Annotated in this window: 53 protein-coding genes, 3 tRNA genes and 1 pseudogene (1 of these 57 cut by a window edge); 36 read left to right on the top strand and 21 right to left on the bottom strand. The window is 71.9% G+C overall.

What is annotated here, in order from left to right:
• A protein-coding gene (locus OG992_RS14285) for a helix-turn-helix transcriptional regulator (RefSeq protein ID WP_266303457.1) crosses the window boundary here: on the bottom strand, nt 1–863 show its 5' portion. Its footprint begins 19 nt before the window's first position; the window shows 863 of its 882 coding nt (coding positions 1–863); it begins with the start codon at nt 861–863; the stop codon falls past the left edge of the window.
• 207 nt (nt 864–1,070) lie between these two features.
• On the opposite strand from OG992_RS14285, the gene OG992_RS14280 reads away from it, so the two are divergent.
• From OG992_RS14280 to OG992_RS14260, 5 genes are all read left to right on the top strand, one after another.
• On the top strand, nt 1,071–1,364 hold the full coding sequence (locus tag OG992_RS14280; protein WP_266303456.1) for a DivIVA domain-containing protein: 294 nt from the start codon (nt 1,071–1,073) through the stop codon (nt 1,362–1,364).
• Complete coding sequence (locus OG992_RS14275) at nt 1,361–1,612, top strand: hypothetical protein (protein WP_238684662.1); 252 nt, start codon at nt 1,361–1,363, stop codon at nt 1,610–1,612. Before OG992_RS14280 ends, OG992_RS14275 begins: the two co-directional genes overlap by 4 nt.
• Nucleotides 1,609–3,633: a hypothetical protein gene (locus tag OG992_RS14270; protein ID WP_266303455.1), complete on the top strand. Its 2,025-nt coding sequence runs from the start codon at nt 1,609–1,611 to the stop codon at nt 3,631–3,633. The genes OG992_RS14275 and OG992_RS14270 overlap by 4 nt, the downstream gene beginning before the upstream one ends.
• Nucleotides 3,634–3,750: 117 nt before the next feature.
• The gene (locus tag OG992_RS14265) at nt 3,751–4,665 is read left to right on the top strand and encodes a DNA-processing protein DprA (RefSeq protein ID WP_266303454.1); all 915 of its coding nucleotides are present in this window, start codon (nt 3,751–3,753) and stop codon (nt 4,663–4,665) included.
• Nucleotides 4,666–4,837: 172 nt separating this feature from the next.
• A complete protein-coding gene (locus OG992_RS14260; RefSeq protein WP_266303453.1) occupies nt 4,838–5,398 on the top strand; it encodes a phosphoribosyltransferase in 561 nt (186 codons plus the stop codon).
• 69 nt (nt 5,399–5,467) lie between these two features.
• Here OG992_RS14260 and ilvD read toward each other — a convergent pair whose 3' ends face one another.
• On the bottom strand, nt 5,468–7,315 hold the full coding sequence (gene ilvD / locus OG992_RS14255) for a dihydroxy-acid dehydratase (RefSeq protein WP_238684658.1): 1,848 nt from the start codon (nt 7,313–7,315) through the stop codon (nt 5,468–5,470).
• A gap of 111 nt (nt 7,316–7,426) precedes the next feature.
• Between ilvD and OG992_RS14250 the strand changes: the two genes are divergently transcribed.
• The 5 genes from OG992_RS14250 to serA all read left to right on the top strand — a co-directional run bounded on the left by OG992_RS14250 (nt 7,427) and on the right by serA (nt 15,480).
• The gene (locus OG992_RS14250; protein ID WP_266303452.1) at nt 7,427–9,799 is read left to right on the top strand and encodes a bifunctional diguanylate cyclase/phosphodiesterase; all 2,373 of its coding nucleotides are present in this window, start codon (nt 7,427–7,429) and stop codon (nt 9,797–9,799) included.
• A 187-nt stretch (nt 9,800–9,986) separates the two neighbouring features.
• The gene (locus OG992_RS14245) at nt 9,987–11,867 is read left to right on the top strand and encodes an acetolactate synthase large subunit (RefSeq protein WP_266303451.1); all 1,881 of its coding nucleotides are present in this window, start codon (nt 9,987–9,989) and stop codon (nt 11,865–11,867) included.
• Nucleotides 11,867–12,382, top strand: a complete 516-nt coding sequence (ilvN, locus tag OG992_RS14240) for an acetolactate synthase small subunit (RefSeq protein ID WP_088946549.1) — start codon at nt 11,867–11,869, stop codon at nt 12,380–12,382. Before OG992_RS14245 ends, ilvN begins: the two co-directional genes overlap by 1 nt.
• Nucleotides 12,383–12,477: 95 nt before the next feature.
• The gene (gene ilvC / locus OG992_RS14235; protein ID WP_238684655.1) at nt 12,478–13,491 is read left to right on the top strand and encodes a ketol-acid reductoisomerase; all 1,014 of its coding nucleotides are present in this window, start codon (nt 12,478–12,480) and stop codon (nt 13,489–13,491) included.
• 390 nt (nt 13,492–13,881) lie between these two features.
• On the top strand, nt 13,882–15,480 hold the full coding sequence (gene serA / locus OG992_RS14230; RefSeq protein WP_238684654.1) for a phosphoglycerate dehydrogenase: 1,599 nt from the start codon (nt 13,882–13,884) through the stop codon (nt 15,478–15,480).
• Nucleotides 15,481–15,555: 75 nt separating this feature from the next.
• Here serA and OG992_RS14225 read toward each other — a convergent pair whose 3' ends face one another.
• The gene (locus OG992_RS14225; protein ID WP_238684653.1) at nt 15,556–15,912 is read right to left on the bottom strand and encodes a hypothetical protein; all 357 of its coding nucleotides are present in this window, start codon (nt 15,910–15,912) and stop codon (nt 15,556–15,558) included.
• Between the two features lie 309 nt (nt 15,913–16,221).
• Nucleotides 16,222–17,064: an FAD:protein FMN transferase gene (locus OG992_RS14220; RefSeq protein WP_266303450.1), complete on the bottom strand. Its 843-nt coding sequence runs from the start codon at nt 17,062–17,064 to the stop codon at nt 16,222–16,224.
• A gap of 228 nt (nt 17,065–17,292) precedes the next feature.
• Here OG992_RS14220 and OG992_RS14215 point away from each other — a divergent pair, with 228 nt between their 5' ends.
• Nucleotides 17,293–18,324: a 3-isopropylmalate dehydrogenase gene (locus OG992_RS14215; protein WP_266303449.1), complete on the top strand. Its 1,032-nt coding sequence runs from the start codon at nt 17,293–17,295 to the stop codon at nt 18,322–18,324.
• A gap of 156 nt (nt 18,325–18,480) precedes the next feature.
• On the top strand, nt 18,481–19,578 hold the full coding sequence (locus OG992_RS14210; RefSeq protein WP_266303448.1) for a branched-chain amino acid aminotransferase: 1,098 nt from the start codon (nt 18,481–18,483) through the stop codon (nt 19,576–19,578).
• A gap of 51 nt (nt 19,579–19,629) precedes the next feature.
• Here the strand turns inward: OG992_RS14210 and OG992_RS14205 are convergent, their stop codons facing one another.
• The 4 genes from OG992_RS14205 to OG992_RS14190 all read right to left on the bottom strand — a co-directional run bounded on the left by OG992_RS14205 (nt 19,630) and on the right by OG992_RS14190 (nt 21,725).
• Nucleotides 19,630–20,400 carry a tyrosine-protein phosphatase gene (locus OG992_RS14205; RefSeq protein WP_238684650.1) on the bottom strand — a complete coding sequence of 257 codons (771 nt, stop codon included), beginning with the start codon at nt 20,398–20,400 and terminating at the stop codon, nt 19,630–19,632.
• A gap of 55 nt (nt 20,401–20,455) precedes the next feature.
• Entirely contained in the window at nt 20,456–20,914 is a 459-nt protein-coding gene (locus OG992_RS14200) for a PRC-barrel domain containing protein (protein ID WP_238684649.1), read from the bottom strand.
• A gap of 83 nt (nt 20,915–20,997) precedes the next feature.
• The gene (locus OG992_RS14195) at nt 20,998–21,528 is read right to left on the bottom strand and encodes a carboxymuconolactone decarboxylase family protein (protein WP_266303447.1); all 531 of its coding nucleotides are present in this window, start codon (nt 21,526–21,528) and stop codon (nt 20,998–21,000) included.
• A gap of 2 nt (nt 21,529–21,530) precedes the next feature.
• On the bottom strand, nt 21,531–21,725 hold the full coding sequence (locus OG992_RS14190; RefSeq protein ID WP_238684647.1) for a hypothetical protein: 195 nt from the start codon (nt 21,723–21,725) through the stop codon (nt 21,531–21,533).
• Nucleotides 21,726–22,041: 316 nt separating this feature from the next.
• Between OG992_RS14190 and cimA the strand changes: the two genes are divergently transcribed.
• Entirely contained in the window at nt 22,042–23,625 is a 1,584-nt protein-coding gene (cimA, locus tag OG992_RS14185) for a citramalate synthase (protein WP_238684646.1), read from the top strand.
• A gap of 129 nt (nt 23,626–23,754) precedes the next feature.
• Here the strand turns inward: cimA and OG992_RS14180 are convergent, their stop codons facing one another.
• Nucleotides 23,755–24,693 (bottom strand): endonuclease/exonuclease/phosphatase family protein, encoded by a 939-nt coding sequence (locus tag OG992_RS14180; RefSeq protein ID WP_266305204.1) that lies wholly within the window; start codon nt 24,691–24,693, stop codon nt 23,755–23,757.
• Between the two features lie 386 nt (nt 24,694–25,079).
• On the opposite strand from OG992_RS14180, the gene OG992_RS14175 reads away from it, so the two are divergent.
• From OG992_RS14175 to arfB, 7 genes are all read left to right on the top strand, one after another.
• Nucleotides 25,080–25,586 carry a hypothetical protein gene (locus OG992_RS14175; protein ID WP_210786399.1) on the top strand — a complete coding sequence of 169 codons (507 nt, stop codon included), beginning with the start codon at nt 25,080–25,082 and terminating at the stop codon, nt 25,584–25,586.
• A gap of 285 nt (nt 25,587–25,871) precedes the next feature.
• Entirely contained in the window at nt 25,872–26,921 is a 1,050-nt protein-coding gene (locus OG992_RS14170; protein ID WP_238684645.1) for a MoxR family ATPase, read from the top strand.
• Nucleotides 26,918–27,931, top strand: a complete 1,014-nt coding sequence (locus OG992_RS14165; protein ID WP_266303446.1) for a DUF58 domain-containing protein — start codon at nt 26,918–26,920, stop codon at nt 27,929–27,931. The genes OG992_RS14170 and OG992_RS14165 overlap by 4 nt, the downstream gene beginning before the upstream one ends.
• Nucleotides 27,928–28,887, top strand: coding sequence for a VWA domain-containing protein (locus tag OG992_RS14160; RefSeq protein WP_238684643.1), 960 nt, complete (start codon nt 27,928–27,930; stop codon nt 28,885–28,887). The genes OG992_RS14165 and OG992_RS14160 overlap by 4 nt, the downstream gene beginning before the upstream one ends.
• 38 nt (nt 28,888–28,925) lie before the next feature.
• On the top strand, nt 28,926–29,813 hold the full coding sequence (locus OG992_RS14155) for a S1C family serine protease (protein ID WP_238684642.1): 888 nt from the start codon (nt 28,926–28,928) through the stop codon (nt 29,811–29,813).
• A gap of 98 nt (nt 29,814–29,911) precedes the next feature.
• Nucleotides 29,912–30,208 carry a hypothetical protein gene (locus OG992_RS14150; RefSeq protein ID WP_238684641.1) on the top strand — a complete coding sequence of 99 codons (297 nt, stop codon included), beginning with the start codon at nt 29,912–29,914 and terminating at the stop codon, nt 30,206–30,208.
• A gap of 34 nt (nt 30,209–30,242) precedes the next feature.
• On the top strand, nt 30,243–30,668 hold the full coding sequence (arfB, locus tag OG992_RS14145; protein ID WP_238680798.1) for an alternative ribosome rescue aminoacyl-tRNA hydrolase ArfB: 426 nt from the start codon (nt 30,243–30,245) through the stop codon (nt 30,666–30,668).
• 64 nt (nt 30,669–30,732) lie between these two features.
• On the opposite strand, the gene OG992_RS14140 is transcribed toward arfB, so the two are convergent.
• Nucleotides 30,733–31,599, bottom strand: a complete 867-nt coding sequence (locus tag OG992_RS14140; RefSeq protein WP_266303445.1) for a 3-methyladenine DNA glycosylase — start codon at nt 31,597–31,599, stop codon at nt 30,733–30,735.
• 34 nt (nt 31,600–31,633) lie between these two features.
• Nucleotides 31,634–33,136 (bottom strand): hypothetical protein, encoded by a 1,503-nt coding sequence (locus OG992_RS14135; protein ID WP_266303444.1) that lies wholly within the window; start codon nt 33,134–33,136, stop codon nt 31,634–31,636.
• A gap of 174 nt (nt 33,137–33,310) precedes the next feature.
• Between OG992_RS14135 and OG992_RS14130 the strand changes: the two genes are divergently transcribed.
• From OG992_RS14130 to OG992_RS14115, 4 genes are all read left to right on the top strand, one after another.
• A complete protein-coding gene (locus OG992_RS14130) occupies nt 33,311–34,114 on the top strand; it encodes a fumarylacetoacetate hydrolase family protein (protein WP_091393135.1) in 804 nt (267 codons plus the stop codon).
• Nucleotides 34,115–34,222: 108 nt separating this feature from the next.
• Nucleotides 34,223–34,294, top strand: a tRNA-Gln gene (locus OG992_RS14125).
• Nucleotides 34,295–34,428: 134 nt separating this feature from the next.
• Nucleotides 34,429–34,501, top strand: a tRNA-Glu gene (locus tag OG992_RS14120).
• Between the two features lie 174 nt (nt 34,502–34,675).
• Nucleotides 34,676–34,748 (top strand) — tRNA-Glu (locus tag OG992_RS14115).
• A gap of 259 nt (nt 34,749–35,007) precedes the next feature.
• Here OG992_RS14115 and OG992_RS14110 read toward each other — a convergent pair.
• Nucleotides 35,008–35,694 (bottom strand): IclR family transcriptional regulator, encoded by a 687-nt coding sequence (locus tag OG992_RS14110; RefSeq protein WP_007456408.1) that lies wholly within the window; start codon nt 35,692–35,694, stop codon nt 35,008–35,010.
• Nucleotides 35,695–35,743: 49 nt separating this feature from the next.
• Between OG992_RS14110 and leuC the strand changes: the two genes are divergently transcribed.
• From leuC to OG992_RS14090, 4 genes are all read left to right on the top strand, one after another.
• Nucleotides 35,744–37,189, top strand: coding sequence for a 3-isopropylmalate dehydratase large subunit (gene leuC / locus OG992_RS14105; protein WP_266303443.1), 1,446 nt, complete (start codon nt 35,744–35,746; stop codon nt 37,187–37,189).
• A gap of 14 nt (nt 37,190–37,203) precedes the next feature.
• Entirely contained in the window at nt 37,204–37,791 is a 588-nt protein-coding gene (gene leuD, locus OG992_RS14100; protein ID WP_266303442.1) for a 3-isopropylmalate dehydratase small subunit, read from the top strand.
• A gap of 172 nt (nt 37,792–37,963) precedes the next feature.
• Nucleotides 37,964–38,647, top strand: coding sequence for an HU family DNA-binding protein (locus OG992_RS14095; RefSeq protein ID WP_181518641.1), 684 nt, complete (start codon nt 37,964–37,966; stop codon nt 38,645–38,647).
• A 162-nt stretch (nt 38,648–38,809) separates the two neighbouring features.
• Nucleotides 38,810–40,747, top strand: a complete 1,938-nt coding sequence (locus tag OG992_RS14090; protein WP_266303441.1) for an endonuclease/exonuclease/phosphatase family protein — start codon at nt 38,810–38,812, stop codon at nt 40,745–40,747.
• Between the two features lie 28 nt (nt 40,748–40,775).
• Here OG992_RS14090 and OG992_RS14085 read toward each other — a convergent pair whose 3' ends face one another.
• The 5 genes and pseudogenes from OG992_RS14085 to cofC all read right to left on the bottom strand — a co-directional run bounded on the left by OG992_RS14085 (nt 40,776) and on the right by cofC (nt 46,508).
• Nucleotides 40,776–41,654: an NUDIX hydrolase gene (locus OG992_RS14085; protein WP_266303440.1), complete on the bottom strand. Its 879-nt coding sequence runs from the start codon at nt 41,652–41,654 to the stop codon at nt 40,776–40,778.
• Entirely contained in the window at nt 41,642–43,162 is a 1,521-nt protein-coding gene (locus OG992_RS14080) for a CYTH and CHAD domain-containing protein (RefSeq protein WP_266303439.1), read from the bottom strand. The genes OG992_RS14085 and OG992_RS14080 overlap by 13 nt, the downstream gene beginning before the upstream one ends.
• A 24-nt stretch (nt 43,163–43,186) precedes the next feature.
• A pseudogene (locus OG992_RS14075) lies at nt 43,187–45,499 on the bottom strand (RNA degradosome polyphosphate kinase); the annotation flags it as partial.
• Nucleotides 45,500–45,604: 105 nt separating this feature from the next.
• Nucleotides 45,605–45,802 carry a cold-shock protein gene (locus OG992_RS14070; protein ID WP_030335323.1) on the bottom strand — a complete coding sequence of 66 codons (198 nt, stop codon included), beginning with the start codon at nt 45,800–45,802 and terminating at the stop codon, nt 45,605–45,607.
• Nucleotides 45,803–45,860: 58 nt separating this feature from the next.
• Nucleotides 45,861–46,508 (bottom strand): 2-phospho-L-lactate guanylyltransferase, encoded by a 648-nt coding sequence (gene cofC, locus OG992_RS14065; RefSeq protein WP_266303437.1) that lies wholly within the window; start codon nt 46,506–46,508, stop codon nt 45,861–45,863.
• 129 nt (nt 46,509–46,637) lie between these two features.
• Here cofC and OG992_RS14060 point away from each other — a divergent pair, with 129 nt between their 5' ends.
• From OG992_RS14060 to OG992_RS14040, 5 genes are all read left to right on the top strand, one after another.
• Entirely contained in the window at nt 46,638–47,375 is a 738-nt protein-coding gene (locus tag OG992_RS14060; RefSeq protein ID WP_238684630.1) for a 1-acyl-sn-glycerol-3-phosphate acyltransferase, read from the top strand.
• A gap of 67 nt (nt 47,376–47,442) precedes the next feature.
• On the top strand, nt 47,443–48,450 hold the full coding sequence (locus OG992_RS14055; RefSeq protein ID WP_238684629.1) for an NAD(P)H-dependent glycerol-3-phosphate dehydrogenase: 1,008 nt from the start codon (nt 47,443–47,445) through the stop codon (nt 48,448–48,450).
• Between the two features lie 8 nt (nt 48,451–48,458).
• Nucleotides 48,459–49,577 carry a cystathionine gamma-lyase gene (locus tag OG992_RS14050; protein WP_266303436.1) on the top strand — a complete coding sequence of 373 codons (1,119 nt, stop codon included), beginning with the start codon at nt 48,459–48,461 and terminating at the stop codon, nt 49,575–49,577.
• An 8-nt stretch (nt 49,578–49,585) separates the two neighbouring features.
• On the top strand, nt 49,586–50,371 hold the full coding sequence (locus tag OG992_RS14045; protein WP_266303435.1) for a putative protein N(5)-glutamine methyltransferase: 786 nt from the start codon (nt 49,586–49,588) through the stop codon (nt 50,369–50,371).
• Between the two features lie 197 nt (nt 50,372–50,568).
• Nucleotides 50,569–51,618: an ROK family protein gene (locus OG992_RS14040; RefSeq protein WP_266303434.1), complete on the top strand. Its 1,050-nt coding sequence runs from the start codon at nt 50,569–50,571 to the stop codon at nt 51,616–51,618.
• Nucleotides 51,619–51,659: 41 nt separating this feature from the next.
• On the opposite strand, the gene OG992_RS14035 is transcribed toward OG992_RS14040, so the two are convergent.
• A complete protein-coding gene (locus tag OG992_RS14035; RefSeq protein WP_112582016.1) occupies nt 51,660–51,860 on the bottom strand; it encodes a DUF397 domain-containing protein in 201 nt (66 codons plus the stop codon).
• Nucleotides 51,861–51,865: 5 nt separating this feature from the next.
• On the bottom strand, nt 51,866–52,711 hold the full coding sequence (locus OG992_RS14030) for a helix-turn-helix transcriptional regulator (protein WP_091393087.1): 846 nt from the start codon (nt 52,709–52,711) through the stop codon (nt 51,866–51,868).
• 278 nt (nt 52,712–52,989) lie between these two features.
• Here OG992_RS14030 and OG992_RS14025 point away from each other — a divergent pair, with 278 nt between their 5' ends.
• Both OG992_RS14025 and OG992_RS14020 read left to right on the top strand, forming a co-directional pair.
• On the top strand, nt 52,990–53,208 hold the full coding sequence (locus OG992_RS14025; protein ID WP_030335309.1) for a hypothetical protein: 219 nt from the start codon (nt 52,990–52,992) through the stop codon (nt 53,206–53,208).
• A gap of 195 nt (nt 53,209–53,403) precedes the next feature.
• On the top strand, nt 53,404–54,504 hold the full coding sequence (locus tag OG992_RS14020) for a D-alanine--D-alanine ligase family protein (protein ID WP_091393084.1): 1,101 nt from the start codon (nt 53,404–53,406) through the stop codon (nt 54,502–54,504).
• A gap of 55 nt (nt 54,505–54,559) precedes the next feature.
• On the opposite strand, the gene OG992_RS14015 is transcribed toward OG992_RS14020, so the two are convergent.
• Nucleotides 54,560–55,252, bottom strand: coding sequence for a DUF3515 family protein (locus OG992_RS14015; protein WP_238684623.1), 693 nt, complete (start codon nt 55,250–55,252; stop codon nt 54,560–54,562).
• On the bottom strand, nt 55,253–55,486 hold the full coding sequence (locus OG992_RS14010) for an Lrp/AsnC ligand binding domain-containing protein (RefSeq protein ID WP_030487446.1): 234 nt from the start codon (nt 55,484–55,486) through the stop codon (nt 55,253–55,255).
• 96 nt (nt 55,487–55,582) lie between these two features.
• Here OG992_RS14010 and OG992_RS14005 point away from each other — a divergent pair, with 96 nt between their 5' ends.
• Nucleotides 55,583–56,572, top strand: a complete 990-nt coding sequence (locus OG992_RS14005; RefSeq protein ID WP_266303433.1) for a thiamine-phosphate kinase — start codon at nt 55,583–55,585, stop codon at nt 56,570–56,572.
• The last annotated feature ends 19 nt before the right edge of the window (nt 56,573–56,591 follow it).

Below are 56,591 nucleotides of genomic sequence, written 5' to 3'. Positions count from 1 at the left end.
CCGATGATCTTGTTGATCAGGTGCCTCGATTGTCCTTCATCGAGGGCAAGCTGATCCAGGCTGGCCCAGACCGTCTCGTAGGCAGCGAACTCTTCTGGACGGTCGAGGTAGAGCGCTCCGGTCCACGACTCGCTGTAGATGATCGGGGGTTCTGGTGTTGCCCGGTTGCCCAGCGGAAACTCCAACATGACGAAGGTGCCGGCCTCGACTCCGCGATGAAGGCCGGCCGCCAGCGGCAGAACTCGGATGGTCACGGATTCCCGCGCGCCGACTTGAAGCAGGTGATGTAGTTGCTCAGCCATCGTGCTCCGATCGCCCACGATACGGAGCAGTGCGCCCTCGGAGATCACGACGTCAAGCTTGGGTGCTGCCGGTAGGCGACGTGCCAGCAGCGACTGTCGCTGAAGCCGCACCTGAACCAGTCGTTCGCGTTCGTCGTCGTCAACCTCCGATCGGTGTTGGTAGACGGCGAGCGCATAGCCTCGGGTCTGCAACAAGCCGGGAATTAACGATTCGTCGTAGCGGCGGATCCGGCTTGCGGCGGATTCGAGGCCCACGTACAGCTCGAACCATTCGGGGACGGCATCGCCGTACGCATGCCACCAGCCCTTCGCCTTCGTCTCGCCGGCCAGGGAGATGAGCGCCCGGGTCAGCTCGTCCGTCGCCCCGTACAGCTCGCACATCGCTCGGACGTCGACGCCGCGCACCGAGCCGAGCCCGCTCTCGATCCGCCACACCTTCTGGCGGCTGCACTCCAGCGCTTCGGCGACCGCGTCCAGGGTCGCCCCCGCCTCGGTGCGCAGGTCACGCAGCGCCCTGCCGAGCTGGCGTCGGGGCACCGTCGAGCCCATGTCATCGGCCACCCAGCTCTCCTTCCTGTTGAGTTTTGCAACATCCCGACAGCCGTTCTGCAACAGGGGAATGTTGCCCACAAATAGCGGAACAGTGTGAGTCGACATTCATTGCGATGGTGCTTCCGACCTTACAAGATTGGTCCGACAACAGCGATGGACGCGCAATTCCCGCGCCGGTGATCGTCGATCAAATATGAGGAAGGGTGGTGCTGCTTCGTGTGCGCGTTTCTCCGTCATCTCCGGGCCGAGCCACCCCGGCCGGCGCCCTATCGGGCGGCCAACTACGTACCCCTGAAGCCCTGGCAGGTCCGCGGACGCCGGTTCACCCGCCGTGGCCGGCGTGGCGTGGACGCCCTGGAGGTCGCCGAGTTCCTCGACCGGGTCGCCCACGATCTCGCCGAGGTGTACGCGGCGCTGGGCAGCAGCCGGCGGGAGACCGAGCGGATCAAGGATGCGCTGAAGTGCTGGCAGTCACGGCGGGCCCGCGAGGATTCGGCGGCCCGCGAATGAGCGCCCGCTGGGTGGCGCACCTGCCGTTCACCGCCGCCGACCTGCCGGCCGCCCAACAGTTCGCCGGCACCCTGGCCCGCTCCCTGAGCTTCCTCACCGAAGTGGACGCCGGTGAGACCACGGTGTCCGCCGAGGACGCCCAGGGCGTACGCCATCGGGTCTTCTGCGACCTGCCGCTCGACGGCGGTCGGCGGTGCGTGCGGCGGGTGGAACACGACGGTGACTGCGCGGCCCGGCGGTGTCGGTGACCGCCGTGCCCGTCGTCGTCTGCCCGGACTGCGACGGGATGACCTTCACGCTGGAGCCGTGCCGGTGCACCACCTACGGTGACCGGTTCCTCGCCGACGCCGACGTGCTCGGGCCACGCCGGGAGGCGTACCGGAGCTGCGAGCAGTGTCGCGGCGCGGGCACCGTCACGTACCCCTGTTATCGCTGCGGGCGGCGCGGCCGGCGGCGGGCGCAGCTCGTGGTCACCGTCGCGAACCTGGACACCGGCGCTGTCGCGTCCCACCAGGTCGTGCCCGGCGGCCTCGACCCCCACCGCGACCCGGCGGGCCACTGGGTGGTCGACCTTGCTTCCCGGGTACGCGAACTCGCCGCCACCGTCGGCGCGGTCCTGGACGAGGCCGATGTGCCTTCGCTGTGGTTGGACCGGCAGTGGCAGCCCGACCTGCCCGCAGCGCTTCGGCACGAGTTGGAGGCTCACGCCATCCTGCGGGCCGATCACGCCCCCTGGCGGCTGGTGCTGGGCCGATCCACCGTCCCGGCGACCGTCGACCCGGCCGCACGGCTGGCCCGGCTGTGTGCGCTGGCCGACCTGCTGCTGCTCGACCTGGTCGTCGAGGCCCGCCGGCAGGATGCCGGGTTCTGCTGGGCCATTCGGTACGAGGTGCCCGGCTCCCCGGTGCCGCTCGGTTCGCCCGGCTGGTGCCGGGACCTGCCGGAGTCGCTGGCCTGCACCGACGTGGCCAAGGCGCTCGACGGCCTTGCCCAACGCGGCCTGGCCGCTCCCGCCCGGCTGCTGCGACCTGACTCGCCGCGCCCACCCGTCGCTTCGGCCGTGGACGTCGATCAACTCGAACGCCGCGTGCTCGCTGACTGCAACGACGCGGCCCACGGCGACGAGTTGCCCGGCGCGCAGGCGCTGTGGCGCAACGGCCGCTGGTGGCACACGACTCTGCGCGCCGGCGAGCCGGTGGAGACCCTCGCGGAGCAGCCCACCGGCCAGGTCGTCCGCCGTGTGCGGGTGCCGGTGAGCCGCGGCTACGAACCGCCCGACCCGCAGTGGCTGGGTGAACCCGTCGACTGGCGGCAGTGCCCGGACTGCCGACCACACAGCCGGCTACGCGCCTGCGACTGCCGGCTCGGCGGTCGGGTGGCCGACCCCGACTGCCCGCACTGCTGCGGCGCCGGCCTGCGCCCATCCGCGCTGCACTGCTTCACCTGCGGCGACACCCACCGTCTGCACCGGACGGTGGTGGTCACGATCACCGACCTGCGGCACCGGGTGGTGCACCTGGCCTGGCAGGCCGGTGCGCCCGAAGTCGCTCCGCTGGTCGCCACCCAACCGGGCGGCAAGCCCGTCGTCCAGCTTCCGGACCGTTACCGGCTCGGCTCCTGGGCGGCCGTCCTCGGTGCGCGGCCCGACGACCTGGCCGACGCCGACGGTGGGCAGCAGATCGGCAAAGACCTCCGCGACGGTTACGTCACACTGCCCTGGGCCGGGGCCGACCCGGTCGGGGAGCACGTCCGCAACGCAAGCCGGGGTACGCCGGCCGGCCGTCTGATCGTGGTGGCGACGCCTCCCGACGCGCCGCCGCTGGCCGAGTTGCTGCGGCTCGCCCTCGGCCTTGACCTGGCCCTCGTGGTGGCGGTGTGCGACCTGCGGCACAACGCCGCAGACCCACTGCTGGCCGACGGATTGCGCTGGTCGGTCGACGTGAAGCCGCTTGACGCACCTGTCCGTCCTGACGACTTCCCCTACCGGCCGAGTCTGGCCGCCGCGCTCTCCTGGTGCGTCGAATGCCTGACCGACGCCGTAGCCGGGGCCGCCCCCACCGACCCGACGGTGCCCATCCCGGTGCCCGGCTCGGGGCCGCGTGACGTCGCCGATCCCGAGCCGGAACTGCTACGCCTGGCGGCCCAGCACGCCGGGCAGGTGCTCACCGTTCGCTTCACCCGCGCCGGTTGCACGGCGTACCGACACGACGACGACGGCGTACACCTCCTCGCCGAAGCCCCCGACCTGCGCGACGTCCGGTTGACCTGAGGACTGAGGGAACATATGTTCGATCACGTGGGGCGATCTGAGGTGCGCCGAGCTTCTCTGCCGGCTCCGCGTGGCCGGTGGGCCGGGCGGCCGGGAGTTGCCTCTACGATCAGGGGCATGGACCGGGTGACGGTGGAGCGGGCTGCGCTGATCGCGCTGCTGCGGCAGCCAGACCTCGGCTGGTCTGATGCCGTGCACGACATTCAAGAGGTCGGCACCGCCCTGGCAGTCCTGCGCCGGGTCGTCGGGCAGACCGACACGCTCTTTCCCGACACCCGCTCCGTCGACTCGCTGATCGAGGCCGCAGCCGGCGACCTCGCGGGCTGGCGGGCCGAGGGCATCACAGTGCGGGCCTTCTTCGACGACGACTACCCCGCCCAGTTGCGTGACATCCGCGAGATGCCGCCAGTGCTCTTCGCCCGAGGTGAGTCGCGTCCCGACGCTCGGGCCATCGCAGTGGTCGGCAGCCGCGAAGCGAGCGATCGAGGCGTCGAGATCGCCAGCTCGGTATCAGAATCACTTGCCCGCCGTGGTGTGACGGTGGTCAGCGGTCTGGCGAAAGGGATCGACACCGCAGCCCACCAGGCGGCACTCGCGGCAGGGGGCCGCACCGTCGCGGTCATCGGCACCGGAATTCGTCACCACTACCCGACGGTCAACCACGCGCTCCAGGAGCACATCGCAAAGGTCGGATTGGTGCTCAGCCAGTTTTGGCCCGATGCCGCCCCGACAAAGCAGAGCTTCCCAATGCGAAACGCGGTGATGAGCGGCTACGCCGCTGCCACCGTGGTCATCGAAGCCGGCGAACGCAGTGGAGCCCGGATCCAGGCGCGGCTCGCTCTTCAGCACGGTCGGCCCGTTGTGCTCACCAGTCAGGTGATGCGGCACGACTGGGCACGCGCCTTCGCCGCCCGGCCCGGCGTCCACGTCGCGCACGGGACCATGGACCTGGTGGAGGCGGTCGACGCCATTCTCGACCGTTCACCGGCTGCGGCCGAGTTGGAGGGCTTTCCTGATTTCGCCAGCCTCTGACCCGTGGGCCAGGGTCCGGGAGTACGTCGAGACCCAGCGGAACTTTCTTCGAAATCCCTTGCCCACTCTTCCCTGGATCTGCCCGACGTGTCGCGGTGTCCGCACTCCCGGGTTCGACTACTGCTACCCCTGCCAGGAACACCAGACGGCGTCTGGTGGCCTGCTCGCCGACGTGGTCGCTCCAATCGCTTACTCGCCGCGTACCGGTCAGCATCACCACCACCTGCGCCTGTACAAGTCCACGCCGGGGTCGGCCCAGGCTAGGTGGAATCTGCTCGCACTGCTGCTGCTGTTCCTGCAGCGGCACCTCGACTGCGTCGCTGATCGGATGGGCGGTGCGCCGACCCACGTGGTGGTCGTGCCGAGCACCCGGAGCCAGGCTCATCCGCACCCCCTGCAGGATCTGATCGGCGACCGTCTTGGACTGCCGTGGCTCGCGGCGCTGTCGAATCCCCGCCACGGATCTGAGACGCGGACGTTCCAGCGCGACTGGTTCACGGTCCAGCTTCCGGTCGAGAGCGTCAGCGTTCGGCCGCTGGTCCTGGACGACACCTGGACGACAGGTTCCCGGGCGCAGTCGCTGGCGTACGCGTTGAAGAGCGCTGGCGCGTCGTCGGTGGCGGTCGTGGTGCTCGGGCGGCACATCAGGCCGGAGCATGTGGCATCCCGACCGCTGCTGAAGGCGATCGAGGATCCGATGTTCGACCCGGCTAGGTGCGCTGTAGAACGATGATTCGGCACCGATGTCGGGTATCCGGGCCGACGGGATACCCGACATCACGGATGTCGATGCGAGCGGTGGTTACTCCGGGACGCGGCGGTAGGCGCCGTCGCTGGCCGAGGTGGCCATCGAGGCGTACGCGCGCAGCGCCGCAGACACCGGCCGCTGCCGGTCGGTGGGGGTGTACGGCTTGTCGCGCTTCTCCTCGGCCACCCGGCGAGCCTCCAGCTCCTCGGCGGAAACGTTCAGCTCGATGGACCGGCCCGGGATGTCGATGACGACCTCGTCGCCGTCGCGGACCAGGGCGATCAGCCCGCCGGAGGCCGCCTCGGGGGAGACGTGCCCGATGGAGAGCCCGGAGGTGCCACCGGAGAAACGGCCGTCGGTGAGCAGCGCGCAGGAGCGGCCCAGCCCGCGTCCCTTGAGGAACGAGGTGGGGTACAGCATCTCCTGCATGCCGGGGCCGCCCTTGGGCCCCTCGTACCGGATCACCACGACGTCCCCGGCGACCACCTGCTTGGCGAGGATCGCTGTCACCGCGTCGTCCTGCGACTCGTAGACCTTCGCCGGGCCACGGAAGGTCAGGCAGTCGTCGGGCACGCCGGCGGTCTTCACCACGCTGCCCTCGGGTGCCAGGTTGCCGTGCAGGATGGCCAGACCACCGTCGGCGGAGTAGGCGTGCTCGCGGTCCCGGATGCAGCCGCCGGCCGCGTCGGTGTCCAGCGACGACCACCGGTTGGTGGTGGAGAACGGTTCGACGGTACGCACGCCGCCAGGAGCGGCGTGGAACAGCTCGACGGCCGTGGGGGTGGGGGAGCCGCCGCGCACGTCCCAGTCGGTCAGCCACTGTGCCAGCGAGGGGGAGTGCACGGCCCACACGTCCCGGTTGAGCTGCCCGGCCCGGTCCAGTTCGCCGAGGATCGCCGGGATGCCGCCGGCCCGGTGCACGTCCTCCATGTGGTAGTTCGGCGAGTTCGGCGCGACCTTGGCCAGGCAGGGCACCCGCCGGGAGATCGCGTCGATGTCGGTGACGCCGAAGTCCATCTCCGCCTCGCGGGCGGCGGCCAGCAGGTGCAGCACGGTGTTGGTGGAGCCGCCCATCGCCACGTCCAGGGCGACAGCGTTCTCGAAGGCGGCCTTGGAGGCGACAGCACGCGGCAGCACCGAGTCGTCGTCGCCGTCGTACCACCGCTTGGAGATCTCCACGACGGTCCGGCCGGCCTCGACGAAGAGCGACCGGCGGGCGGCGTGGGTGGCCAGCGTGGAGCCGTTGCCGGGCAGCGCGAGCCCGATCGCCTCGGTGAGGCAGTTCATCGAGTTGGCGGTGAACATGCCGGAGCAGGAGCCGCAGGTCGGGCAGGCGGAGCGTTCGATCTCACCGAGCTGCTCGTCGGTGACCGCCTCGTTCGAGGAGGCGATCATCGCGTCGATCAGGTCGATCTTGCTGTGCACGACGCCCTCGATCGCCATCGTCTTGCCGGCCTCCATCGGGCCGCCGGAGACGAAGACGGTCGGGATGTTGAGCCGCAACGCGGCCAGCAGCATCCCGGGGGTGATCTTGTCGCAGTTGGAGATGCAGACCAGGGCGTCCGCGCAGTGCGCGTTGACCATGTATTCGACGGCGTCGGCGATCAGCTCGCGGCTGGGCAGCGAGTAGAGCATGCCGCCGTGGCCCATCGCGATCCCGTCGTCGACAGCGATGGTGTTGAACTCCCGGCCCACCCCGCCGGCCTCGGCGATCGCGTCGGCGACCAGGCCACCCATGTCCTTGAGGTGTACGTGACCAGGCACGAACTGGGTGAAACTGTTGGCGATGGCGACGATCGGCTTGCCGAAATCGTCGTCGGTCATCCCGGTGGCCCGCCAGAGGGCCCGGGCGCCGGCCATCGTCCGACCGTGTGTGGAAGTCCTCGACCGCAGCTCAGGCATGCATACCAGCATGACACCGTCGGCGCACCGGCCCACCCCGGTATCTGCCGTGTCCCAACAGATGCACACCCAGCCCCCCATGACGTGCGCCCATCCGGCACTCTTGGAGGCGTGCATTTTCCACCGGGCATGGTCGCTGTCGCGGCGCTCAGCGGGCTCGTCGCCGCGGTGGCCGCCGTGCTGCTGACCGTCGTCGCCCGGCGGCGGGTGGCGCCGCGTCGACCGGCACACGTGCTGCTCGCGGCGGCCGCCGGAGTTGCACTGCTCAGCCTCCTGGCCGGGGTTGTCGCCGCGCTCAGCGCGAACGACCACTGGGCCCACGAGCAGGGGCAGCGCACCGGTTGGGCGACAGCGGTGGCGATCGGCACCGCGGTGAGCGGGCTGGCCTTCGCCGCTGGTCTGCTCCGGCTGCCCGGGGTGGCAGCCACCGCTGCCGGAACGACCCGGCTCGCCCTGGACGGGTTGGTCATGGCGGCGGCGCTGTGGTTCGTCGGTTGGGTGCTCTTCACCGAGCCCACCCGGTTGCTCGGTGCCGCCACGCCGATGGCCTGCCCGGCGATCCTGGTGGCCACCGTGAGCGCCGCGCTCGGTGCCGGGCTCGTCGTGATCGTCGTCTTCCGGGCCGCCGCGCCACGTCGACGGCTCGCCGCGCTGGGCGCCGGCATCAGCGCGGTGACCTGCGGTGGGCTGGGTCTCAGCGCCGGGCTCTGCCAGGCCGGGCCGACGATGGCGCTGGCCGGTGCGGCGGTGCTCGCCGCTGGTCTGCTGGTCGTCGCGCTCGCCGTGTACCGGGCCGACCGGCCGGGGCAGATCGACCTGGACCTGGTCGGCAGCGACGGCGAGTACGCGATCGCCCCGATGCTGGCGATGGCCGCCTCGGCGATGTACCACCTCGCCCAGGACGGCCGGTTCACCGCGGCGGGCATCGTGGCCGGCAGCGTGGAGGGCTTCGCCCTGGTGGCACGGCAGTACCTCACCCTTCGCGACGTCCGGGGGTACGCGAGCCGCCTGGCCGAGCGGGAGGCGCACTTCCGGGAGTTGGCGCACACCGATCCGCTGACGTCGTTGGCCAACCGGCGCGGGCTGCTCCGGGCGCTGCACCGCAACGCCGCCGACCACAACCCGTGTGTGCTGCTCGGCCTGGACCTGGACGGCTTCAAGAACGTCAACGACATGCGGGGCCACGACGTGGGCGACGCCGTGCTGGCCGAGGTGGGCCGGCGGCTGCGCGGCAACCTGCGCCCCGGCGACGTTGCCGCCCGGCTGGGTGGCGACGAGTTCGCCGTCCTCATGCAGGGTCGGTCGGTCGAGGCGGACCGGGTCGCCGAACGGCTCCTCGGGGTGCTCAACCGCCCCTACGACCAGCCGGAGGGGCCGGTCTTCCTGTCGGTGAGCATCGGGGTGGCCGACTGGGCCGACGAGCCGGACGTGGAGCTGCTGCTGCGCCACGCCGACCTGGCGTTGCGCTACGCCAAGCAGCGTGGCAAGAACCGGATCGAGCGGTACGACGCCGCGTACGACCAGCTGTTGCGCCGCCGTACGACTGTGGAGCACGAGCTGCGCGGGGCCATCGACCGCGACGAGCTGCGGTTGGCGTTCCAGCCGGTGGCGTCGCTGCCGTCGGTGCGGCCGGTCGGCGCCGAGGCGCTGCTCCGCTGGCACCATCCCGAGCTGGGCAACGTGCGTCCGGACGAGTTCATCCCGCTCGCCGAGGAGTGCGGGATGATCGCCCCGCTCGGCGCCTGGGTGCTGCATCAGGCCTGCTACCAGCTCTCCCGGTGGCTGGCGGACGGGCACGACGTCTGGGTGTCGGTGAACGTCTCCCCGCGTGAGCTGCACGCCCCGCAGTACGTGGTCCAGGTCGCCGAGGCGCTGCGTGCCCACCACGTTCCGCCGCAGCGGCTGGTCCTGGAGGTCACCGAGCACGCGGTCGCCACCGACCTGGACGAGCTGATCCGGCGGCTCACCGCGCTGCGGTTGACAGGTGTCCGGATCGCGCTGGACGACTTCGGGGCCGGCTACTCGTCGCTGGGGCAGCTGCGCCGGTTGCCGATCGACATCCTCAAGATCGACCACAGTCTGGTCGCCGAGCACGAGCCGGTCCGCCCAGTCGGCCAGGACGGCCCCGCGTTCGCCCCGATGGTCGACATCGTCATGCGCCTGGGCCACCAGTTGGGGCTGGAGGTGATCGCCGAGGGGGTGACCACCCCGACCGAGTTGGCCGCCGTGGTGGCCGCCGGTTGCCGCTTCGGCCAGGGCGCGCTCTTCGGCTGGGGGGTGCCCGCCGAGCACCTGGAGGCGATGCTGGAGGCGGCCACATCCCCGGGCGCGCGTCCCGCTCCGGTGCCCGCACCACGCCGTGCTCCGGGTGGATCCGGGCAGCTCACCCCACCTGCCGATGGCGCGTCGCAGGCCGACGCGCCGACCTCCGTTAACCAACATGTGGGATCAGTTGACTCATCGCGTGAGATGCGTCAGGCTTAGCCGCATGTCGTCGTACCGGTCGCTGCGAGTACTTACCTGAGCGCACTCTCCCACCTGAGAGTGCGCTGGCCCCGTGCATCTGCACGAGGGCCGTTTTTATTGCCATCGGAACCTGGCGAGGCGGGCCCCGCCCGTGTCGCATCGCTTGACTAGCCACCAGCCACTCCAGCCGAAGGCCAGAACCGCCATGACGAGACCCACGCCCGAGACCCTCGCCCACACCGCCCGCCGGGCCCGCGCGGCCGCCGACCCGACCCTCGATGTCGACCAGGCCGCCACGCGCACGACCACCCCGGCCGCCCCGGCGGTACGGCCCGCCGCCGCGACCCCGATCTCCGGGGCCGGCTCGCTCGTGCGGTCCCTCGAGGCGCTCGACGTCGACGTCGTCTTCGGCATTCCGGGCGGCGCGATCCTGCCGGCGTACGACCCGCTCTACGACTCGACGGTCCGGCACATCCTGGTGCGGCACGAGCAGGGCGCGGGGCACGCGGCGACCGGCTACGCGCAGGCCACCGGCAAGGTCGGCGTCTGCATCGCCACCTCCGGCCCGGGCGCGACGAACCTGGTCACCCCGATCGCTGACGCGTACATGGACTCGGTGGCGATGGTGGCGATCACCGGACAGGTGGCCAGCCCGCTGATCGGCACCGACGGCTTCCAGGAAGCGGACATCCAGGGCATCACCCTGCCGATCACCAAGCACAACTTCCTCGTGCAGAACGCCGAGGAGATCCCCCGCGTGCTGGCCGAGGCGTTCCACCTGGCCAGCAGCGGGCGACCCGGCCCCGTGCTTGTCGACATCCCCAAGGACGTGCTCCAGGCGCCGACCACCTTCTCCTGGCCGCCCACCCTCGACCTGCCCGGCTACCGGCCCACCCTGCACCCGCACGGCAAGCAGATCCGGGAGGCGGCGCGGCTGATGGCCGCAGCCCGGCGGCCGGTGCTCTACGTGGGCGGCGGCGTGCTCAAGGCCGGTGCCACCGACGGGCTGCGCCGGCTGGCCGAGCTGACCGGCATCCCGGTCGTCACCACGCTGATGGCGCTCGGCGCGTTCCCCGACTCGCACCAGCAGCACCTCGGGATGCCCGGCATGCACGGCACTGTCGCCGCGGTCTACGGCCTGCAGAAGGCGGATCTGATCGTCGCGCTGGGCGCACGCTTCGACGACCGGGTCACCGGCAAACTGGATTCGTTCGCCCCGGACGCGGCAGTGGTGCACGCGGACATCGACCCCGCCGAGATCGGCAAGAACCGGCACGTGGACGTCCCGATCGTCGGTGACGCCAAGCACGTCATCGACGAGCTGATCGCCGCGGTCACCGCCGAGCGGTCGGCAGGGCACACCGCCGACCTGGGTGACTGGTGGACGCAGCTCAACGACCTGCGCAACCGTTACCCGCTGGGCTACGACGAGCCGGTCGACGGGACCCTGTCCCCGCAGTACGTGATCAAGCGGCTGGGCGAGATCGTCGGCCCGGACGCGATCTTCGTGGCCGGGGTGGGCCAGCACCAGATGTGGGCGTCACAGTTCATCTCCTACGAGAAGCCGTACACCTGGTTGAATTCCGGCGGCCTCGGCACGATGGGCTACGCGGTGCCGGCGGCGATGGGCGCCAAGGTCGGCAAGCCGGACACGGTGGTCTGGGCGGTGGACGGTGACGGCTGCTTCCAGATGACCAACCAGGAGTTGGCCACCTGCGCGTTGGAGGGCATCCCGGTCAAGATCGCCGTCATCAACAACGGCAATCTCGGCATGGTCCGGCAGTGGCAGACGCTCTTCTACAACGAGCGCTACTCCAACACCGAGCTCGGCACCCACAAGCACCGCATCCCCGACTTCGTCAAGCTCGCCGAGGCCCTGGGCTGCGTCGGGCTGCGGTGCGAGAGCGCCGATGACGTGGACAAGACGATCGCCGCCGCCATGGAGATCAACGACGCCCCCGTGGTGATCGACTTCGTGGTCGGCAAGGACGCGATGGTCTGGCCGATGGTCGCCGCCGGCACCAGCAACGACGAGATCATGTTCGCCCGTGGCGTCCGCCCGGCCTTCGACGAGGATGACATTTAATGACCATGCATACTTTGTCCGTGCTGGTGGAGAACAAGCCGGGCGTGCTCGCCCGGGTCTCCGGCCTGTTCTCCCGGCGCGGGTTCAACATCGACAGCCTCGCCGTCGGCGAGACCGAGAACCCGGACGTCTCCCGGATCACCATCGTGGTCAACGCGGAGTCGTCCCCGCTGGAGCAGGTCACCAAGCAGCTGAACAAGCTTGTCAACGTGCTCAAGATCGTTGAGCTGGATCCCCAGGTCTCGGTCGCCCGAGAGTTGCTGCTGGTGAAGGTTCGCGCCGACCGGTCCGCGCGGTCGCAGGTGCTGGAGACCGTCAACCTGTTCCGCGCCCGGGTGGTCGACGTCGCACCGGACACGCTGACCATCGAGGCCACCGGCACCCCGGACAAGCTCGACGCGCTGCTCCGCGACCTCGAGGCCTTCGGCATCAAGGAGATGGTCCAGTCCGGGCTGGTGGCCATCGGGCGCGGCTCGCGTTCGATCACCGCCGGTCCCGCGCTTCGGGCCGCCTGACCCGCCGCCGGTCGGCCCTCGGCCGACCGTCCGGCGAATTCATCCGCACAGACCACGACGGGCCGCCCCGGCCGTCGTACGAAAGGGAAGTTCTCATGAGCGTTGAGGTGTACTACGACGACGATGCCGACCTCGGCCTGATCCAGGCCAAGAAGGTCGCGGTGATCGGTTACGGCAGCCAGGGCCACGCCCACGCGCTGTCGCTGCGTGACTCCGGCGTCGACGTGGTGATCGGTCTGCCGGAGGGCTCGAAGAGCCGTCCCAAGGCTGAGGAGCAGGGCCTGCGAGTGGTCACGCCCGCACAGGCCGCCGCCGAGGCCGATGTGATCATGGTGCTCGCACCGGACACCGCCCAGCGCGGGATCTACGCGGAGTCGATCGCCCCGCACCTCGCCCCGGGCAAGGCGATCTTCTTCGGCCACGGCTTCAACATCCGGTACGGCCTGATCAAGCCGCCGGCCGAGGTGGACGTCGCGATGGTCGCGCCCAAGGGCCCCGGTCACCTGGTCCGCCGCCAGTACAGCGACGGCAAGGGCGTGCCCTGTCTCGTCGCCGTCGAGCAGGACGCCAGCGGCAACGCGCTCGCGCTCGCCCTCGCGTACGCCAAGGGGATCGGCGGCACCCGCGCCGGCGCGATCAAGACCACCTTCACCGAGGAGACCGAGACCGACCTCTTCGGCGAGCAGGCGGTGCTCTGCGGCGGCGCCTCGGCGCTGGTGCAGACCGGTTTCGAGGTGCTCACCGAGGCGGGCTACGCCCCGGAGATCGCCTACTTCGAGTGCCTGCACGAGCTGAAGCTGATCGTCGACCTCATGTACGAGGGCGGCATCGCGAAGATGCGCTACAGCATCTCCGACACCGCCGAGTACGGCGACCTCTCCCGTGGCTCGCGCATCATCGACTCCCGGGTCAAGGACGAGATGCGCAAGATCCTGGGTGAGATCCAGTCCGGCGAGTTCGCCCGCGAGTGGGTCGCCGAGGACGAGGCCGGCCGGCCCAACTTCACCAAGTGGCAGGCCGAGGGTGCGGCGCACCCGATCGAGGAGACCGGCAAGAAGCTGCGCGGCATGATGAGCTGGGTCGACCGCCCGATCACCGAGACCGCCTGACCCGTTCGAACGACGATCCACCGACAGCCCCAGGGCTGGCGCTCTCCCCAGCGCCGCCCCGGGGCTGCCCGGCATGCTGCCGCCCGTCGATACGTCGGGCGGCAGTGCTCGTGCGCCACGACTCTCCCGGACTGACCGGGTGACCGACGCCGCCGGTGCTCGGCGCGGCCGGAGAACCGTGTCGGTGCGGTGAACGGCCGATGTCCGTCGCCCGACCGGGCGTGTGAGGGCACTCACCCCGAAGACCGGAACACGCCGACCAGCGGGGCCCCTACGATCGCCTGTAGGTGCAGCAGCCGGCACCTGACGGCCACGGCACGGATCAGCGCAGGGCGCAGTGCGGCGCCCCGCCGCCCGGGCCGATCGCAAACACGACCTCTACGAGGACCGATGAATCCTGTCGTACTGATCGCCGAAGAACTCGCCCCCGCCGCCATCGAGGTGCTCGCCCACGACTTCGACGTCCGTCACGTCGACGGCACCGACCGTCCGGCCCTGCTCTCGGCGCTCTCCGAGGCCAACGCCGTCATCGTGCGCAGCGCGACCCAGATCGACGCCGAGGCGATTGCTGCCGCGCCGCGACTGAAGGTGGTCGCCCGGGCGGGCATCGGACTGGACAACGTCGAGGTGCCGGCCGCCACCGCGCGGGGCGTCATGGTCGTCAACGCGCCCACCTCCAACATCGTCTCCGCCGCCGAGCAGGCCGTCGCGCTGCTGCTCGCCGTCGCCCGCAACACCGCGAGCGCCAGTTCCGCGCTCAAGGCGGGGGAGTGGAAGCGGTCGAAGTACACAGGCGTCGAGGTGCAGGGCAAGACCGTCGGCGTGGTCGGGCTCGGTCGTATCGGGGTGCTCTTCGCACAGCGCATCGCCGCTTTCGGCACCCGGCTGATCGCGTACGACCCGTACATCCAGCCGGCCCGTGCGGCGCAGCTCGGCGTCCGCCTGGTCGGGCTGGAGGAGCTGCTGCGGGAGAGCGACTTCATCTCCATCCACCTGCCGAAGACGCCGGAGACGGTGGGCCTGATCGGTGAGAAGGAGTTGGCGCTCGTCAAGCCCGGCGTTCGCATCATCAACGCCGCCCGTGGTGGGCTGGTCGACGAGCAGGCGCTGGCGGACGCGATCGCCGAGGGCCGGGTCGCCGGCGCCGGCGTCGACGTGTACAGCAAGGAGCCGTGCACCTCGTCCCCGCTGTTCGCCTTCGACAACGTGGTGGCCACCCCGCACCTGGGCGCCTCCACCCACGAGGCGCAGGACAAGGCCGGTCTGGCCGTGGCCAAGAGCGTCAAGCTGGCGTTGCAGGGCGAGTTCGTTCCGGACGCGGTGAACGTGCAGGCCGGCGGCGTGGTCGCCGAGGACGTTCGGCCGCTGCTGCCGCTGGCGGAGAAGCTCGGCCGGGCGTTCACCGCGGTCGCGGGCGGGGTCGCCGCCAGCGTCACCGTCGAGGTCCGCGGTGAGATCGTCAGCCACGACGTGTCGGTGCTCAAGCTCGCCGCCACCAAGGGCCTGTTCAGCTCAGTGGTCGAGGAGCAGGTCACCTACGTCAACGCCCCGCACCTGGCTGCCGAGCGTGGCGTCGAGGTCACCCTGGCCACGCTGGCCGAGACGGCCGAGCAGCCGACCCTGGTCACTGTGCGCGGCGCGCTGCCGGACGGTCGGACGGTCAGTGTCTCCGGCACTGTCACCCACTCCGGCGCTCGGGACGTGCTGAAGCTGACCGAGGTGGACGGCTTCGACGTGGAGATCGGCGCGGAGGGGATCCTGCTCTTCCTGCGCTACGCCGACCGGCCCGGTGTGGTCGGCACTGTCGGTACCCTGCTCGGCGAGTCGGGCATCAACATCGCCGCCATGCAGGTGGCTCGTCGGGAGGCGGGCGGTGAGACGCTGATGACGCTCACCGTCGACCAGGCGCTCGGCGCCGACCTGCTCACCTCGGCCGCCGAGTCGATCGGCGCCACGGCGGCCAGCGCCGCCGACCTGCGCGACGAGTAGTAGACGACAAACACCGTGGGGGGCCTGGCGATTCGCCGGGCCCCTCGTCATTTCCCGTCCGTACCGCCGGTCAGGTCAGCCGGGCATCCGCGCCGGCGGCGGGTAGACCGAGCCGTCCTGCGGGTCGAAGAGCATCAGCCCGTGCTCGCCGGCCAGCCGCTCGATGTCCAGTAGCACCTGGTCCGCGCAGGTCGGGTGCAGGTTCAGCTCGACGTGGTCGTGGGCCGCGTGCAGCGGCGCCACCGCCCACGGGCTGTTCGGGCCGGGGTGACGGTCCGGATAGGAGGCGGTGATCGCCCGGTAGAAGCTGACCACCCGCGGATCGGGATAGCGATCCACGTGCCGCCCCTGCCGGCAACCGTTGACCGCTGTCCGCACGTCCTCGGGCGTCGCCCCGTCCTCCAGGGCCCACACGCTCAGATCGAAACTCACGGCGGATAGCGTGCCATCCGCCGTTCAGCATGTCGAAACTGCCTCGCCGCCGGTCAACCACCGATCACCGCGTGCTCCGGTCACGACGGTCCGGTGTGGAGACTCTTGCGTCGAGTTGCGTCGATTCGCTAGCGTACGCACTGCGGTCACTGGCCGAGTTCGAGGCGCCGGCCCGTCTTCGGGTGGCGCGGTCGACGTCCGGCCCGACCGGTCCGCACCCCTCGGTTGTGCGAGCCACGCGCACTCGTCGCTGACCGGCCCTCACGGTCGTTGCCGAGACCGTGGGGGCCGATCGCGCGCCCGACCGGCTCAGCGACGGTGTGCGAAGAGCGCGCGATAGTCGGAGTTGCCCCGGAACCACGCCAGGCCGGTGGGGCCGGCGGCGTAGAGCGCCGTGGCGTAGGCGTCGGCGATCGTCAGGTCGGGGCCCACCACTGTGGCGGCGACGAGGTGGTCGGCCGGCTCGCCGGTGTGCGGGTCCACCACGTGGCCCTGCCGCCCGGTCACCCCGGAGGTGCCGATCCCGCCGGCGGTCATCTCCAGCACCAGCGGCGCGCGCTCGGGTGCGGTCGGATGGTGCACAGCTACCCGCCACGGTCCGCCGTGCGCCGCGCGGCCCCGGACGACGAGGTCGGCGCCGGCGAGTACGGCGTAGTCGTGGATGCCGGCGGCGCGCAGTCGCTCGGCGGCGCGTTCCACGGCCCAACCGCCGAGCAGGCCGCCCGGGTCGAAGCCGCCGGGCACCGCCCAGGCGTCGAACCACCCGTCGGTGGCCGCGCGCATCGCGGCGCAGCGGTCCACCAGGTCGGCGAGCGGCGGGTACGACTCCGGGCTGATCTCGCCCCGACGCAGCCGGGAGACCAGGCTCTCCGGTCGGTTGGGGCCGTAGGTGAGGTCGATGGCGCGCAGCTCGGCGACGCTGTCCCGCAGCGCCTCGCCCACGCCCCGGCGACCGAGCCACTCGGGGGCGTTGAGCAGCAGTGTGTACTCGGCGGTCGCGGTGCGTACGGTGTGCTGCACCGCGATCCGGCCCTCGGTGGCCGCGGCCGGGTCGATCCGGTGCCGACGGCTGCCGAGTCGAAGGTCCGGCCGGCGGTTGCGGAACGCGGACGGGTCCGGCCAGCGTGTCCGTGGCTGCTCGTCGATGCGCATCGCATCTGCCCCCTCGCACATGGCGCCGCGTCACCGCGACTCCGTTGGTCAGCGGGCCCCCGCGACCCACTGAGCACTACCGTAGGCAGCGGAGATGACCGCCCCATGAGTCCCAGCTGAGAGGGTGCTGTGCATTCCCGCATCCCAAATTGTGGACGCTGCGTACCGGGAGGCGGGACAGCGACGTACCGTTGCCCGGACGGAACCGTTGAGCAGAGGAGTGCGGTCGTGGCGCGGATCGCGGTGGTGGCCGGAGACGGCATCGGGCCCGAGGTGGTCGCGCAGGCCCGCAAGGTCCTCGACGCGGTGCTGCCCGACGTGCAGGCCACCGAGTACGACCTCGGCGCCGCCCGCTGGCACCGTACCGGAGAGGTGCTGCCCGACTCGGTGCTGACCGAGCTGGCCGGGCACGACGCGATCCTGCTCGGCGCGGTCGGTGACCCGACGGTCCCGCCGGGTGTGCTGGAGCGTGGGCTGCTGCTCAAGCTCCGTTTCGCCTTCGACCAGTACGTCAACCTGCGCCCGTCCCGGCTCTGGCCCGGGGTCGCCGGCCCGCTGGGCAACGTGAAGCCGGGCGAGGTCGACCTCGTGGTGGTGCGCGAGGGCACCGAGGGGCTCTACGCCGGTGCCGGCGGTTCCCTGCACCGGGGCACCCCGGCCGAGGTCGCCACCGAGGAGAGCCTGAACACCCGGCACGGCGTGGAGCGGGTGATCCGTGACGCGTTCGCGCGCGCCGGCCGCCGGGAGCGGCGCAAGGTCACCCTCGTGCACAAGACCAACGTGCTCACCCACGCCGGGTCGCTCTGGGCGCGTACGTTCGACGCCATCGCCGCCGAGCACCCGGACATCGAAACCGAGTACCAGCACGTCGACGCGGCGGCCATGTTCCTGGTCACCCAGCCGCAGCGCTACGACGTGGTGGTCACCGACAACCTGTTCGGCGACATCCTCACCGACATCGCCGCGGCCGTCACCGGTGGCATCGGGCTGGCCGCCAGCGGTTGCATCAACCCCGAGGGGGCGTACCCCTCGATGTTCGAGCCGGTGCACGGCTCGGCGCCGGACATCGCCGGGCAGGGCGTCGCCGACCCGGTCGCCGCGGTGCTCTCCGCCGCGCTGCTACTGGAACAGCTCGGGCACAGCGAGTCGGCCGCCCGGGTCAACGCGGCGGTCGCCGCCGAGCTGGCCAGCCGGGTGCCGGGCGTGACGCTGCGTACCGAAGAGGTCGGCGACCGGCTCGCCGCCCACGCCGTAGCCTGATCGCCCCGGCCCGAGTGGCGACCGGCCTCTGAGGCGGATCTGCCACGGGCAGCCCGACCGGCGCTACCCGCTTAACGACCGTTCGGGGTAAGTTTCTGGCACAGCCATGTCGGTGTGCGGTCCCGCATGCCGTTGTTCCGCAGGGAGGTCAGCGCGATGAGCGGTGGCGACAAGATCGACTTCGAGATCCGTCCGAATCTCGCGCCGGTATCCGCCGCCGATCGGGCCGCACTGCTGACCAACCCCGGGTTCGGCAGGGTCTTCACCGACCACATGGTCACCGTCCGCTACGCCGACGGCAAGGGCTGGTACGACGCCCGGGTGGAAGCCCGTGCCCCGATCCCGATGGACCCGGCCAGCGCCGTGCTGCACTACGCGCAGGAGATCTTCGAGGGGCTCAAGGCGTACCGCACTGCCGACGGTGGCGTGACGATGTTCCGGCCGCACGCCAACGCGGCCCGCTTCGCCACCTCAGCGCAGCGGATGGCGATGCCGGTGCTGCCGCCGGAGGTGTTCGTCGACTCGCTGCACAAGCTCATCGAGATCGACCGGGAGTGGATCCCCACCGGCGAGGACGGCAGCCTCTACCTGCGGCCGTTCATGTTCGCCAGCGAGGTCTTCCTCGGCGTCCGCCCGGCCAACGAGTACCTCTACATGGTGATCGCCTCACCGGTCGGGGCGTACTTCACCGGTGGCGTCAAGCCGGTCACCGTCTGGGTCTCCCCGGACTACACCCGGGCCGCGCCCGGTGGCACCGGCGCGGCCAAGTGCGGCGGCAACTACGCCGCGTCGCTCGCCGCCCAGGCGGAGGCCATCGAGGCCGGCTGCGACCAGGTCGTCTTCCTGGACGCGGTGGAGCGCCGGTTCGTCGACGAACTGGGCGGCATGAACGTCTTCTTCGTCTACGACGACGGCACTGTGGTCACCCCACCGTTGACCGGCACGATCCTGCCGGGCATCACCCGCGACGCCGTCCTCGCGCTGGCCGGCGCGGCCGGGCACCAGGTCGAGGAGCGGCCGGTCAGCTTCGCCGACTGGCAGGCCGACGCCGCCAGCGGTCGCCTTCGGGAGGTGTTCGCCTGCGGCACCGCCGCGGTGGTCACCCCGATCGGTGGGGTCCGCTTCCCGGACGGCGAGTTCCTGATCGGTGGTGGCGAGCCCGGTCAGGTCACCATGGCCCTGCGTCAGCAGTTGGTCGACATCCAGCGGGGCAAGGCGGCCGACCCGCACGGCTGGGTGCAGCGGGTCTTCTGATCTCCGTCGCTGTGCCGGCCCGTCCACCCGGACGGGCCGGCACAGTCGGCCCTACGCGTCGGTGGGCTGCGCCTTGGTGGGCTCGTCGAGCAGGTGGTCGCGGAGCGCGGCGAGCTGCTCGTCGGTCACCCCGGCGTGGCGCAGGTACGCCTCGACCGAGCCGTGCCCCGCGCGCAGCTCGTCCAGGAAGATCTGCATCGCCTCGGCGGGGGAGGCCAGGAACGGCGCCGGCACCTCCACTCCGTCCGGGTTGATGGAGGCCAGCCAGGCGCTGTACCGGGCCGACGCCTCGCTGCTCAACGCGTAGTCCGCTGTGATGTCAGCGTCGTCGACGCCAAGCACGGCGAGGGTCAGCGCGCAGACGATGCCGGTGCGGTCCTTGCCAGCCACGCAGTGCACGACCACCGGGGCGTTGGCGGAGTCGGCGATCAGCCCGACCGCCTCGGCCAGCCCGGCCGTGCCGGTCTGGGCCAGGTCGGCGTACCGGTCCGCGAGGTACCGGGCCAGGCTCGCGCCCTCCTCGTGCGGCACGCCCGCCCAGTCGTCGTGCTCCGGGTGGATGTGCCGGTAGGTCAACCCCTCGTATGCCGGCACCCGGCCGTCCCGCTCCACCTCGGTGGGGCGGCGCAGGTCGATGACGGTGCGGACGCCGATCGCGACGAACGCGTCGCGGTCCTGTTCGGTGAGGCGGTGCAGCGAGTCGGAGCGGTAGAGCCGGCCACGGCGTACGGGTCGTCCGCCGTGCCCGAGGTAGCCGCCGGCGTCGCGGAAGTTGAAGGTGGCGGGGAGCGAAATCTGTCGGCTGTCGTCGATGGCGTCCACGCCCTCACGGTAACGGCCGGTGGGACAGTGCCCCACCGGCCGTCGGGCCGAACAGTCACCGTGCGGTGCCGGGCGGGAGCGCGCCGTACGTCTCGTCGTAGTAGCCACCCAACTGGTCCCGGTAGCTCGGGTCGCTGTGGCTGGTCTCGTCGTACTCCGGGGCGGCCTTGATCTGGTCCCGGGTCCGGTCGACGGAGACTGTGCGTTGGTCGTGGTCGACCTGGTTGACGGTGCCGGCCGGCAACATCACCTTCTTGCCGAAGATCCAGGGCCCGGTGTCCACGACCAGGTAGCTGCCGCCCACCTCGTGACTGGCGCTGTCGATCTTGCCGATTCCACCGTCGGTGGCCTCGACCTTGTAGCCGACCAGGTCGACGTCGGCCACGCCGGCCTGGTCCCGGTAGCGCCAGGGGTCGAACGTGCCGGCCGGCGCGCCGCCGGGCACCGCGCCCTGGTCGCCGCCGCGCAGCGGGTCCGGCCCGGCGTGGGTGGCGTGCGGATCGATCCTGTCCATGCCGTTCACTCCTGACTGTCACCGATCAACTCATGTCTCCGCAGGAGCTACCCGGCCGTCGGGGGCCGGAAACGGCGACAGGCTCAGGCCAGGGCGGCCTCGGCGTCCAGGGTGACGGCGGCGGCGTGCACCACTGCGGAGATCCGCAGGGCCTCGTGCAGTTGCTCCCGGGTGAAGCCGCTGGCGCGCAGCTTCTTCTCGTGCAACTCCAGGCACACCTCACAGCCGGCGATGGCCGACACGGCGAAACACCACAACTCGAAGTCGCCCTTGTCCACCCCCGGCCTCGCGATGATCTGCATCCGCAGTCGGGCCGGCATCGAGGCGTACTGCTCGTCGCCGATCAGGTGCTTGGCCCGGTAGTAGACGTTGTTCATCGCCATGATCGCCGCGGCGCCCTTGGCCGCCTCGACGCCCTCCGGCCCGAGGTGCCCGAGCGCGTCGGCCGCGATCTCCCGCAACACGACAGGGTTGCGCGCGGTCACCGCACAGGCCAGCGCGGTGCCCCAGGTCTGAGCCGGGGTCAACGCCGAGGAACCGATGGTGGAGCCGAGGTTGAGCCTGATGTCCCTGGCGTACTCCGGCAGGGCTGCCTTGATCGCGTCCAGGCCCATGGTCAGACTCCGGCGGCGGGGGGCTGGTCGGCGATCTCCGTCGGGCTGATGGAGGTGAAACCCATCGGCCCGACGAAGACCACGCACCACGTGCCCTCGTGGGACGTGTGGCTGATCGTCCTGGACGCGTTGTTGGCGCCCAGCGATACGCAGGCGGCGGGTCCGTGCTCAGGTAAGCGGTCACTGACGGTGAGCACAGGTCCTCCTTGCAGACGGCACGGTGGCCATCATCGGATCCGTTCCAGATGCTTCCGCATCGCTGTTTCCGCCAGTGGGTGGCCTGGTGGCTTGTGAAGCCGATCACGAGCGGCGGTTCGGGGCGAACGAACCCTCCGTCAGCATCCCGCTATGTGGATTGTTCCTCCCACATACAGGGGAGGGGTGGCAGAGTGGCCATCGTGACCAGCACCGCCCTGATTATTGCGACCTAGCGCGCCGGCTCTCCCCTCTGCCGAGCGCGCAGACCTCCCGCATCCGCGGGAGGTCTTTTTGTTGCTCCGAGAAAGGATCCTGATGACGTTCCAGGTCTTCGACACCACGTTGCGCGACGGCGCCCAGCGCGAGGGGCTCACCTACTCGGTGGTCGACAAGCTGGCAGTGGCCCGGCTGCTCGACGAGTTCGGCGTCGGCTTCATCGAGGGCGGCTGGCCGGGCGCGGTGCCCAAGGACACCGAGTTCTTCCGCCGCGCCCGCACCGAGCTGGATCTGCGGCACGCCGTGCTCGTCGCGTTCGGCGCCACCCGCAAGGCCGGCGTCGCGGTCGCGGACGACCCCCAGGTGCGCGCCCTGCTGGACGCGCAGACCCCGGCCGTGGCCCTGGTCGCCAAGGCCGACAGCCGGCACGTCGAGCGCGCGCTGCGCACCACCGGCGCGGAGAACCTCGCCATGATCCACGACACTGTCAACCACCTCGTCCGCGAGGGGCGACGGGTCTTCGTCGACGGGGAACACTTCTTCGACGGCTATCGGCACGACCCCGCGTACGGCGCGGCAGTGGTGCAGACAGTGCTCGCCGCCGGCGCCGAGCGGATGGTGCTCTGCGACACCAACGGCGGCATGCTGCCGTCCCAGGTGACCGCCGTGATCCACGACCTGACGACCAGGCTGGGGATCGACGCCGCGCTGCTCGGTATGCACGCCCAGAACGACACCGCCTGCGCGGTGGCCAACACGATCGCCGCCGTGGAGGCGGGCGTCCGGCACGTGCAGGGCACCGCCAACGGGTACGGCGAACGTCCGGGCAACGCCGACATCTTCGCTGTCGTCGCCAACCTTCAACTCAAGCTCGGCATGCCCGTCCTACCGGAGGGCTGCCTGGAGCAGATGGTGCGGGTCTCGCACGCCATCGCCGAGATCGCCAACATCGCCCCCGACACCCACCAGGCGTACGCCGGGGCCGCTGCCTTCGCCCACAAGGCGGGGTTGCACGCGAGCGCGATCAAGGTCGACCCGTTGCTCTACAACCACGTGGATCCGTCGGTGGTGGGCAACGACATGCGGATCCTGATCACCGAGATGGCCGGCCGGGCCAGCGTCGAGCTCAAGAGCCGTGAGCTCGGCCTGGACCTGGCCGGCAGCCCCGAGGCGCTGACCCGGGTCACCAAGCGGGTCAAGGAGCTGGAGGCGGGTGGCTGGTCCTTCGAGGCGGCCGATGCCTCCTTCGAGCTGCTGGTCCGCTCCGAGCTGCCGGAGGGCAGCCCGGCCCGACCGTTCACCCTGGAGTCGTACCGGGTGCTGGTCGAGCATCGCGAGGACGGCGCTGTGGTCTCCGAGGCGACTGTCAAGATCCGGGTTCGCGGTGAGCGGGTCATCGCCACCGCCGAGGGCAACGGCCCGGTCAACGCCCTCGACGAGGCGCTGCGGGTGGGGCTGGCGCGGCACTATCCGCAGCTGCGCGACTTCGAGTTGGCCGACTACAAGGTGCGCATCCTGGAGGGCAGCCACGGCACCGGCGCGGTCACGCGGGTTCTGCTGGAAACCTCCGACGGCGGCGGCCGGGACTGGACCACTGTGGGCGTCCACCCCAACGTGGTCGAGGCCAGCTGGCACGCCCTGGTAGACGCCCTCACCTACGGCCTAGCCCCCACCCCCGTCTAACCCGCTGCCTCCCCGCCCCACCCCCCACTCCCGCGATCTTGCACTTTGTGTCGATGGTCTGCGGCTTTTGTCGCTGATGTCGGGACAGTAAGTGCAAGATCGACGAGATGGGGTGGGGCCGGGGTGGGGTTAGGGGTTAGGGAGGGTGAGGGTGGCTTGGACGGGGCGGTGGTCGCTGCCGGGCAGGGTGAACACCTGGACCGAGCGGACCGCTATCCGGTGGTCGACCAGGACGTGGTCGATGGTGACGGGTGGGATGAGGTCGCCGTCGTACGGACCCCAGGTGCCGGTCAGGCCCTCTCCGGTGGCATCGGCGGCGTCGACGTAACCGCTGCGCAGCAGGGCCCGCAGTGGACCGTGGTCGAGGGTCGCGTTGAAATCCCCGGCGAGGATACGCAGACCACCGTCCGGGGTGGCCGGTGGTTGGGCGGTCAGGTCGGCACGCCACGCACCCACCTGGTCCAGCGCGTACGGCGCTGAGGGGTGGGCCGATTCGACGCGGACCGCGGGCCCGCCGGGGACGGACACCGTCGCGTACGCCTGGCTGAAGCCCCAACCTTCGAGGTTGCGTCGGACGCCGCCGTCGGTGATCGGCCACCGCGAGTAGAGCCCGGAGCCGGGGGTGCCGATCTCCGGGTTGAGCTGCCGGTGCGGCAGCAGCGTGGCGAGGCCGAGTCGATCCAGGGCGGCCTGCGCGTCCGGGGTGAATTCCTGCACGGTGAGCACGTCCACCTGGTGTCGCCGGACCAACTCCACAAGTGTCCGCGCGTCGCCGGCGCCGGCGAGCAGGTTGGCCGTGAGCAGCCGCACGGTCGGCCCGGCCGCCGCCGGCTGCGGGCTGGCCAGCGCCCGAGGTGCGACGGTGCCGAGCAACGCCACCGCTGCCAGGGCCGCGAGCGCCGCCGGCCACCAGCGCCGCAGGGCGAGCGCGAGGGCAAGGACCAGCACGCTGACCCCCGCGACGTACGGCGTGAAGGCGAGCGCCTGCACCAACGGCCCCCGGTCCAGGCCGAGCAGTCGGGCCGCCGCCCAGAGGGCGGTGGGTACGACGGCAAGCCAGCAGAGCACCGTGCCGAGCCGAGCGTTCCGGTGCGCGGGTGGAGCGTCGACGATCACGACGGTGATCGTAGTCGGCCCCGACGAACCCATTTCATGAATGGCGATGCGCTCACCTTTCACAATTATCTGACGGTTGGTTGACACCCCGGAAAAGCGAGATCAACTATTGACTGGCGGCTTTTTCCGGTGCTACGTTCCATCTGGCTTAAACGACGCAACTCTGAGTAGTAACAGCAGCTCAGAGGGGATGAGGATTGGTGGAAAATCAATCTCATCGGGTGTGAGCGAGGCAGCTTTCCCCCGCCCAACTGTCGTCGTACGCCTATTTATGGGCAGTCATCCGTCCCGCCCCGCGGGTCGGCCGAATTCGCACGGTCACACAAGGGGGACCTGTCATGAGCACATCCTTCCGACGCAAGGTGGCGGCGGTCACGTTCGCTGTCCTGGGGCTCAGTCTCGCCGGCGGGGGCATCGCTATCGCCCAGCCGTCCGCGAAGGCGCCGCAGGAAACGGTCCAGCCGGCACGCGGCACGAACTCCCAGCCGCCGGTCAGCGCCGAGTCGGCGCGCATCGCGAAAGCAGCGCTGAAGGCGAGTGCGGCCACCCCACTGGTGGCCACCAACGTCTTCACCGTCGTCAACTCCAACGGCACCAAGGCGCGCGGCGGCGGCACCGTGGTCAAGTACGGCGTCGGGGAGTACGAGGTGATCTTCGGTCACACCGTCTCGGCTGGTGCCTTCCTGGCCACCCTCTCCCTGTCCGGCTCCTGCTGCATTCCGCCGGGTGGGGAGGTCTCGGTCGCCCCGCGGCTGCTGACGCCCAACGCGGTCTTCGTGCAGACCCGCAACTCGGCCGGGACGCCGGCCAACCTGGGCTTCACCCTGCTCACCCACACACCCTGACCAACCGACACCCGGCCCCCGTCGCCTCCGGCGCGGGGGCCGGACCCTGTCTGCCCGGCGCGCGCCGCCCGCCCGGATCGGCAGCCCAGGAAGCGTCGGGCCCTCCTCGACCGGTTCGTGCCGGTCGGGCGCACACTGGCCAATCCCTCGCCGGTTGTCCGAGACTCGGCAGGCTCGCGAAGGTCGTCACCCTTCCGCGCGGCTCATCCCCATTCCGGCCACTCCGGGCCGGTCCCTGCCGCACAATCCCACGTTTGTCGAGCGTGTGCCAGGGAAGCAAGCACCGTGACGGACATCTCGGACACCCTGGCCAGCATGCCCAGCCCGGTCGATCCGGAGCCGACCGGCATCGAGCTGGAACAGACCCTCTTCGAGGTCAAACGCGTGATCGTCGGGCAGGATCGCCTCGTCGAACGCCTGCTCACCGCCCTGGTCGCCAACGGACACTGCCTCCTGGAGGGAGTACCCGGCGTGGCCAAGACACTGGCCGCGCAGACCCTCGCGACGGTGGTCGGCGGCACCTTCTCCCGGATCCAGTTCACCCCGGATCTGGTGCCCTCCGACATCGTCGGCACCCGGATCTACCGGGCGTCGAAGGAGACCTTCGACATCGAGCTGGGCCCGATCATGGCCAACATGGTGCTGGCCGACGAGATCAACCGGGCCCCGGCCAAGGTCCAGTCGGCGCTGCTGGAGGCGATGGCCGAACGGCAGGTCTCGATCGGCGGGCGCAGCTGGCCGGTCCCGGAGCCGTTCCTGGTGCTGGCCACCCAGAACCCGATCGAGTCCGAGGGGGTCTACCAGCTCCCGGAGGCACAGCGTGACCGGTTCCTGATGAAGGTGGTGGTCGACTACCCCAGCGACGCCGACGAGCTGGCCATCCTCTATCGGATGAGCACCGACCGGCCCACCCCGCGCCAGGTGCTCGACGCGCAACGGCTGCGGGACCTCCAGCTCCACGCCGAGCGGGTCTTCGTCCACCACGCGTTGGCCGAGTACGTCGTGCGGCTGATCCTCGCCACCCGCGACCCCGGCCGGTTCGGGCTGCCGGAGATCGCCCCGCTGTTGGCGTACGGGGCCAGCCCCCGGGCCACCCTGGGCCTGGTCGCGGCTGCCCGGGCACAGGCCCTGCTGCGAGGGCGGGAGTACGTGCTGCCCGAGGACATCCGCGAGCTTGCCGTCGACGTCCTCGCCCACCGGCTGGTGCTCTCCTTCGACGCGGTGGCCGACGGGGTGTCGGCCGAGAGCGTGGTGCGACGGCTCGTCGAGGCGGTACCGCCGCCCCGGCTTGCCACCGGACACCCGCAGCAGGCACCGGATCTGGCGGCGGCATGAGACGCGCCGCCGTCGCGCCCGCCGACCCCGGCCTGGCCGAGCTGGCCCCGGACCAGCGCCTGCGCCGCCTGGAACTGACCGTCACGCGCCGACTGAACGGTCTGCTGCACGGCCAGTACCGTGGTCTGCTGCCCGGTCCCGGCAGCGAACCCTCCGGCAGTCGCGAATACCGACCGGGCGAGGACGAGGTCCGCCGGATGGACTGGGCGGTGACCGCCCGGACCGCAGTGCCGCACGTCCGGCAGGTCGACGCCGACCGGGAGTTGACCACCTGGCTGCTCGTCGACGGCACCGCCAGCATGGAGTTCGGCACCGCCGAGCTGGACAAACGGGAACTGGCCGTGGCTGCCGTCGCGGCGGTCGGCTTCCTGACCGCTGGCGTCGGCAACCGCCTCGGCGCCCAGGTGCTGCGCGCCGACGGGGTACGCCGCTTCCCGGCCCGCAGCGGGCGTACCCATCTGCTCTCCCTGCTCCGCGCGCTGCTCGCCGCCCCCCGGGCCACAGCGCCCCCCGACCGGCCGGGGCGTGGGCCGGCGACCCGACCGCCCGATCTGGCCGACGGGCTCGACGCGCTGCACCGGATCGCCAACCGGCGTGGGCTGGTCGTGGTGGTCTCCGACTTCCTCGACGGCCTGCCCGACGACCCCGGCCAGACAGCGCCCTGGGAGCGGACCATGCGCCGGCTGGCCGTCCGGCACCAGGTGCTGGCGATCGAGGTCACCGACCCGCGGGAGCTGGAACTACCGGACGTCGGCCTGATCACGCTCGTCGACCCGGAGACCGGCCGACACCGCGAGGTGTGCACATCGGACCGTGGGCTGCGCGAGCGGTACGCCGAGGCCGCCACCGCCCAGCGCGAACAGGTCCACCAGGCGCTGCGCCGCAGCGGGGCCACCCATCTGCCGCTGCGCACCGACGGCGACTGGAGCGCGGACATCGTCCGGCACGTGCACGCCCAGCGTCGGCTGGCCGCCGCGCCGGCCGGCCGACACCGGGGAGGTGCCGCGTGATCTGGCAGTCGCCGCTGCGGCTCTGGCTGCTGCTCGGCGTGCTCGCCCTGGTCGTCGCGTACCTGGTGCTGCAGCGGCGACGCAGCCGGTACGCGGTCCGCTTCACCAACCTGCGGCTGCTGGACCGGGTGGCGCCAGAGCGGCCCGCCTGGCGTCGACACGTACCGGCCGGGCTCTTCCTGGCCATGCTGGCGCTGCTCGTGGTCGGCTTCGCCCGTCCGAGCGCCGAGGTCCGGGTGCCCCGGGAACGGGCCACTGTGATGGTGGCGGTGGACGTCTCCACGTCGATGCTCGCCACCGACGTCGAACCGGACCGGTTGGCCGCGGCGAAGGAGGCCGCCCGGCGATTCGTCGAGGGCCTGCCCGACGAGTTCAACGTGGGTCTCGTCGCGTTCGCCGGCAGTGCGGCAGTGCTGGTGCCCCCGGGCACCGACCGGGACGCCCTCGACGAGGGGATCGACAGGCTCGCCGAGGGCATCACCGGTGTCCAGGGCACCGCGATCGGCGAGGCCATCAACACCTCACTCGGCGCGGTCAAGAGCCTGGACAGCGAGGCTGCGAAGGAGACACCACCCGCCCGGGTCATCCTGCTCTCCGACGGCGCCAACACCTCCGGGATGGACCCCATGGAGGCGGCCGCGGAAGCGGTGAAGGCGGAGGTGCCTGTGCACTCGATCTCGTTCGGCACCCCGTCCGGCTTCGTCGACAGGGGTGGACGGCCCATCCAGGTGCCGGTGGACGGACAGACCCTCAAGGCGGTCGCCGAGGAGACCGGCGGCATGTTCCACGAGGCCAGCACCACCGACGAGCTGCGGGCCGTCTACGACGACATCGGCAGTTCGGTCGGCTACCGCACGGAGCGGCAGGACATCTCGGCCCGGTTCATCGGCCTCGGACTGGTGTTCGCGATGGGCGCCGCCGCCGGCTCGATGCGCTGGTTCTCCCGACTGCCCTGATCGCCGCGCACAACCGACGTCGACAGTGAGGAGCACGCATGGCAGTGCAGACCGGACTGGGCGAACCGCGCGGTCCCTGGTTCATCTCACCGGAACTCGGCCCGGACGGGCGCGGGTGGTGGGACACGCCCGAGCGCGACCCGGGCGGGCGACGGCCCGGGCGGCTGCTCGCCGTGTTGGCAGTGGTGGCGGTCTCGGCCGTCTCCGGTGCTCTCGCCGGCGGCGTGGTGGCCAGCCGGGACGGGGCTGGTGGCCCGGCCGCGGCGTCCGCCGCCCCGGTGCCCGCCGAGCTGGTCACCGCGGCCGAGCGGACCGTACCCGGGGTGGTGTCGGTGCTGGCCGGTGGATCCAGGACCGGCGGATCCACGACCGGCGGATCCACGACCGGCGGGTCCGCGACCGGCTCCGGCTTCGCGGTGGACGACCAGCAGCACCTGATCACCAACGACCACATCCTGGCCAAGGCAGGTGGCGGGCCGGTGACAGTGGAGCTGCCCGACGGCCGCCGGTTCGCCGCCGAGGTCGTCGGACGGGAGCCGCGCAGCGACCTGGCGGTGCTGAAGGTGCCGGCATCGGCCGGTCTCACCCCGCTGCCCCTGGCCAAGCCGGGCGCGACCCGGGTCGGTGAGCCGGTGCTCGCGGTGGGGTCGCCGCTCGGTCTGGCCGGAACTGTCACCGCGGGCATCGTCAGCGCGCTCGACCGGGAGGTACGGCTCGGCAACAACCGGCACAGCGCTGTGCAGACCGACGCGTCCATCAACCCCGGCAACTCCGGTGGACCACTGGTCAACGCCCGCGGGGAGGTGGTCGGGGTGAACACCGCCATCGCCACCATCGACGGAAACGGCTCGATCGGCATCGGGTTCGCCATCCCGATCGACCAGGTGCAGCAGACCGCCGACACCATCATCGGCAAGGGCGGCTGAGCTGCCCGAACGCCCCCACGGGGGCCACCACTGTCAGATATCCGGCCGGACGGCATCGGACCATGGAAATATTACGCTCGGTATGGATACTGGCGGAGGTGGAGCGTCCTCTTCTCACGGTCCTCCTGCTGGTGGGCCTGGTCATCGGATGTGCAGTGGGGTCGGCGTACACCCGGGCACGGCGCGGGTGGAACGATTACCAGACCGTCAAGAAATCGGTGCCGGGCGCCCGCCGGGGCGCCTGGTCGCTGATCCGTGGCGTCGTCGTGAAGGCCGCGGTGATCGGGGTGCTGCTCTTCGGCGCTGTGGCGTACGCGGCCGTCGGCTCCGACGAGGAGACCGCCGGGCCGGTGCCCAGCCAGTCCCCGACGCAGAGTGAGCCTCCGCACCGATGACCCCCGGCGGGTCGTCGCGGGTTAGCCTCGGGGCGTGGACGACGGACTGCGGGTGACCGACCGGTGGGTCGTCCCCGCCGGGGAGCTACGGGAGCGCTTCTCCCGCTCGTCGGGGCCGGGCGGGCAGGGTGTGAACACCGCTGACTCCCGGGTCGAGCTGAGCTACGACGTGGCCAACTCGCCGGCCGTGCCCGAGTGGTTGCGGTCGCGGGCGCTGGACCGGCTGGCCAACCGCCTCGTCGACGGGGTGCTGACGATCGCCGCCAGCGAACACCGGGCCCAACTGGCCAACCGGGAGGCGGCCCGGGCCCGGATGACCGCCCTGCTGCGGGAGGCCGCAGCGCCCCCACCGCCGACCCGCCGAGCGACCCGCCCGTCCCGCGGGGCCAAGGAACGCCGGCTGGCCGAGAAGAAACGCCAGTCCCAGCGCAAGCGGGACCGCCGCGCCGACGACGACTAGCCCGCGACGACGACCAGCCCGCGACGGCGACCCGTTCGGGACGGCGACCCGCCCGGGACGGCGACTAGGCCGGGACGGCGGCGAGCAGCCGGTCGCGCAGCACGGCGGCCCGCTCGGCGAACCCGCGCTGCGCCGCCGCGTACTCCGCCCGGCCGTCCGGAGTCTCCACCCGCACCGGCGGGTAGCCGAGCGCCGCCAGGTCGTACGGGCTGGCCCGCATGTCCAGCGTGCGGATGTCCCGGGCCAGGTCGAACGCGTCGGCCACCAGCTCCGAGCAGACCAACGGCGACAACTTGTACGCCCACTTGTACAGATCCATGTTGGCGTGCAGGCAGCCCGGCTGCTCGTGCGCGTGCTGCGTCTCCCGGGTCGGGGTGAGCAGGTTCAGCGGGCGGGCCGGCGCGGTGAAGAACCGGAACGCGTCGAAGTGGCTGCACCGCACGCCCCGCTCCTCGACGACCTCGGCGGTGCGCTCCGCGCTGAGCCGCAGCGGCCAGGAGTTGTGCCGCAACTCCTCCCGGGTCTGCCGGTAGACCATCGCCCACTCGTGCATCCCGAAGCAGCCGAAGTGCGGTGCCCGGCCCCGCGTCGCCTCCAGCAGGGAGCGGATCCAGGCGATCGACTCGCCGCGCCGCGCGCGTACCCCAGCGGTGTCGAGGGTGACCCCGGCGGCGCTGGCGCGGTAGTCGCGGCCGAACTCGCCCGGATCGGCGTCGCGCAGCTCGACCCCGGGTCCCGGATGCCAGCGACGCAGCTGGGCCGGGCGGTGCGAGTAGTAGGTGAACAGGAAGTCGGCCACCGGATGCCGCTCACCGCGTCGTCGCCGGGCCAGGTGCGGCGTCAGCCAGACGTCGACCCGCTCCTCGTGGGCCCGCTGGCGGGCCCGCCACCGCGCCGCGTCGAGCACGGCGGGGGCGAGGGCGGCGGTCACGCACCCAGGGTACGACCGCCGCCCGCACACCCGGTCAGGGCATCTGCACCCGGACCCCGGCGGAGAACACCCCGCTGCGCAGTTCCAGCTGCTGGGGCGGGTCCCGCCCGTCCACGGTGAAGACCAGCGGGAGCACCATCCGGGTGCCCGCCGCCATCGGGTCGGCGAAGACGTCCCGGCCCAGGTTCGCCGTCCGGGTGGCCGACTCGTCGGTGCTCACCCAGCGCCCACCGGGCAGGTACGCCCGTTGCAGCTCGCTGTGCCAGGGCTGGTGGTCGCCGGTGACGTTGCGCACACCCACTGTGGCCTCGCAGCGTCGCCCGTTGGCCGGTGCGGCACCGCCACCGTCGGGCTTTCCGGCGGTGCCGGGCGCGCCGCAGGTCATCCGGTACACGGTGAACTCGAACGCCGACTCGCGCAGCGGCACGCCCAGCGACCCGTTGACCCCGGTGCCCACCCACGCGCCGCTGGTGGGCTGCTTCTGCGTGTCGATCGCCGCTACCTGCCGGGTCGCCGTCCAACCCGCGGTGCCGACCACGCCGGCCAGCACCACGACGGCGGCGCCCACCAACATCCAGACCGGTGGGGTACGCCGACGCCGTACCGGACTCGGGGCTGCCGGGCGCGGGTAGACCGTCCCACGGTCACCCTCGCCGCCGCCGGTGGACAACGCGGCAGCCGTCAGCCGACGCCCGCGCCGACGTCGCCACACCCACACCAGGGCGGCGCTGATCAACAGCAGGACCGCCAAGCCGGCGAGCAGCACCGGGTAGCGGCGCCACGGCGGCGCCTCGTCCACCTCGGCCGCCGGTGCCGCTGCCGCCCGCCAGGTGGCCGTGGCGCAGTCGTACGGCCGGCTGCCGTCGCTGGTGAACGCGCAGGTCGGCGCGGTCAGTGGCCGGCCCGGCGCGGTCGTCGCGAGCGCGGTGCCCAGGGTGGTGGTGCTGTGCGCGGGCAGCCGCAAGCGCCAGGTCACCTCGGTGGCCGATCCGCCGGCCGGGGTGGACCGGCCACCACCGCTGATAGCTGTCGTCGACGAGCCCGGCGGCAGTTCCTGGCGCACAGTGGTCTCCAGCGGAGAGTTGCTCACGTTGCGCACCTGGATCCGGTACCTCGGCGCCGGGCTGCTCTCCGTCGCTACCGCCACCGTGACCTGTTGCGGGGGCGCCGACGCCGGTGCCCGGGTCGGTGGTGCCATCGCCGGTGGCGCCGACGGCGGGGTGGGCTCGGTCACCCGCGCGACCATCGCCAGCGGCGGCCGGGTTCCCGCTGGTGCTGGTGTGGCGGCCGGTGGTGGTGCGGCCGCTGGTGGTGCGGCCGCTGGTGGTGCGGTCGCTGGTGGTGCGGCCGCCGTTGGTTGTGGCGTGGCGGCCGGTGGTCGTGGTGCGGCCGCCGTTGGTTGTGGCGTGGCGGCCGGTGGTCGTGGTGCGGCCGCCGCCTCCGGAGCCGCCGACGGCAGGGCCGGCACGGCGGCGAGGATGCCGAGGCAGTGCACGAACACTGCGAGGGCTCTGTGGTGTCGTGTCGATGCAGGCATACGAACGAACCTCCGGAGCCGACGCTAGGGGCGAGCCGCCTCCGTGCGGGTACGAAGTCGAGAAGTCCGCGCCGGTCACCTCCAGCTCCGATAGGGTGCCGCGCGCTGACAGGTTGAGCACACCCGAGCGCCTGTCCTGGCCGGTTGGGGCGCCGTCGGCGCTAGATTGGCCGGGTGCGTATCGCTCGTTTCGCCCATGCCAAGGGAATGTCGTTCGGTGCCGTCGAAGGCGAAGCGGAGGCTGGGCCGCAGGGCCTGACCATCGCCGAGATCGAGGGCCACCCGTTCGGCAATCTGTCCTTCAGTGGGGCCCGCTGGGCCCTCTCCGACGTCCGGCTGCTCTCGCCGATCCTGCCCAGCAAGGTCGTCTGTGTCGGCCGCAACTACGCCGACCACGCCGCCGAGCTCGGCAACGAGGTGCCCAAGGAGCCGCTGCTCTTCCTCAAGCCGTCCACCTCGGTGATCGGCCCCCGGGACGCCATCCGGCTGCCGATCTTCTCCAAGCAGGTCGAGCACGAGGCGGAGTTGGCGGTCGTGATCGGGGCGCCGGGTGCGCGTCGTGCCGACCGCGCCGCCGCCGAACGCGCCATCTTCGGCTACACCTGCGCCAACGACGTCACCGCTCGGGACCTCCAGCGTTCGGACGGGCAGTGGACCCGGGCCAAGGGCTTCGACTCGTTCTGCCCGATCGGCCCGTGGATCACCACCGGGCTGGACGTCTCCGACCTGGAGATCCGGTGTGAGGTGGGTCGCAACCCGGAGGAGATGGAGGTGCGCCAACTCGGCCGGACGAAGGACATGGTCTTCGACGTGCCGGGCCTGGTGTCCTACATCTCGCACGTCATGACTCTGCTGCCCGGCGACGTGGTTCTCACCGGCACTCCGGCCGGGGTTAGCCCGCTTGTCGAGGGGGATACGGTCACCGTGCGGATCGACGGCATCGGCGAGCTCACCAACCCGGTGGTGCCCGTCGCCTGATCCGTCTGATGCCCCTGCTTCCGCAGCTCACGGGTGGTTCGGGGGGATCGGATTTGGCCTGTCGGTACCGGGAGGGTAAAGTTCACTCCCGGCACCGCAAGGGGCCAATGGGGTATGGGGTAATTGGCAGCCCGACTGATTCTGGTTCAGTTAGTCTAGGTTCGAGTCCTGGTACCCCAGCGCTGCTGGAATTCGCGAGAATTTCCAGACGCTGGATTCTGACGGAGTTCGACTCCGCCCCTTCGGGGGCGGAGGGTGGTCTTCGGTAGAGTGCAGCTCCTCCACCGGTAAGGTGGGGGAGCAAAAGTTGTTCTGGCCCCGTCGTCTAGCGGCCCAGGACGCCGCCCTCTCAAGGCGGTAGCGCCGGTTCGAATCCGGTCGGGGCTACAGCGTGCACAGCCCGTCTCACCTCGTGAGGCGGGCTGTTTCGTGTCCGCCGCCGGGCCCGTTCCGGCCGCCCGCCGGGCCCTCGGGTGACAGCACACCCCGTGCTCGTGCCCGGGTACGGTGCCGCTAGACTACATTCGCACCGCCCGCGAGGGTGGTGAACGGAAAAGTTCTGGCCCCGTCGTCTAGCGGCCCAGGACGCCGCCCTCTCAAGGCGGTAGCGCCGGTTCGAATCCGGTCGGGGCTACAACCAAAGGCTCATCTCGCGACGCGAGATGAGCCTTTCTCGTCCCCCATCCCACCCCACCCCACCCCGCCTCTGCCACCCACCCCTCGCCTTGGTGATCAAGAGCTTTGCGTCACGACACGCGGCAGGCGGTGACGCAAAGCTCTTGATCACCGGGAGCGGTCGGGTTGGGGCGGGAGGGCGCGGCGCGGGCAGGGTGGGAGGACGGGGGAGGGGCAGGGGTTGGGCAGGGGTTGGGCAGGGGTTGGGCGGGTGCGGGTTAGAGGCCGGATAGGCGTTGGCCGGCTCTTACTACGGCCATGGCGTGGCGTTCGCCGGGGCGGCGGCCCAGGCGCTCGATCGGGCCGGAGATGCTGACCGAGGCTATGACCCGGCCGGTGCGGTCGCGGATCGGTGCGGAGACGCTCGCCACACCGGCCTCCCGCTCGGCGACGCTCTGCGCCCAGCCGCGTCGGCGTACCTCGGCGAGGGTGCGGCCGGTGAACTTGCTGCGCGGCAGCAGCGGCATCACCGCCTCCGGCGGCTCCCAGGCGAGCAGGATCTGGGCCGCGGAGCCGGCGGTCATCGGCAGCACCGAGCCGACCGGAACGGTGTCCCGTAGGCCGCTGGCGCGTTCCGCCGCCGCCACGCAGATCCGCTCGTCGGCGCGGCGCAGATAGAGCTGCGCGCTCTCGCCGGTGGCGTCGCGCAGCGCGGCCAGCAGCGGCTCGGCGGCGGTCAGCAGAACGTCCGGCGCGGCGTTGGCCAGCTCGCCCAGGCGGGGGCCGGGCCGCCATCTGCCCTGGGTGTCACGCACCAGCATTCGGTGGATCTCCAGGGCCTGGGCCAGGCGATGTGCTGTGGCCCGGGGCAGCTTGGTGCGTTCGACGAGTTCGGCCAGGCTGGCGCCGTCCACGCAGGCGGCCAGGATGACCACCGCCTTGTCGAGAACGCCGACACCGCTCATACTGTGTCCCACAAGCCGAAACTTACCTCCCAGAATTTAGGATGTCCAGATGGTGGGAGTCACTCCTGAGCCGAGGACCCTGGCCGAGAAGGTCTGGGACGCGCACGTCGTACGGTCCGCCGCTGGTGAGCCGGACCTGCTCTTCATCGACCTGCACCTGCTGCACGAGGTGACCAGCCCGCAGGCCTTCGACGGGCTGCGGCTCGCCGGGCGCCGGGTGCGTCGTACCGACCTGACCCTCGCGACCGAGGACCACAACACCCCGACCGGGTACGCCGACCCGGCGTTCCGCCTCCGCCGTGGTGACCTGCTCACCATCGAGGACCCCACGTCGCGTACGCAGATCGAGACGTTGCGCCGCAACTGCGCCGAGTTCGGCGTGCGACTGCACCCGCTCGGCGACGACAACCAGGGCATCGTGCACGTGATCGGCCCGCAGCTCGGTCTCACCCAGCCGGGCCTGACGATCGTCTGTGGCGACTCGCACACCGCCACCCACGGCGCCTTCGGCGCGCTCGCCTTCGGCATCGGCACCAGCGAGGTGGAGCACGTGCTGGCCACCCAGACGCTGCCGCAGAGCCGGCCGAAGACGATGGCCGTGAACGTCACCGGCCAGCTCGCGCCCGGCGTGACCGCCAAGGACCTGGTGCTCGCGCTGATCACGCAGGTCGGCACCGGTGGAGGTCGGGGGCACATCGTCGAGTACCGCGGCGAGGCGATCCGCTCCCTCTCCATGGAGGGGCGGATGACCATCGCCAACATGTCCATCGAGTGGGGTGCCAAGGCCGGCATGATCGCGCCGGACGAGACCACCTTCGCGTACCTCAAGGGTCGACCGAACGCGCCGCAGGGCGCGGACTGGGACGCGGCGGTGGAGTGGTGGCGGACGCTGCCCACCGACGACGGCGCGCGCTTCGACGCCGAGGTGACACTGGACGCCAGCCAGATCACCCCGTTCGTCACCTGGGGCACCAACCCCGGGCAGGGTGCGCCGCTGAGCGCCCCGGTGCCGGACCCTGAGGAGTTCACCACCGACTCGGAGCGCACTGCCGCCCGCCGGGCCCTGGAGTACATGGACCTGCGCCCCGGCACCCCGCTGCGGGAGCTGTCCATCGACGTGGTCTTCGTGGGGTCCTGCACCAACGGCCGCCTGGAGGACCTGCGGGCCGCAGCCGACGTGCTGCGTGGCCACCGGGTCGCCGACGGCGTCCGGATGCTCGTGGTGCCCGGCTCCGCCGCCGTGCGCGAGGCCGCCGAGGCCGAGGGTCTGGACAAGGTCTTCGCCGACGCCGGGGCCGAGTGGCGGTTCGCTGGCTGTTCCATGTGTCTGGGGATGAACCCCGACACGCTGAAGCCGGGCGAGCGCTCCGCCTCCACCTCGAACCGCAACTTCGAGGGCCGTCAGGGCCGGGGCGGACGTACCCACCTGGTCTCCCCGCCGGTGGCCGCCGCCACCGCAGTGGTCGGCCGGCTGGCCGCCCCCGCCGACCTGTAGAAGGGACCGACGAGATGGACAAGTTCACCACCCACACCGGCACCGCCGTGCCGCTGCGCCGGTCCAACGTGGACACCGATCAGATCATCCCCGCCGTGTACCTCAAGCGGGTGACCCGGACCGGCTTCGCCGACGGGCTGTTCAGCGCCTGGCGGGAAGATCCGGCATTCGTGCTCAACGATGAAAACTATTCTGGGGCGTCGATCCTCATCGCCGGCCCGGAGTTCGGCACCGGCTCATCCCGGGAGCATGCCGTCTGGGCGCTACGGGACTGGGGCTTCCGTGCCGTGGTGGCCCCGCGCTTCGGTGACATCTTCCGCGGCAACGCCCTCAAGGAAGGTCTGTTGCCGGTCGAGTTGGAATTGAAAGCCGTCGAAGAGTTGTGGGACCTGGTCGAGGCGGATCCCACCACTGCGGTGACTGTCGACCTGACCACCCGCCAGCTCCGGGCGGGGGACGCTAGCTGGTCCTTCCCGCTGGACGACTTCAGCCGTTGGCGGCTTCTGGAAGGCCTCGACGACATTGGACTCACCCTCCGCCACGCCGCCGACATCGACTCCTACGAGGCGCGCCGGCTGCCGTTCCTGCCCTCCGTCGCATAGCCGTTAGGCCGCCCGCACAGCGGATTTCACCCCCATCGGTCCATCCGGTGGGGGTGAATCCGTTACGACACAAGGGCTTTTTTCTACCGAATGTTTGTGTCCCGGCAGCACAGGGCATACCGTGCGCGCAGAATGGCTCGCGACGAGTCAGTTGCACAATCGGGAGGAAGTCGTGAACAAGGCCGAGCTCATCGAGGCGCTCGCCGTTCGCCTGGGGGACCGGAAGATGGCGACGGCCGCGCTCGACGCGGTCCTCACCGAGGTCCAGGCGGCGGTCACCAAGGGCGAGAAGGTGGCGATCACCGGATTCGGAGCATTTGAAAAGCGTGTGCGTGGCGCGCGAACAGCGCGCAACCCGCGTACCGGCGAGGCGGTGAAGGTCAAGAAGACGTCAGTCCCGACCTTCCGCCCCGGCGCCGGGTTCAAGGAGATGGTGGCCAGCGGCAAGGTGCCGAAGGCCACGGTGGCGACGAAGAAGGCCACCACCAGCACCGCCACGGCCAAGGCGGCGGGCACGAAGGCGACCGGCACCAAGGCGGCCACCGCCAAGGCGGCGGGCACCAAGGCGACCACGGCGAAGGCGGCCAGCAAGAAGACCGCCCCGGCCAAGGCGAGCAAGACCGCCACGGCGACCAAGACGGCCGCCAGCAAGAAGACCGCCCCGGCCAAGGCGAGCAAGACCACCACGGCGACCAAGACGGCCGCCAGCAAGAAGACCACCGCGGCGAAGAAGACCACCGCCGCGACCCGGTCGACCGCGGCGAAGAAGACCACCGCGGCGGCGAGCAAGAGCACGGCGGCCAAGAAGGCGCCGGCGAAGAAGGCTCCGGCCAAGAAGGCGGCCAGCAAGCGCTGACCGACCCGTACCGCGAGGGCGTCCACCAGTGGGTGGGCGCCCTTTCGGCGTGCCGGGGCGGCTTCTCGGCGTACGGGGACCGTTGACCCTGTTGGCTCGCTCGCGCAGAATCGCCGTGCCGGCCACCCCTGGGCCGGCCCGTCAACGGGAAATGGGGCGCCGGTGCGCTACCGCCAGCTCACCACCGGCACGCTCGCGCTGGGCGTGCTCCTCCTCATCGACGTGCTGCGGGTCTGGCTGCCCGGCATCATCACCATCTTCGGTCAGGCGGCGTCCACCCCGGCCGAGCTGATGGGGGCGTTCGCCCTCGGCTGGTTCGTGCTCGCGATGGGCGCACCCGCAGTGGTCCGCCGAGTCGGAGCCCGCCCGGTCACTGTCGTCGCCGCCGTCGTGCTCGCCGTCGCCCGGCTCGCGCTCACCGCCGCTCCCGGTGGGCGTACCCAGCTCTGGTTGGCCACCGCCGGGTTGCTCGCCGGGCTGGTCTGGTTGGTCGGCGTCGCCGCCGACACCGATCGCCCGGTCCCGGGGCTGGCGTTGGGGTTCGCTGTCAACGCGGCAGTGCACGCGGTGCTGGACACCGTCGACCTGGTCTGGCGGGGTGACTGGGTGGCCTGGCTGCTCAGCGCCGTCGCGGTGGCGGTGTTCCTGGCCGGCACGGCGCAACCCGGCCAGCGCAGCGGTGCGGCTAACGCCCTCGCTGACGCCCCTGACGGCCCCGCTGACGCCGCTGCCGGCCCCGGTGGTGGCCGGGCCTGGCTGCTGGCCGGGCCGGCGCTGCTGCTGGCCGGGATGGTGGCGCTCTCCCCGGCGCTGGCCCGAACCGGGATGTCGTACCTGGTCGCCGGCGACGGGGTGGCTCGTTCGCCGCTGTTCGGGCTGGCGCCGGTGCCGGTGGCTGTCGCCGGGTTCCTGTGCGCCGCGTTGACCCGGCCGCCCAGTGGGTGGGGCCGGGCGTACGGCCCGGTGGCACTGCTCGGCGGCGCGGTGCTGTTCGCCCTCGACCGGGGTGACCTGCTCCTGCCAGCCATCCTCCTCGCCGCTGTCGGCCTCGGCGCCTGCCTCGCGTTGACCGACGACACCAGCCGGTCAGCCGCCGACACCGCGAGCGCCAGCGCCTCCCGGCGGGGGTACGCGGTCGCCGCCGGGATGCTCGTCTTCGCGCTCGGGGCCGTCGGCTACTACTCGGCCTACGACCTCGGCTACCCCAACGCTGCGGTGCCGGTGGTGGTGGCCGTGCTGATCGCCGCCGTGGCGTTCACCGCCCGCCCCGTCGCCGACCGGCTACCCGGGCCGTTTCCGCCGCTCCGGGCCGCCGCCGCGGTCACCGCGCTGGCCCTGCTGGCACCGGTGCTCGCCGACGAGGTGCCGGTGGCCAGCAACCGGGACGGCCCACCGGAACGGTTGACGGTGGTGGCGTACAACATCCGGATGGGGTTCGGGCTGGACGGCCGGTTCGACCTGGCCGGCCTCGCCGAGGTCGTCGAACGGCAACGGCCCGACGTGGTGCTGCTCAGCGAGGTGGACCGGGCGTGGCTGCTCAACGGCGGGCACGACACCCTGGACCTGCTGGCCGACCGGCTCGCCATGCCGTACGTCTTCGGGCCGGCCGCCGACCCGGTCTGGGGCGACGCGGTGCTCAGTCGTTGGCCGGTACGCGATCCGCGGACCCTGCCGCTGGCCGCCGTCGGCGCGCCCACCGGAGCGCAGGCCCTCGCCGTCACGCTGGACCTCGGCGACGGTGTCCGTACCGCAGTGGTCAGCACCCACCTGCAACCGCCGCCCGGCACGGGCCCGGTGGTCCAGGCCCGCGCGGTCGCCGACTTCGCCACCCGGTACGCGGCTGGTCGGCCGTTGGTGGTGGCGGGTGACCTGAATACCGAGCCGGGCGACGAGGCGTTCGCGGAGTTCACCAAGGCCGGCCTGGTCGACGCGCTTGCCGCCGCCCGACCACTGGCGACCAGCCCGGCGGACGACCCGCGCCAGCAGATCGACCACATCTTCGTCTCGCCCGGCCTGACCCCGAGTGATCCAGTCGCGCCGCGCGGCACGGCCAGCGATCACCTGCCGGTCGCTGTGACAGTGACCCTGCCGCCCCGCTGACCAAGCCGGGGCCCACCGAACGCGGGCCCTACAGGCGATCGGCGGCCAGCAGCCGGTCGGCGGCGAAGGCGAGCAGCCAGCCGCCGCCCTTCGGGGTGCTGAAGTCCTCATCGGTGCGGCCGGTCAGCCGCTCCAGGGCGCCCGGCAGGACCTTGCCCTGGCTGCACACCACCGACTGCCCACCGGTGTCGGCCAGCTCCAGCAGTCGGGCTGCGGTGGCCAGGATCTGCTCGTCGCTCTGCTGGCCGGGTTGTGGTTCGTCCAGGTCGCCGCAGACCTCGATCGGCAGGTCGAGCAACGCGGCGGCCGGGTCGAGCGTCTGCACGCACCGTCGTGGCGACGCCGACACCAGTCGGGCCGGTCGGATCAGGGCGATCAGCTCGGCCAGCGCGCTCGCCTGGGCCCACCCCTCGGCGTCCAGGGGCCGCCCGACGTCCGGGCCGGACCAGGTGGCCCGCTTACCGGCGTGCGCGTGCCGGACCAGCGCGACAGTCGCCGTCACCGACGGCAGCGCGGCGAACGCCGCCAACACCTCGGCGTCGTGCGGGTAACTGACCAACCGGATCGCGTCGTCCACGGCGAGCCAGCGGATGTCGTCCACCTCGGTGTCCGGTTGGAAACCGCCGCTGGCCACAGCGAGCATCGACCAGTAGTCGACCAGCTTGGGTTGCCCCTCGCTGCGGTACCGCACCGACGGCAGCCGCACCTGCGGCACGCCGCGCACGTCGGCCTCCTCGGCCACCTCACGGACAGCTGCGGCCAACGCGTGCTCGCCCGGTTCCAACTTGCCCTTCGGTAGCGTCCAGTCGCCGTAACGGGGGCGGTGCACCACGCAGACGCGTACGCCGTCGTCGGTCGGCCGCCAGGCCACCCCGCCCGCCGCCCGGATGCCCGTCACGGCAGCCAACTGGTGCGCCGTCGCCGGGTGGCCCGGTGCCAGGCGGCCGGGAGGAGACCCCTCGTCCGGCGTACCGACTGGCGTTCCCGCTCGGCCAGCCGCCCGGCGGTGACCGCCAGCTCGTGGTCGTCCGGTCGCTCGGCGGCGATCTCCAACCAGGTGTCCGCCGCCACCGCCGCGTCCTGGTGCTCGCCGAGCACGTCCTGCACCCGGGCGAGTGCGCGGGACAGCCGCCGTGCGCCCTTGCCGACCGTCGGGGCCACCGCGTTGACCGCGTACCGGGCCTGCTTGCCCTCCTTGCGGACGGCGTGCCAGCGTTCGTCCGGCGACTGTGCGTCGAGCCCGCCGACGCCGTCCGGCCCGGTCAACCGCCGCCAGGGGCGGGCCACCAGCGCGGGTAGCGCCTGCGCGGCGGGCGCTGCCGCCCGGCGGGTGAACCGGGGCGCGCCGGCGGCCAGCACCAGGGAGTCCACCAGGGCCAGGTAGCGCGCGGAGCGCAACATCTCGTCGATGGCGGTGAGCGCCTGCCGCTGCCGTTCGGCGAGCACCTCGTCGAGCCGATCCACAGCGCCACTGTCGAGTGGGCTCAGCGGATCGGCGTCGGCGGTACGGCGTAGCCGCGCGCGCAGCACCTCGGCGTCGCGGGCCGCGCCGAGCACGTCGGCCAACCAGCGCAGCTCGGTGCGCAGCGGGCGGGACCAGGTCTTTCGCAGCAACGGTTTGAAGGTGCGCAGATCACTGCGCAGGCGTCGGCAGGCCACCCGCATCTGATGCACGGCGGTGTCGCCGCCGGCGGCCGGGGCGCGCAGCCGGACCAGCGGGTCGTGCGCCAACAGCCGGCGGATCTCCTTGCGTAGCGCCTCGGTCACCACGTCACCGGCGCTCGGCTCGGCGGTCAGCCCGACCGGCGCGACCAGGTCCGGATCGGCCTGCGCCGTGGCGCCGAGCGCCCGTACGTGCTTCGGCGTGAACGACCCGCCCTGGGCGCCAGCCTCGCGCAGCACCCCGCCGACCCGGTCGAGCAGCTTCGGGTCGCCGGCCTTCAGCTCCACCTCCACCTCGCGGAACGTGTCGGTGGTGGCGCCGGCGTCGTCGAGCACTGTCACCCGGTCGTCCACCACCTCGGCGAGCACGGAGCCGGCCCGGTCGCACACCTCGTACGCGTGCCGCACCGTCCGCACCACTGTCACCGGGGCCAGCGGCGCCCCCCGGTGCAGAACGGTGACCAACTCCAGCAGCTCCGCGGGCGGCTGCCCCTTCGGCCCGGGACGGGAGATCTCGTGCCGGACGCCCGGCGTCCCGGTCGGTAGTTTCACCGTCCAGGGCAGCTCGTCGCCCTTGCGGTGGCGCAGTGAGGCACCGGCCCGGGCCAGCCGCAGGTCGACAGTGTCGAGGTAGCGGGCGACAAGCGTCACCGGTGGCAGTGCCCGGACCCGACCGCCGGCCGGGGCCGCGCCGGCCAGGTCCGGCAGCACGTAGGCGTCGTCCACCTCGTACTTCTGCTCCTCCTCGACCATCAGCTCAGCCTATGCGCTGCGCGGTCAGCTGGCCGTGCCACCGACGCGGCGCAGCAGCAGTTCCTGCAGATGGGCCCGGGGGGCGTCGTCACCGCCGGTACGCCGGGTCCAGGTCCCGTCGCCGGCCAGCTCGAACGCGTCCACTTCGGGGCTCATCGCGGCGGTCAGCACATGGTCCAACTCGGCGCGGGCGATCGGGTCGCTCACCCGCACCAGCGCCTCCACCCGCCGGTCCAGGTTGCGGTGCATGAGGTCGGCCGAGCCCATCCAGAACTCGGCCTCACCGTTGTTGCCGAACCGGAAGACCCGGGAGTGTTCCAGGAACCGGCCGAGGATCGAGCGGACCCTGATGTTCTCCGACAGCCCCGGCACCCCTGGGCGCAGCGTGCACATGCCCCGGATGAGCAGGTCGACGTGGACGCCGGCCTGGGAGGCGCGGTACAGCGCGTCGGTCACCCCCTCGTCGACCAGGGAGTTGACCTTGAACTGGACCAGGCCGGGCATGCCCAGGCGGACGTGTGAGATCTCCCGCTCGATCCGCTCGATGAGGCCGCTGCGGATGCCCTGCGGGGCGACCAGCAACCGCCGGTACGCGGTCTGCCGGCTGTATCCGGTGAGCACGTTGAACAGGTCGGTGAGGTCGGCGCCGATCTCCGGGTCGGCGGTGAGCATGCCGAAGTCCTCGTACAGTCGGGCCGTCTTCGGGTGGTAGTTGCCGGTGCCGATGTGGCAGTAGCGACGGATCTGGTTGCCCTCCTGCCGGACCACCAGCGCGGTCTTGCAGTGCGTCTTCAAGCCGACCAGGCCGTACACCACGTGGCAGCCGGCGCGTTCCAACGTGCGGGCCCAGCCGATGTTTGCCACCTCGTCGAAGCGGGCCTTCACCTCCACCAGCACCACCACCTGCTTGCCGGCTGCGGCCGCGTCGACGAGCGCGTCGACGATCGGGGAGTCGCCGCTGGTCCGGTAGAGGGTCTGCTTGATGGCCAGCACGTTCGGGTCGGCGGCGGCCTGCTCGATGAAGCGCTGCACGCTGGTGGCGAACGAGTGGTACGGGTGGTGCACCAGGATGTCCCCGTCGCGCAGTGTGGAGAAGACGCTGCGCGGCACCTCACCCTCGGCGAGCCGGGGATGGGTGGCCGGCACGAACGGCGGGTCCTTCAGGTCGGGCCGGTCCGCCTCGCCGTAGACCTGCCACAGCGCGGACAGGTCCAGCAGGCCGGGCACCCGCAGCACGTCCTGGTCGTCCATGTCCAGCTCGCGGACGAGCAGCTCCAACATGTGGTCGGAGATGGACGCGGCGACCTCCAGGCGGACCGGGGGACCGAACCGCCGACGGGCCAGCTCCCGTTCCAGGGCCTGGAGCAGATCCTCGTCGCGGTCCTCGTCGACCTCCACCTCGGCGTTGCGGGTGACCCGGAACAGGTGGCACTCGACCACCTGCATGCCACTGAACAGCTGCCCCAGGTGCACCGAGATCAGGTCCTCCACCGGCAACATCCGGACGCCCGGCTGGTCCCGGTCCACCCGGACGAAGCGGGGGACGTTGTTGGGCACCTTCACCCGGGCGAACAGCTCCGAACCGCCGTCCGGGTCACGAACCGACACCGCCAGGTTCAGCGACCGCCCCGAGATGTACGGGAACGGGTGCGCCGGGTCCACAGCGAGCGGGGTCAGCACCGGGAAGATGTGCTCCCGGAAGTAGGTGCGCAGCCGCTCCCGCTCGCCGTCGCCCAACTCGCCCCAGCGCAGGATGCGGATGCGCTCGTCGGCCAGCTTGGGCAGCACGTCGTCGACGAAGCAGGCGGCGTGCCGGGCGCCCAGCGCGGCGGTCCGCTCGGCGATCAGCTCCAACTGCGTACGCAGGGGCAGCCGGTCCCCGCCGCGCACCGGCAGGCCGGCGGAGAGCCGCCGCTTCAGCCCGGCGATGCGCACCATGTAGAACTCGTCGAGATTGCTGGCGAAGATGGCCAGGAACTTGGCCCGCTCCAGCAGCGGGGTGCGCGGGTCCTCGGCCAGGGTGAGCACCCGGGCGTTGAAGTCGAGCCAGGACAGCTCCCGGTTGAGGAACCGGTCCTCGGGCAGCGGCGGGGCCGTCGGTGGCTCGTCGTCGTCCTCCGCTGCGGCGCCGGTCGGCAGGTCGTCGGGCAGGACCGGGTGGACGTCACCGGCGGCCGGGCCGTCCGCCTCGATGGTCGGGGCGGGGTCGATGACCTCGTCCAGCCCGGAGGAGGCGGCACCAGGATCGTCGGCGAGCGTGTCGGCGCGGGCGGCACTGGCACGTTCGGCACGGGACGGGCGGAAGCGCCCATCGGTGCCGCGCGTACGGGAGCCGTTGCGGAGGTCGGTGGCGGGCGGGTGGGCCGGTTGCTCGCGAGGGGTGCTCACCCGCTCATAATCACCCGATTACGGTAAACGCAAAATGAACTTGGGCTCGCCGGGTCAGATCATCGTCGGCAATGTCACCCGGACAACCTCGCCGTCGGGATCGGTGTCGATGCGGACCCGCTGCCCGAGCCGGAGAAGTCGCAGCCCGGAGGCGTCGAAGGCCCGGGCGGGGAAACGCATCTCGGTGCCGTCGTCGAGCAGCAGGACTCCGCTGCGCGTCGCCGCGTCGTAGCTGGCCACAGTGCCCTGCATGCTGGCACCGTACACCCGGCGGTTGACCCAGTGGCGTGGGCTCAGCCCGCCGGGCGGCTCAGCCTGCGGCGCGGGCGGGGCGACCGGCGGCCATCAGTGCGGCGGTGCGCGGCCCCAGCCCGAGGCGGGCGGCGGCGGCCAGGTCCGCGGCGGTGTCCACGTCCCGGCGCAGGCTGGGCCAGTCGCCGTCGAGCGGCAGCGCACCGCTCGCCGCGTGCGCTACCGCCGAGCCCACCCCGAAACGCGGATCCAGCGGCACACCCGGGCCGGCGGTGAGCAGCACGGTGCCCCCGCCGGGCGCGTCCGGCAGGAACCGGCGTACCCCCTGCCGGCCGTTCTGCGCCGCGAGCAGCGCGCCGGCCAACTCGGCCGGGCGCAGCGCCGGCACATCCGCGGTGATCCCGGCCACCCACCCGGCGGCGGCAGTGGCCGCCCCGTGCCGGAACGCGGCGTTCAGGCCGGCGTCCGGCTCGTCCGGCAGCACCCGCGCGCCGGCGGCCCGTGCCGCCGCCGCCACCCGGGCGTCGTCGGTGACCACCAGGGCCTCGGCGACCGCCGGGCAGGCCAGCACCGCGCGGAGCGTGTCGGCCGCCAGGGCCAGCGCCAACTCCTCATGGGGTACGCCGGGCAGCGCGCCCCGCAGCCGGCTCTTGGCCACGGCCAGCCGCTTCACCGGCACCACCACGGCCCACCTCGGCTGAGTCACGTCCGCAATCCTGCCAGCCGGACGGCGGGCCCCTCGCTGGCCGTACCGGGGGCGAGCAGGCATGATTTCCGCTGCGGGCGTCGCGGGCGGGATGTCGCGGCGGGGTTGGGGCGCGAAAGAGGAGGCACAGTGGCACGGCGGAGGCTGGGGTTCTGGCAACGGTTCGCCGTGTGGCTGGTGAAGCCGGTGATGACCGTCTGGACCCGGCGTACCTGGCGTGGTCAGGAGCATCTCCACGGCGACGGCGGCATGATCATCGTCGCGAACCATATCTCCCACGCCGACCCGCTGGTGTCCGCGCACTTCATCTACGACTCCGGGCGCTGGCCGCAGTACCTGGGAAAGGCCAGCGTGTTCCGGGTGCCGGTGGTCGGCTGGATCCTGCACCGGTGCCGGCAGATCCCGGTCGAGCGGGGCAGCGTTGACGCCGTCCGCTCACTGGACGCACTGGTCGCCGCGCTCGACGAGGGCGGCGCCGTCGTGATCTACCCTGAGGGCACCACCACGCGACAGCCGGAGCTCTGGCCGATGAAGGCCAAGACCGGTGCGGCCCGGCTGGCCCTGGCCACCGGCGCCCCGGTCGTACCGGTGGTGATGTGGGGGCCGGAACGGATCTTCGACCCGCGGACGACCCGTGTCAGCCTGCGACCCCGGATCCCGGTGACCGTTGCCGCCGGGGAGCCGATCGACCTGAGCCGGTGGGCGGACGCCCAGCCGACCCGGGCCACCCTCGAGGAGATGACGGACACCATCATGTTGCGGCTGCGGGACATGCTCGCCGAGATCCGTGGCGGTACCCCGCCGCCACTGTGGGAGCGACCGGCCCGGTCCTCCGTCGGCCCCGAGCAGCGGGACGACGCGGCATGAGCGAGCGGATCGTCTGGCTCAGTAGCGGTGCCGTTCAGGCCGCCGCGAAGCGAAGCGGAGCGGTGGCATGAGCGGTCACGTCGCGGTTCTCGGTGCCGGTTCCTGGGGCACCGCGTTCGCCAAGATCCTCGCGGACGCGGGGCGGGACGTGACGGTGTGGGCCCGCCGGGCACCGGTCGCCGAGTGCATCCGGACCGAGCGACGCAATCCGGAGTACCTGCCCGGCCTGCTGCTCCCGGCCCGCGTCACCGCCACCGCCGACGCCGCCGAGGCGATCACCGGCGCCGAGGTGGTGGTGTTGGCAGTGCCGTCGCAGACCCTGCGCGGCAACCTCGCCGAATGGGCCGGGCACCTGCACCCGGACTCCACCCTGGTATCGCTGATGAAGGGCATCGAGCTGGGCACCACCAAGCGGATGAGCGAGGTCATCGTGGAGACCGCCGGGGTCGCCGCGGACCGGGTGGTCGTCGTGTCCGGCCCGAACCTGGCCCCGGAGATCGCCGCCGAGCAGCCCGCCGCGACAGTGGTCGCCGGGACGAACAGCGCCCGCGCCACGCTCGTCCAGTCGTCGATCCGGACCCCGTACCTGCGCCCCTACACCAACGACGACGTGATCGGCTGTGAGCTGGGCGGGGCGGTCAAGAACGTGATCGCCCTGTCGTACGGCATCGCCACCGCGATGGGTTTCGGCGACAACACCCGGGCCATGCTGATGACCCGTGGGCTGGCCGAGACGGCCCGACTGGGCGTGGCGCTCGGCGCGGACCCGATCACCTTCGCCGGCCTCGCCGGCATGGGCGACCTGGTCGCGTCCTGCTCGTCCCCGCTGGCCCGCAACCGCACCTTCGGCGAGCATCTGGGCCGGGGCGAGACGCTGGAGCAGGCCCAGACCGCCACCCGACAGACCGCCGAGGGCGTGAAGAGCTGCCTGGCGATCCGTGACCTGGCCCGGGCGCACGGCGTGGAGATGCCGATCACCGAGCACGTCGAGCGGATCTGCCACGAGGGCATGGACCCGCGCCTTGCCGTGGAGACCCTGATGAGCCGCACCGCCAAACCCGAGTCGTACGAGTGAGGAACCCGATGAGCGAGTGGGGAGACGGCACCCGCTGCGTACGTGCCGGCCTGCCCGAGCCGGCGCCGGGGGACCCGTTCCTACCCGGGCCGGTCTTCGCCGCGCCGTACCACCTCGATCCGTTCGAGGGTCAGGGCACGTCACCGAACGGCTACGGTCGCCCCGACAACCCGACCCGCCGGCTGCTGGAGGCGGCGGTCGGCGAGCTGGAGGGCGGTGACTGCCGCGTCTTCGCGACCGGTCAGGCGGCCATCACCGGCCTGCTGCTCAGCCTGCTGCGGCCGGGGGACACAGTGGTGCTCCCCACCGACGGATACTTCCCGGTCCGGGCGTTCGCCTCAGGTGTGCTGGAGGCGAACGGCGTCCGGGTGCTGTTCGCGCCGACCGTCGGGCCGTACCCGTCGTTCGAGGGCGTCCGGCTGGTGCTGGTGGAGACGCCCGCCAACCCGGGCCTCGACGTGGTCGACGTGGCGGCCCTGGCCGAGCGGGCGCACGCCGCCGGCGCGCTGCTCGCGGTGGACAACACCACAGCCACCCCGCTCGGACAGCGTCCGTTGGATCTCGGTGCCGACCTGGTGGTCGCCTCCGGGACGAAGGCGCTCACCGGCCACTCCGACCTGCTGCTGGGCTACCTGGCCAGCCGGTCCACCGAGCTGATCGAGGCGGTGACGACCTGGCGTACCACCACCGGGGCGGTTCCGGGCGCGTTCGACGCCTGGCTGGCCCACCGGTCACTGGCCACTCTCGACCTGCGGCTGGCGCGGCAGAGCGCCAACGCCGCCGCTGTCGTGGACTTGCTCGCGGGCCGGTCGGACGTGACCGGCCTGCGGTGGCCGGGGCGGCCGGAGGACCCGGCGTACCCGGTGGCCTCGGCGCAGATGCGCCGGATACCGGGGGTGCTCTCGTTCGACCTGGGCGACGCCGACCGGGTGGGCCGATTCGTCGAGGCCGCCACGCTGGTGGCGGCGGCGACCTCCTTCGGTGGCCTGCACACCACTGCCGACCGGCGGGCGCAGTGGGGCGACGACACCGCTCCCGGCTTCGTCCGGCTCTCCTGCGGCGCTGAGGACACCGCGGACCTGGTGGCCGACATCGCCGCCGCGTTGGATGTGGCGGGATCGGTCTGACGTCTCCCATGGCGCTCCCTTTCCGCACCGACCGGGCCGCCCTGGTGGGTCGGTTGCGGGCCGCCGGTTGCGTCTACGCCGAGGACGAGGCCGAGTTGCTGCTGGCCGCCGCGCGAAGCCCTGCGGCGTTGGCTGACCTGACCGACCGTCGGGTGGCCGGGGAACCGCTGGAGTACCTGCTCGGCTGGGCGGAGTTTTGCGGCCTGCGGATCGCCGTCGACGAGGGCGTCTTCGTGCCCCGGGCCCGGACCGCCCTGCTGGTCGAGGTGGCGGCCGACCTGACCGGCGCGGCTCCGGCCGTGGTCGACCTGTGCTGCGGCTCCGGGGCCACCACCGTCGCGCTGGCACACCGGCTCGCGCCGCGCTGGCTGGCCGCCGCTGACATCGACCCGGCGGCTGTGGCGTGTGCGCGCCGCAACGTCGTCGGGTTGGAGGTCGAGGTGTACGAGGGTGACCTCTTCGCGCCGCTGCCCCGACAGTGGCGGGGTCGGCTGGACCTGGTGGTCGCCAACGCCCCGTACGTGCCGACCGACGCGGTCGCGCTGATGCCGCCGGAGGCGCGGCTGCACGAGGCCCCGGTGGCGCTCGACGGCGGTCCGGACGGGCTGTCCGTGTTGCGCCGGGTCGGTGCCGACGCCGCCGAGTGGCTGACCCCCGGCGGCCACCTGGTGGTCGAAGCCGGCACCACCCAGGTCGAAACCCTTTGCGCGGCCTTCACCGCGGCCGGCCTGGTACCCACAGTGCGCCACGACGAGGACCTGGACGCCACCGCGGTCTGCGCCCGCCGCCCCTAACCCGCCCCGCCCCACCCCGCCCCGCCCCGCTCCCTCCCCGCGATCTTGCAGTTTCGGTTGTCGGGATGAGTGGGATGCCCCTTGTGTCGGGACAGCAAGTGCAAGATCGCGGGGAGGGTGCGGCTGCCCGGGCATGGCGGGGGAGGGGGGTTGGCACTAGCCTCGGCTCACACTCACGACGGCGGGAGGCGGTTTCGGTGGGCAGCGCAGGGGTGCCGGTGGTCGTCGGGCTGGACAACGGCGGCACCAGCAACAACGCCACAGTGCTGACGGTGGACGGCCGCTTCCTGGTGGACGGGCTGTTGGAGATCCCCAGCGAGGTACGGGCCGGGCCGGAGGCGGCGATCGAGGCGTTGGCCCAGGCGCTGGACGGCGCGCTGGCGCAGACCGGCGTGCCGCGCGACCTGGTTCAGGCGGTCGGGCTGGACACTCCCGGCCCGGCCAGCGCCGAGGGCGTCATCTCGTCGCGGGGCTCCACCAACTTCTCCCAGCCGGCCTGGCGCGGCTTCGACGTGCGAGGGGCGCTGGAGCGGCGGCTCGGGCTGCCGGTGATCTATCACAACGACGGCAACGCGGCGGCGCTCTACGCCCACCACGTCTACTTCGGCGCCGACGCGATGAACCGCTCGTCGGTGTCCGCGATCGTCGGCACCGGCCTCGGCGGCGGTGTGGTCGAGAGCGGCCGGGTGATCGCCGGTGCGGCCGGGATGGCGGGGGAGTTGGGCCATGTGCACATCCCGCTCACTGGGCTGCTCGGCCCGGGCCAGCCGGAGCCCACCTGCGCCTGCGGCTTCACCGGAGATGTCGAGAGCGTCGCCTCGTTGACCGGCATCGAACGCAACCTGCTGCCGTACTGGCTGACCCGGTACCCCGAGCACCCGCTCGTGGCCGAGCCGGTGGCCCGGGGGGCCAAGCTGGTCCGGGGGTACGGCGAGCGCGAGGACGCTCTCGCGCGGGACCTCTTCACCCAGCAGGCGATGGCGTTGGGGCGGCTGTTCACCGTCGCCGCGAACTTCACCGACCCGCACGCGTACTTCGTCGGCGGCGGAGTGGTGGAGGCGGCGCCGGAGTTCCGCGACTGGTTTCTGGCGACTGTCCGCGAGCACACGGTCCTCCGCGAGGAGCAGGCCGCGGTGGCCGCCTTCGCCCTGGTACCGGATCGGGACATGGCCGGTGCCCGAGGCGTCGCGATCGCCGCGCTGGAGGCGCTACGCGCCGTGCCGGAGCCTCGTCCGCTGGTTGCCTGAGCCGGCGCGGGCCTCGGCCCGCACCGGCTCGGCACCTGTGGTCAGCGCTGCGGTGGCGCCTGGGCGAAGGCGGCCCAGGCCGCCGTTGGGAACAGCAGAGCCGGGCCGGCCGGGTCCTTGGAGTCGCGCACAGCAACGAGCCGCGGGATCGCGGCCACCTCCACGCAGGCGCCTTCGTCGCCGCTGCGGCTGCTCTTGCGCCACCGCGCCGCGGCCAACGCCGCTGTGATCATCGGGGTCATCGGTCCTACCGTCCCTTCAGGACTGACAGGAGCATCTCGCGGCTGTCCGCCGGGCTGAGCGCCACGCTTCGGAGATGCTCCATGATCTTGGTGCAGGTACGCGTCTCGCCGGCGCGGTCGAGGATCATCTGACCCGCAACTGTCTCCACCGACGCGATGATCGGGTCCTCCGGGTCGGCGAACTCGAGGATGTGCAGGGAACCCCGGGTGCCCCGGTGGTAGCCGGCGGAGAGCGGGATCACCTGGACGCTGATGTTCGGCAACTCGGCCATCTTGACCAGGTGCCGTAGTTGCCCGTTCATCACCGACTGGTCACCGACCGGCCGTAGCAGCGCGCCCTCGTCGATGATCGCGTCGAGGATGGGCGGCTGGTCGGCGGTGAGCCGCTGTTGTCGGTCGAGCCGGATCTTGACCCGCTGCTCCACCAGGTCGTCGCCGAGGGTGTGTGGCCCGCCGCGCATCACGCCACGGATGTAGTCAGCGGTCTGCAACAGGCCGGGGACCACCGAGGGCTCGAAGTTGGCGATGGCTGTCGCCTCGGCCTCCAGCGCGATGAAGTCGATGGTGCGCGGATCCAGCAGGTAGGAGTACGACACCCACCAGCCGGGCTTGCGGGCGTCCTTGGCGAGCTGCACCGCCGCGGCCACCTCCTCGGCACTCACCCCGTACGACGTGAGCAGGGCGCGCACGGTGGCCGGGCTGATCAGGGTCTGGGCGTTCTCGTAGCGGGAGAGGGTGCTGCGGGTGCTGTTGATCTCATCCGCCGCGGTCTCCAGCGTCAGCCCGGCGGCTTCCCGGTGATGGCGCAGGGCGATGCCGAGCCGGCGGGCGCGGGCGGTCTTCGGAGCCATGCATCGATGGTCGCACACATTTGCGGGAACGTCTGCATGAGAGAACGTCGATGGGAGTTGCATTCACGCCTATACACGTGTCAATCTGTTATGGCGTCCTCACCGCCGGTTGTCGTGGCGACGGTGGTGGTGAGCGACCGGAGGGGATGGGGCGCGCGGCGATCGGGTTTCTCCCCCGTACCCGATCGTCGCGTGCCGCCCCTCCATCCCGGCCTGCCGGAAGGAGACGACGTGCGAACCCGCCCGGAGCCCCCCGCCGTACCCTCGGGCGGAGTGCGATGACCCGCTTCCTCGTGGTGCTCACCGATGTGCGCCCCGTCGAGGGCGTCAACCGCAACGAGCGGGTCGCGCCGGAACGGCGCCGGCAGGTCGTCGGCGCCAGCAGCCGGGAGGCCGCCGACCGCATCGCCGGAGCGTTCATGGCGCTGGGCATGGTGCGGGCCGGCCGGCAGCGGGTAAAGGTGATCGCGGTCGGGCGCCGGCACTCCCGGGACTGAACAGGCCCAGGTCGGCGGTCTGTGGCAGCACTACCGTCCGATTACACACCGTATATCCTCTCCTGACTGTTTGCCGTGTCGTGCCGTGGCTCGCCGGGTATCGCCTCGCCCCGCGGCCACGCACAGTAAGGTCAACCGGGTGAGCGCCACCGGCGAGCACGACCAGCCGCAGTCGCGTACGAAGAGGTGACCGGAGTGACCACCCCAGGCAAGACCCGCGTGGCGATCGTCTTCGGCGGCCGCAGCCCGGAGCACGGCATCTCCTGCGTCAGCGCCGGCAGTGTGTTCGGCGCACTCGACCCGGACGAGTTCGAGGTGGTGCCGGTGGGCATCACCCGGGCGGGCCAGTGGGTGCTGACCAACGGAGACCCCGCCCAGCTCGCGATCAACGCCCGTCAGCTGCCGGAGATCACCGCCGACTCGGGTGACGACATCGTGCTGCGCGCCGACCCCACCGGCAACGGACTGATGGTGCTCGACCCGACCGAGGGCCCCCGGGCGCTGGCCGACGTGGACGTGGTCTTCCCGGTGCTGCACGGCACCTACGGCGAGGACGGCACCATCCAGGGAATGCTGGAGATGGCCGGCATCCCCTACGTCGGGGCGAACGTGTTCGCCTCCGCGGCCGCCATGGACAAGGAGTTCACCAAGAAGCTCTGTGCCGTCGAGGGCATCCCGGTCGGCACGTACGCGGTGCTGCGCAACGGCATGACGCTCAGCGAGCAGGACAAGGAGCGGCTCGGACTGCCCGTCTTCGTCAAGCCGTCCCGGGCCGGGTCGTCGTTCGGCGTCAGCAAGGTCACCGACTGGGCAGAGCTGGACGCGGCCGTCGCCGCCGCCCGGCAGTTCGACCCGAAGGTCATCATCGAGGCCGCGATCGTCGGCCGCGAGATCGAGTGCGGTGTGCTGGAGGGCGAGGCCGGCGGCACGCCCGAGGCGTCCGTGCTGGCCGAGGTGCGGGTCGTCGCCGACCACGACTTCTACGACTTCGAGGCGAAGTACCTCGACGACTCCTGCGAGTACGACATCCCGGCCAACCTGCCGGAGAAGGTGACCCGCCAGGTGCAGGAGTACGCCGTCCGCGCGTTCACCGCACTGGACTGCGCCGGTCTGGCCCGGGCCGACTTCTTCGTCACTCCCGAGCTGGACGTCTACCTCAACGAGATCAACACGATGCCCGGCTTCACCCCGACGTCGATGTTCCCGCGGATGTGGGCGGCCTCCGGCCTGGAGTACCCGAAGCTGGTCAACCGGCTGATCCGTACCGCCCAGCGGCGCGGCGTCGGCCTGCACTGAGCCGTCCGAACCCCGCCCGCGCCGGTCAGCCGACGCGGGCGGAGTCGGTTCGGATTCAGCGCTGGCAGCCGGACGGGATCGCGCCGCCGGAGGGCACGCTCGCCACGATCGTGCTGGAGATCGTCGGCAACCACTGCAACGGCTGCTCGTACGAGCGCGGGACGCGCACAGTGATCAGCGTCTCCCGATCGACTGTGGAGAGGACCGCCGCGTCGGCCTGCTCGGCCAGGTGCCAGCAGACCCGGTTGACCGTCCAGACCTCGTCGGTGCTGGGGAAGGCCGGCTCGGTGCCGCCGCAGGCCACGGTCAGCGCGGGGTCGCCGTAGGCGGCGTTCTGCTCCGGACCGGCGGTGACCGGCCGCTGGGCCAGGTCGCGGATGCTCGCCGGAAGCTGGGAGAGCAGGGCCCGGCAGACAGTGGCCGGGCGGGCGGCCAGCGCCGGGGCGGCCATCTCCACCGGGGTGGTGGACTGCACCCGGGCGGTGGTCGCGGAGGGCGTCGGCGCGGCGGCCGGCGTGTCCGGGCTGAGCTTGCTGAAGGCCAGCACGGCCACCAGCAGCGTGATCGGCAGCGCGATCAACGTGGCCAGCAGGGCCGCGCCACGCATGGTCCGATCGCGGCCGGCCGGCGCGGCGGCGGCCGGATCGGTCGACTCGCGGTTACCGTCAGCCGGCTCGGACGTACCGTCGGCCGCGTCACGCGCCCTGTCGTCGTCCAGAGCCGAGGAGGAGGTCGTCATCTCGTCCACTTACAGCCGCACCACCGAACACGTGAGGGTGCGGGTGATGCCGGGCACCATCTGCACCTTGCTGACGATGAGTTTGCCGAGCTCGTCGACCGTGTTCGCCTCGGTGAGGACGACCACGTCGTACGGGCCGGTGACGGCGTCGACGCGTACCACGCCGGGGATGTCCGCGATGAGACCCGCCACGTCACGTGCGCGCCCGACCTCGGTCTGGATGAGGATGTACGCCTGTACCACGACTCGACCTCCGTCCGTCGCCGCCCGGGAGCGGCCCGAAGGGTGAAAGTACCTTACGGACCAGGTCTGATCCCTATCGGTGGTCAAGGAGCAGCGGTGAGCGAGCACGGCGGAGCCGGGCAGCACGGGCGGAACGCCCGCGGTGGCGTCGGCGTGTCCGGGATCGGGGAGTTCGGGCTGATCGGGAAGATCACCGCCCGGCTGTCGTACGGGCCGACGACCCTGCTCGGTCCGGGCGACGACGCGGCGGTGGTGGCCGCGCCGGACGGCCGGGTGGCGGCCTCCACCGACGTGCTTGTCGACGGGCGGCACTTCCGGCGGGACTGGTCCTCGGCCCGCGACGTCGGGCACCGGGCGGCAGCCGCCAACCTGGCGGACATCGCGGCGATGGGTGCCACGCCGACAGCCCTGCTGGTCGCTCTCTGCATGCCGGCGGACCTGGACACCGCGTGGGCGGAGGAACTGGCCGACGGGCTCTCCGCGGAGGCGGCGACTGTCGGCGCGAGCGTCGTCGGCGGCGACATGTCGGCCAGTCCCACCCTGACCGTCGCGGTCACCGCGCTGGGCGACCTGGCGGGCCGTCCGCCCGTGCTGCGCTCGGGCGCCCGACCGGGGGACGTGCTCGCTCTGGCGGGGCGCACCGGGTTCGCGGCAGCCGGGCTGACCGTGCTGACCCGGGGCTTCCGTACCCCTCGGCTGTTGGTCGAGGCGTACCGGCGGCCGCAGGTGCCCTACCAGGCCGGCCCGCAGGCCGCCCAGCTCGGCGCCACCTCCATGATCGACGTGTCGGACGGGCTCCTCGCCGACCTCGGGCACGTCTCGGCGGCCAGCGGGGTGGCGATCGACGTACGCCGCGACGGGTTCGAGGTGCCCCGGCAGATGGCCGACGCGGCGCAGGCGCTCGGCGTCGACCCGTACACCTGGATCCTCGCCGGTGGCGACGATCACGCGCTGGCCGCGACCTTCCCCCCGGCGGTGGCGCTGCCGCCGGACTGGCGGCCGATCGGTCTGGTCACCGAGGGTGCCGGCGTGACTGTCGACGGCGTCGCCCACGACGGCCCGGCCGGCTGGGACCACTTCCGGTGAGGCCCGCAGGCGGCCGTAC

Origin of the sequence: Micromonospora sp. NBC_00362 (assembly GCF_026342155.1) — a bacterium.
GTDB classification, from domain to species: domain Bacteria; phylum Actinomycetota; class Actinomycetes; order Mycobacteriales; family Micromonosporaceae; genus Micromonospora; species Micromonospora hortensis.
This window is presented reverse-complemented; position numbering and strand designations above follow the sequence as displayed.

What these genes read in the sequence shown, in the direction of transcription:
- OG992_RS14035 (WP_112582016.1), bottom strand. Translation starts at nt 51,860, where the DNA reads ATGACCCCGATGATCACAGCGGCGTTGGCCGCGGCGCGGTGGCGCAAG.
- OG992_RS14070 (WP_030335323.1), bottom strand. Translation starts at nt 45,802, where the DNA reads ATGCAGGGCACTGTGGCCAGCTACGACGCGGCGACGCGCAGCGGAGTC.
- OG992_RS14275 (WP_238684662.1), top strand. Translation starts at nt 1,361, where the DNA reads ATGAGCGCCCGCTGGGTGGCGCACCTGCCGTTCACCGCCGCCGACCTG.
- OG992_RS14220 (WP_266303450.1), bottom strand. Translation starts at nt 17,064, where the DNA reads ATGCGCATCGACGAGCAGCCACGGACACGCTGGCCGGACCCGTCCGCG.
- OG992_RS14195 (WP_266303447.1), bottom strand. Translation starts at nt 21,528, where the DNA reads ATGGGCCTGGACGCGATCAAGGCAGCCCTGCCGGAGTACGCCAGGGAC.
- ilvC (WP_238684655.1), top strand. Translation starts at nt 12,478, where the DNA reads ATGAGCGTTGAGGTGTACTACGACGACGATGCCGACCTCGGCCTGATC.
- OG992_RS14245 (WP_266303451.1), top strand. Translation starts at nt 9,987, where the DNA reads ATGACGAGACCCACGCCCGAGACCCTCGCCCACACCGCCCGCCGGGCC.
- ilvN (WP_088946549.1), top strand. Translation starts at nt 11,867, where the DNA reads ATGACCATGCATACTTTGTCCGTGCTGGTGGAGAACAAGCCGGGCGTG.
- OG992_RS14045 (WP_266303435.1), top strand. Translation starts at nt 49,586, where the DNA reads ATGGCGCTCCCTTTCCGCACCGACCGGGCCGCCCTGGTGGGTCGGTTG.
- serA (WP_238684654.1), top strand. Translation starts at nt 13,882, where the DNA reads ATGAATCCTGTCGTACTGATCGCCGAAGAACTCGCCCCCGCCGCCATC.
- OG992_RS14135 (WP_266303444.1), bottom strand. Translation starts at nt 33,136, where the DNA reads ATGCCTGCATCGACACGACACCACAGAGCCCTCGCAGTGTTCGTGCAC.
- leuC (WP_266303443.1), top strand. Translation starts at nt 35,744, where the DNA reads ATGGTGGGAGTCACTCCTGAGCCGAGGACCCTGGCCGAGAAGGTCTGG.
- OG992_RS14055 (WP_238684629.1), top strand. Translation starts at nt 47,443, where the DNA reads ATGAGCGGTCACGTCGCGGTTCTCGGTGCCGGTTCCTGGGGCACCGCG.
- OG992_RS14155 (WP_238684642.1), top strand. Translation starts at nt 28,926, where the DNA reads ATGGCAGTGCAGACCGGACTGGGCGAACCGCGCGGTCCCTGGTTCATC.
- OG992_RS14200 (WP_238684649.1), bottom strand. Translation starts at nt 20,914, where the DNA reads ATGGACAGGATCGATCCGCACGCCACCCACGCCGGGCCGGACCCGCTG.
- ilvD (WP_238684658.1), bottom strand. Translation starts at nt 7,315, where the DNA reads ATGCCTGAGCTGCGGTCGAGGACTTCCACACACGGTCGGACGATGGCC.
- leuD (WP_266303442.1), top strand. Translation starts at nt 37,204, where the DNA reads ATGGACAAGTTCACCACCCACACCGGCACCGCCGTGCCGCTGCGCCGG.
- OG992_RS14025 (WP_030335309.1), top strand. Translation starts at nt 52,990, where the DNA reads ATGACCCGCTTCCTCGTGGTGCTCACCGATGTGCGCCCCGTCGAGGGC.
- OG992_RS14030 (WP_091393087.1), bottom strand. Translation starts at nt 52,711, where the DNA reads ATGGCTCCGAAGACCGCCCGCGCCCGCCGGCTCGGCATCGCCCTGCGC.
- cimA (WP_238684646.1), top strand. Translation starts at nt 22,042, where the DNA reads ATGACGTTCCAGGTCTTCGACACCACGTTGCGCGACGGCGCCCAGCGC.
- OG992_RS14265 (WP_266303454.1), top strand. Translation starts at nt 3,751, where the DNA reads ATGGACCGGGTGACGGTGGAGCGGGCTGCGCTGATCGCGCTGCTGCGG.
- OG992_RS14165 (WP_266303446.1), top strand. Translation starts at nt 26,918, where the DNA reads ATGAGACGCGCCGCCGTCGCGCCCGCCGACCCCGGCCTGGCCGAGCTG.
- OG992_RS14110 (WP_007456408.1), bottom strand. Translation starts at nt 35,694, where the DNA reads ATGAGCGGTGTCGGCGTTCTCGACAAGGCGGTGGTCATCCTGGCCGCC.
- OG992_RS14175 (WP_210786399.1), top strand. Translation starts at nt 25,080, where the DNA reads ATGAGCACATCCTTCCGACGCAAGGTGGCGGCGGTCACGTTCGCTGTC.
- OG992_RS14210 (WP_266303448.1), top strand. Translation starts at nt 18,481, where the DNA reads ATGAGCGGTGGCGACAAGATCGACTTCGAGATCCGTCCGAATCTCGCG.
- OG992_RS14080 (WP_266303439.1), bottom strand. Translation starts at nt 43,162, where the DNA reads ATGGTCGAGGAGGAGCAGAAGTACGAGGTGGACGACGCCTACGTGCTG.
- OG992_RS14050 (WP_266303436.1), top strand. Translation starts at nt 48,459, where the DNA reads ATGAGCGAGTGGGGAGACGGCACCCGCTGCGTACGTGCCGGCCTGCCC.